The 55519-nt window shown below is 71.4% G+C and carries 50 protein-coding genes (2 of these 50 running past the window's edge); 32 read left to right on the top strand and 18 right to left on the bottom strand.

From position 1 onward, the window contains the following. Positions 1-472, top strand: the 3' portion of a protein-coding gene (locus G408_RS0105435) for a pseudouridine synthase (RefSeq protein ID WP_028770275.1). 248 nt of this gene lie to the left of the window's left edge; the window shows 472 of its 720 coding nt (coding positions 249-720); its start codon lies off the left edge, out of view; its stop codon occupies positions 470-472. A gap of 48 nt (positions 473-520) precedes the next feature. On the opposite strand, the gene G408_RS0105430 is transcribed toward G408_RS0105435, so the two are convergent. From G408_RS0105430 to G408_RS0105415, 4 genes are all read right to left on the bottom strand, one after another. Further along, positions 521-898, bottom strand: a complete 378-nt coding sequence (locus G408_RS0105430; protein WP_028770274.1) for a hypothetical protein — start codon at positions 896-898, stop codon at positions 521-523. Continuing rightward, the gene (locus tag G408_RS0105425) at positions 895-1224 is read right to left on the bottom strand and encodes a heavy-metal-associated domain-containing protein (RefSeq protein WP_028770273.1); all 330 of its coding nucleotides are present in this window, start codon (positions 1222-1224) and stop codon (positions 895-897) included. Before G408_RS0105425 ends, G408_RS0105430 begins: the two co-directional genes overlap by 4 nt. A 32-nt stretch (positions 1225-1256) precedes the next feature. Then, on the bottom strand, positions 1257-1904 hold the full coding sequence (locus G408_RS0105420) for a hypothetical protein (RefSeq protein WP_028770272.1): 648 nt from the start codon (positions 1902-1904) through the stop codon (positions 1257-1259). Positions 1905-1980: 76 nt separating this feature from the next. Next, complete coding sequence (locus G408_RS0105415) at positions 1981-2397, bottom strand: hypothetical protein (RefSeq protein WP_028770271.1); 417 nt, start codon at positions 2395-2397, stop codon at positions 1981-1983. A gap of 240 nt (positions 2398-2637) precedes the next feature. Between G408_RS0105415 and G408_RS0105410 the strand changes: the two genes are divergently transcribed. From G408_RS0105410 to G408_RS0105395, 4 genes are all read left to right on the top strand, one after another. Beyond that, positions 2638-2847, top strand: coding sequence for a cold-shock protein (locus tag G408_RS0105410; protein ID WP_028770270.1), 210 nt, complete (start codon positions 2638-2640; stop codon positions 2845-2847). A gap of 76 nt (positions 2848-2923) precedes the next feature. Next, positions 2924-3409: an FKBP-type peptidyl-prolyl cis-trans isomerase gene (locus tag G408_RS0105405; protein WP_028770269.1), complete on the top strand. Its 486-nt coding sequence runs from the start codon at positions 2924-2926 to the stop codon at positions 3407-3409. Positions 3410-3532: 123 nt separating this feature from the next. Next, positions 3533-5830 (top strand): TonB-dependent receptor, encoded by a 2298-nt coding sequence (locus G408_RS0105400; protein ID WP_028770268.1) that lies wholly within the window; start codon positions 3533-3535, stop codon positions 5828-5830. A 128-nt stretch (positions 5831-5958) separates the two neighbouring features. Continuing rightward, a complete protein-coding gene (locus tag G408_RS0105395) occupies positions 5959-6441 on the top strand; it encodes a glutathione peroxidase (RefSeq protein ID WP_028770267.1) in 483 nt (160 codons plus the stop codon). Position 6442: 1 nt separating this feature from the next. On the opposite strand, the gene G408_RS0105390 is transcribed toward G408_RS0105395, so the two are convergent. Continuing rightward, on the bottom strand, positions 6443-7222 hold the full coding sequence (locus G408_RS0105390) for a ferredoxin--NADP reductase (protein WP_028770266.1): 780 nt from the start codon (positions 7220-7222) through the stop codon (positions 6443-6445). Positions 7223-7608: 386 nt separating this feature from the next. On the opposite strand from G408_RS0105390, the gene G408_RS0105380 reads away from it, so the two are divergent. The 3 genes from G408_RS0105380 to G408_RS0105370 all read left to right on the top strand — a co-directional run bounded on the left by G408_RS0105380 (position 7609) and on the right by G408_RS0105370 (position 9926). After that, a complete protein-coding gene (locus G408_RS0105380) occupies positions 7609-7818 on the top strand; it encodes a cold-shock protein (protein WP_028770265.1) in 210 nt (69 codons plus the stop codon). An 84-nt stretch (positions 7819-7902) separates the two neighbouring features. Next, on the top strand, positions 7903-8313 hold the full coding sequence (locus G408_RS0105375) for a hypothetical protein (RefSeq protein ID WP_028770264.1): 411 nt from the start codon (positions 7903-7905) through the stop codon (positions 8311-8313). 89 nt (positions 8314-8402) lie between these two features. Continuing rightward, positions 8403-9926, top strand: a complete 1524-nt coding sequence (locus G408_RS0105370; protein WP_028770263.1) for a fumarate hydratase — start codon at positions 8403-8405, stop codon at positions 9924-9926. Between the two features lie 91 nt (positions 9927-10017). Here the strand turns inward: G408_RS0105370 and G408_RS13305 are convergent, their stop codons facing one another. After that, positions 10018-12168 carry a TonB-dependent receptor family protein gene (locus G408_RS13305; protein ID WP_051282645.1) on the bottom strand — a complete coding sequence of 717 codons (2151 nt, stop codon included), beginning with the start codon at positions 12166-12168 and terminating at the stop codon, positions 10018-10020. A gap of 179 nt (positions 12169-12347) precedes the next feature. Between G408_RS13305 and G408_RS0105360 the strand changes: the two genes are divergently transcribed. Continuing rightward, positions 12348-13091, top strand: coding sequence for an NAD(P)H-binding protein (locus G408_RS0105360; RefSeq protein WP_051282644.1), 744 nt, complete (start codon positions 12348-12350; stop codon positions 13089-13091). Positions 13092-13106: 15 nt separating this feature from the next. On the opposite strand, the gene mfd is transcribed toward G408_RS0105360, so the two are convergent. Next, a complete protein-coding gene (gene mfd, locus G408_RS0105355) occupies positions 13107-16556 on the bottom strand; it encodes a transcription-repair coupling factor (RefSeq protein ID WP_028770261.1) in 3450 nt (1149 codons plus the stop codon). Between the two features lie 154 nt (positions 16557-16710). On the opposite strand from mfd, the gene G408_RS0105350 reads away from it, so the two are divergent. From G408_RS0105350 to G408_RS0105320, 7 genes are read left to right on the top strand one after another with little or no spacing between them, the layout of a single operon-like run. Further along, positions 16711-17529 carry a hypothetical protein gene (locus G408_RS0105350; protein ID WP_028770260.1) on the top strand — a complete coding sequence of 273 codons (819 nt, stop codon included), beginning with the start codon at positions 16711-16713 and terminating at the stop codon, positions 17527-17529. A 3-nt stretch (positions 17530-17532) separates the two neighbouring features. Then, positions 17533-18957, top strand: a complete 1425-nt coding sequence (locus G408_RS13300) for a cytochrome c3 family protein (protein WP_037412312.1) — start codon at positions 17533-17535, stop codon at positions 18955-18957. Beyond that, positions 18954-20906, top strand: coding sequence for a heme-binding protein (locus G408_RS13295; RefSeq protein WP_051282643.1), 1953 nt, complete (start codon positions 18954-18956; stop codon positions 20904-20906). The genes G408_RS13300 and G408_RS13295 overlap by 4 nt, the downstream gene beginning before the upstream one ends. Further along, positions 20903-23002 (top strand): SH3 domain-containing protein, encoded by a 2100-nt coding sequence (locus G408_RS0105335; protein ID WP_028770259.1) that lies wholly within the window; start codon positions 20903-20905, stop codon positions 23000-23002. The genes G408_RS13295 and G408_RS0105335 overlap by 4 nt, the downstream gene beginning before the upstream one ends. A gap of 4 nt (positions 23003-23006) precedes the next feature. Then, positions 23007-26804, top strand: coding sequence for an LVIVD repeat-containing protein (locus G408_RS13290; protein WP_051282642.1), 3798 nt, complete (start codon positions 23007-23009; stop codon positions 26802-26804). Further along, positions 26801-28189 carry a multiheme c-type cytochrome gene (locus G408_RS0105325; RefSeq protein WP_084628073.1) on the top strand — a complete coding sequence of 463 codons (1389 nt, stop codon included), beginning with the start codon at positions 26801-26803 and terminating at the stop codon, positions 28187-28189. Before G408_RS13290 ends, G408_RS0105325 begins: the two co-directional genes overlap by 4 nt. A gap of 3 nt (positions 28190-28192) precedes the next feature. Continuing rightward, complete coding sequence (locus tag G408_RS0105320; RefSeq protein ID WP_051282641.1) at positions 28193-30658, top strand: cyclic nucleotide-binding domain-containing protein; 2466 nt, start codon at positions 28193-28195, stop codon at positions 30656-30658. A 4-nt stretch (positions 30659-30662) separates the two neighbouring features. On the opposite strand, the gene G408_RS0105315 is transcribed toward G408_RS0105320, so the two are convergent. Beyond that, positions 30663-31220, bottom strand: coding sequence for a GNAT family N-acetyltransferase (locus G408_RS0105315; RefSeq protein ID WP_037412309.1), 558 nt, complete (start codon positions 31218-31220; stop codon positions 30663-30665). Positions 31221-31323: 103 nt separating this feature from the next. On the opposite strand from G408_RS0105315, the gene G408_RS13285 reads away from it, so the two are divergent. From G408_RS13285 to G408_RS0105265, 10 genes are all read left to right on the top strand, one after another. Beyond that, positions 31324-31737: a YerC/YecD family TrpR-related protein gene (locus G408_RS13285; RefSeq protein ID WP_211226648.1), complete on the top strand. Its 414-nt coding sequence runs from the start codon at positions 31324-31326 to the stop codon at positions 31735-31737. A gap of 34 nt (positions 31738-31771) precedes the next feature. Then, positions 31772-32671: an ATP phosphoribosyltransferase gene (gene hisG / locus G408_RS0105305; RefSeq protein WP_028770255.1), complete on the top strand. Its 900-nt coding sequence runs from the start codon at positions 31772-31774 to the stop codon at positions 32669-32671. A gap of 8 nt (positions 32672-32679) precedes the next feature. Beyond that, positions 32680-33978, top strand: coding sequence for a histidinol dehydrogenase (hisD, locus tag G408_RS0105300; protein ID WP_028770254.1), 1299 nt, complete (start codon positions 32680-32682; stop codon positions 33976-33978). Then, a complete protein-coding gene (hisC, locus tag G408_RS0105295; protein WP_028770253.1) occupies positions 33975-35072 on the top strand; it encodes a histidinol-phosphate transaminase in 1098 nt (365 codons plus the stop codon). Before hisD ends, hisC begins: the two co-directional genes overlap by 4 nt. After that, on the top strand, positions 35069-36133 hold the full coding sequence (gene hisB / locus G408_RS0105290) for a bifunctional histidinol-phosphatase/imidazoleglycerol-phosphate dehydratase HisB (protein WP_028770252.1): 1065 nt from the start codon (positions 35069-35071) through the stop codon (positions 36131-36133). Before hisC ends, hisB begins: the two co-directional genes overlap by 4 nt. Next, the gene (hisH, locus tag G408_RS0105285) at positions 36130-36747 is read left to right on the top strand and encodes an imidazole glycerol phosphate synthase subunit HisH (protein ID WP_342664910.1); all 618 of its coding nucleotides are present in this window, start codon (positions 36130-36132) and stop codon (positions 36745-36747) included. Before hisB ends, hisH begins: the two co-directional genes overlap by 4 nt. A 10-nt stretch (positions 36748-36757) precedes the next feature. Continuing rightward, entirely contained in the window at positions 36758-37513 is a 756-nt protein-coding gene (hisA, locus tag G408_RS0105280) for a 1-(5-phosphoribosyl)-5-[(5-phosphoribosylamino)methylideneamino]imidazole-4-carboxamide isomerase (protein ID WP_028770250.1), read from the top strand. Next, positions 37507-38280: an imidazole glycerol phosphate synthase subunit HisF gene (gene hisF / locus G408_RS0105275; protein WP_028770249.1), complete on the top strand. Its 774-nt coding sequence runs from the start codon at positions 37507-37509 to the stop codon at positions 38278-38280. Before hisA ends, hisF begins: the two co-directional genes overlap by 7 nt. Then, complete coding sequence (hisIE, locus tag G408_RS0105270; RefSeq protein ID WP_028770248.1) at positions 38273-38890, top strand: bifunctional phosphoribosyl-AMP cyclohydrolase/phosphoribosyl-ATP diphosphatase HisIE; 618 nt, start codon at positions 38273-38275, stop codon at positions 38888-38890. The genes hisF and hisIE overlap by 8 nt, the downstream gene beginning before the upstream one ends. Positions 38891-38966: 76 nt before the next feature. After that, positions 38967-40517, top strand: coding sequence for a calcineurin-like phosphoesterase C-terminal domain-containing protein (locus G408_RS0105265; protein WP_028770247.1), 1551 nt, complete (start codon positions 38967-38969; stop codon positions 40515-40517). A gap of 7 nt (positions 40518-40524) precedes the next feature. Here the strand turns inward: G408_RS0105265 and mtnC are convergent, their stop codons facing one another. Genes mtnC through G408_RS0105250 form a run of 3 tightly spaced genes read right to left on the bottom strand, consistent with a single transcriptional unit; the run spans position 40525 to position 42439 of the window. Next, a complete protein-coding gene (mtnC, locus tag G408_RS0105260) occupies positions 40525-41247 on the bottom strand; it encodes an acireductone synthase (RefSeq protein ID WP_037412306.1) in 723 nt (240 codons plus the stop codon). Continuing rightward, positions 41244-41807 carry a 1,2-dihydroxy-3-keto-5-methylthiopentene dioxygenase gene (locus G408_RS0105255; RefSeq protein WP_028770245.1) on the bottom strand — a complete coding sequence of 188 codons (564 nt, stop codon included), beginning with the start codon at positions 41805-41807 and terminating at the stop codon, positions 41244-41246. The genes mtnC and G408_RS0105255 overlap by 4 nt, the downstream gene beginning before the upstream one ends. Further along, the gene (locus G408_RS0105250) at positions 41804-42439 is read right to left on the bottom strand and encodes a methylthioribulose 1-phosphate dehydratase (RefSeq protein WP_028770244.1); all 636 of its coding nucleotides are present in this window, start codon (positions 42437-42439) and stop codon (positions 41804-41806) included. The genes G408_RS0105255 and G408_RS0105250 overlap by 4 nt, the downstream gene beginning before the upstream one ends. Positions 42440-42580: 141 nt before the next feature. Here G408_RS0105250 and G408_RS0105245 point away from each other — a divergent pair, with 141 nt between their 5' ends. Continuing rightward, positions 42581-42901 (top strand): high-potential iron-sulfur protein, encoded by a 321-nt coding sequence (locus G408_RS0105245; RefSeq protein ID WP_028770243.1) that lies wholly within the window; start codon positions 42581-42583, stop codon positions 42899-42901. 118 nt (positions 42902-43019) lie between these two features. Continuing rightward, entirely contained in the window at positions 43020-44414 is a 1395-nt protein-coding gene (locus G408_RS0105240) for a DNA recombination protein RmuC (protein ID WP_028770242.1), read from the top strand. A 61-nt stretch (positions 44415-44475) separates the two neighbouring features. Here the strand turns inward: G408_RS0105240 and nhaC are convergent, their stop codons facing one another. After that, positions 44476-45966 (bottom strand): Na+/H+ antiporter NhaC, encoded by a 1491-nt coding sequence (nhaC, locus tag G408_RS0105235; protein ID WP_028770241.1) that lies wholly within the window; start codon positions 45964-45966, stop codon positions 44476-44478. A 124-nt stretch (positions 45967-46090) separates the two neighbouring features. Here nhaC and G408_RS0105230 point away from each other — a divergent pair, with 124 nt between their 5' ends. Continuing rightward, a complete protein-coding gene (locus G408_RS0105230) occupies positions 46091-46699 on the top strand; it encodes an NUDIX domain-containing protein (protein WP_084628081.1) in 609 nt (202 codons plus the stop codon). Between the two features lie 16 nt (positions 46700-46715). Here the strand turns inward: G408_RS0105230 and yeiP are convergent, their stop codons facing one another. Beyond that, a complete protein-coding gene (gene yeiP, locus G408_RS0105225; protein WP_028770239.1) occupies positions 46716-47279 on the bottom strand; it encodes an elongation factor P-like protein YeiP in 564 nt (187 codons plus the stop codon). A 9-nt stretch (positions 47280-47288) separates the two neighbouring features. Continuing rightward, positions 47289-48059: an SDR family NAD(P)-dependent oxidoreductase gene (locus tag G408_RS0105220; RefSeq protein WP_028770238.1), complete on the bottom strand. Its 771-nt coding sequence runs from the start codon at positions 48057-48059 to the stop codon at positions 47289-47291. 101 nt (positions 48060-48160) lie between these two features. On the opposite strand from G408_RS0105220, the gene G408_RS0105215 reads away from it, so the two are divergent. Continuing rightward, positions 48161-49435, top strand: a complete 1275-nt coding sequence (locus G408_RS0105215) for a cyclic di-GMP phosphodiesterase (RefSeq protein ID WP_028770237.1) — start codon at positions 48161-48163, stop codon at positions 49433-49435. A gap of 1 nt (position 49436) precedes the next feature. Here G408_RS0105215 and G408_RS0105210 read toward each other — a convergent pair whose 3' ends face one another. The 4 genes from G408_RS0105210 to G408_RS0105195 form a co-directional block, all read right to left on the bottom strand. Beyond that, positions 49437-49928, bottom strand: a complete 492-nt coding sequence (locus tag G408_RS0105210; protein WP_028770236.1) for a GNAT family N-acetyltransferase — start codon at positions 49926-49928, stop codon at positions 49437-49439. Between the two features lie 190 nt (positions 49929-50118). After that, complete coding sequence (locus tag G408_RS0105205; protein WP_028770235.1) at positions 50119-51012, bottom strand: hydroxymethylglutaryl-CoA lyase; 894 nt, start codon at positions 51010-51012, stop codon at positions 50119-50121. Then, positions 51012-53015, bottom strand: coding sequence for an ATP-binding protein (locus tag G408_RS0105200; protein WP_028770234.1), 2004 nt, complete (start codon positions 53013-53015; stop codon positions 51012-51014). The genes G408_RS0105205 and G408_RS0105200 overlap by 1 nt, the downstream gene beginning before the upstream one ends. Further along, the gene (locus G408_RS0105195; RefSeq protein WP_028770233.1) at positions 53015-53806 is read right to left on the bottom strand and encodes an enoyl-CoA hydratase-related protein; all 792 of its coding nucleotides are present in this window, start codon (positions 53804-53806) and stop codon (positions 53015-53017) included. Before G408_RS0105195 ends, G408_RS0105200 begins: the two co-directional genes overlap by 1 nt. Before the next feature lie 119 nt (positions 53807-53925). On the opposite strand from G408_RS0105195, the gene G408_RS0105190 reads away from it, so the two are divergent. Further along, a complete protein-coding gene (locus G408_RS0105190; protein WP_028770232.1) occupies positions 53926-54165 on the top strand; it encodes a FeoA family protein in 240 nt (79 codons plus the stop codon). Further along, positions 54165-55519, top strand: the 5' portion of a protein-coding gene (gene feoB / locus G408_RS0105185; protein WP_037412302.1) for a ferrous iron transporter B. 514 nt of this gene lie beyond the right edge of the window; the window shows 1355 of its 1869 coding nt (coding positions 1-1355); it begins with the start codon at positions 54165-54167; the stop codon falls past the right edge of the window. The genes G408_RS0105190 and feoB overlap by 1 nt, the downstream gene beginning before the upstream one ends.

Below are 55519 nucleotides of genomic sequence, written 5' to 3'. Positions count from 1 at the left end.
GGACGTGAAGGGCAACATCATCGAGGCCATCGGCCACGAGCAGCGCATCTTCCCCATCGGCCGCCTCGACAAGGACAGCGAGGGCCTGATCCTGCTCACCAGCAATGGCGACATCGTCAACGAGATCCTGCGTGCCGAGAACAGCAAGGAGAAGGAGTACCTGGTCGGCGTCAACAAGGACGTGAGCCCGGAATTCCTGCGTGGTATGGCGCGCGGCGGCATCCCCATGCATGGCACGAAGACCCTGCCCTGCAAGGTCTCGAAGCTCGGCCCGGTGGGCTTCCGCATCGTGCTGACCCAGGGCCTCAACCGGCAGATCCGCCTGATGTGCGCCCACTTCGGCTACCGGGTGAAGCGCCTGTTCCGCAGCCGCATCGTCAACATCCAGATCGGCCATTTGAAGCCCGGGCAGTGGCGCAACCTCACCGATGCCGAGCTGCGTGGCCTGCTGCCGAACCGCAGCGAGTGGTGAGGGCGGCCCCTCGCGGGGCCGCCGTTTCCGGGGATGACCCTGCCGGCCTCAGCCCAGCGCTGGCAGCACGAAGGCGAACACCGCGCCGAGGATCGTGGCGGCCACCGAGGCCAGGTACAGTCCGTTCGACCAGCGGCGCAGCCGGGCGCAGGCCCGGGCGAGCGCCGGGTCGGCCGGGCAGGGGGCATGGCGGGCGCGCCAGAGCAGGGCGCCAGCGATGGCCAGCGCGCCGGCCGCCACGCTGAACACCAGCCCCTTGCGCTCGGAGAGCCAGACGAGCTGCGGCACGGCGGTGACGAGGCCGGCCAGGGTGGCGCCGGCCCCGAGGCTCACCATCACCGCCGGCAGCACGCAGCACACCAGAGTGCCGGAGCTGGCGAGGAGGGCGCCGAAGGCGCCCCACAGGCCCTGCCGCAGTTCCTTCATCGGCCGACTCCGGCACGGATGGTGGCGACGGTATCGTCGGTGCGCTCGATGCCGACCACGGTGTAGCCGGCATCCACGAGGGTCTTTTTCAGCACCTCGTCGGCGATGTCCTGGCCGTCCTTGAGGCCGACCGCCACGAGGCGGTGTTCGAGGCTGACGAAGACTTCCTCGGCGGCCGGCTGCTTTTTCAGGGCGCGGGTGATGCCGTCGGCGCAGAAGGCGCAGACGAGGCCGTTGACCTCGACGCGGATGCTGCGGGCTTCGGCAAGGCCGAAGGGCGCGGCGGCGAGCAGGAGGGCGAGGGGGATGGCGATCAGACGGTTCATTTCGGGGACTCCTCGAATGGGCTCATGGAAGATCAGAGGTTCAGCATGAAACTGGCGAGCGGCTTGCCGTCGTCATCGGCGCCCACTTCCAGCCACCAGCGGGTGGTGAACAGGCGCAGCACGGCGGCGGGCTTCACCCCGCGGTCCAGGGCGTTCGTGGTGTGCATGCCCTTCAGCACGAACCAGGTGGCCACGCGATCCACGTCGTGTGGGTAGGGCGCCCAGCCCAGCGCGGCGGTATCCAGCCGGTGCGACCAGCCTTCGCCCTCGTGCAGTTCACTCACGAAGGAGGTGTAGACCCTTCGGGTCTCATAGTCGAGCTGCAGGCCGAGGTGGCGGGCGCCACCGGTGCCAAGGCCCGTGCGTGCCTCCCCGAGGCCGGCCCAGGCGAAGGCATTGGCCTGGGCCGTGGGCAGGTTCCAGCGCTGCAGCAGGCGGGCCGAGCGGGCGTAGCGCAGGTCCAGCAGGCCCGTGCGCTCCAGCCCGTCCAGCCGCAGCCGTCCGGCCGAGACCGACCAGCGGAAGCTGGGTGAGTAGGTGTAGCTCCACTGGTCCAGATCGGACTGGTGGTCGATCATCAGCATATGGCCGCCGGCATAGGACACCGGACGCGCCGCAAGGCCGTCCGCGGCCAGCAGGGCGGCCAGGGCCAGCAGGCCCGGAAGCGAAGTCGTCTTCATTGGGAATTCCGTGGTGGCGCGGGCAGGCAGCCCGCAGGAATGGACCCGCCCTCGGGGCGGGGCGCTCACGACGGAATCAGGCGATGGGCGGTCGCAGTGGCTGGGTCACCGGCCAGCGGGGGGCGGCCGGGCGGGGGGCCGGCAGCGCTCCGGGCGCGGCATCGGGGGGCGGGAGCCGGAGTTCGGCCGCCGGGACCATCGGGGCCATGGCGCAGGCCCACTGGCAGAGCCCGCCGCCATCGCAGCAGTCGCCCGCGTCCGAAGGGAGCGGCGCCCCGGCCGGGGTCAGTGCCGCGGCGAGCGCCGCGTGGCAGGGCAGGGATGGCGCGGTTTCAGGGCCCTGGCTGGTTTCGAGCGCCGCCGCCGCGCCGGTGGCCGGGGCGAGCGGCATGGCCTGCCGCAGGGCGAGCGCCGTGGCCGATTGCAGCACGAGCACCAGGGCCAGCAGCAGGTGCAGGCCAGGGGGCAGGCGGCGGGCGAAGGGCAGGGCCATGGCGTCCAGTGTAGCCCCTTTTCCTGAACCGCGGCCCCGGGGGGCTGAAAAACCGTTGGCGCGGCGGCGGGAAAACCCGTATCGTGGCCTGGCTGAGCTTGCCGGGTCACGGTGAATTGTGTCCCGATGCGGTAGATCGAAGATCCGCTACATCGCCCTTGTGTTGCCTCCCAGCAGACAGCCGCCGGTTTTTCCGGTGAACCCTCAAGACATCGAAATCTGTTACTCGGAGACAACAAAATGAGCGACCGTCAGAACGGTACCGTCAAGTGGTTCAACGACGCGAAGGGCTTCGGCTTCATCTCGCGCGAGGGCGGCGAGGATCTCTTCGTCCATTTCCGCTCCATCCAGGGCTCGGGCTTCAAGACCCTGAAGGAAGGCCAGAAGGTCAGCTTCACCGTGGTGAAGGGGCCGAAGGGCCTGCAGGCCGACGCCGTCCAGGCGCTCTGAGAGCCCTGCCTTCGCCCATGCGTGACGAACCCCGGGCGCGCGCCCGGGGTTTTTCTTTTCCACGAGGAGACTTTCCATGCAGATCGCCGAGCGCACCGTCGCGTCCTTCCACTACACCCTCACCAGTCCGGACGGCCAGGTGATCGACAGCTCGCGCGGCCGCGAGCCGCTGCCCTACCTGCACGGCGTCGGCCAGATCGTGCCGGGCCTCGAGAAGGCCATGGCCGGCCGGATGGCCGGTGATACCTTCCAGGTGGTGGTGCCGCCCGCCGAGGGCTATGGCGAGAGCAACCCGGAGATGCTGCAGGCGGTGCCGCGCGCGGCCTTCCCGCAGGACATCGAGATCCAGCCGGGCATGCAGTTCGAGGCCCAGGGCCCGATGGGGCCGATCACCGTGGTGGTGCGCGAGGTCGCCGAGGACAGCATCACCATCGATGCCAACCACCCGCTGGCCGGCATGCCCCTGCACTTCGACATCGAGATCGTCGAGGTGCGCGAGGCCACGGTGGAAGAGGTGCTGCACGGCCATGTGCATGGCCCGGGCGGCCACCATCACGGCTGAGTTCCGGCTCGACACGCCAGCGTTAAACTTGTGTTACCCCGCGCCCTACGGGCGCGGGGTTTTGCGTTTTCTGGCCAGGACGGCCCCGAATCCTCTCCCTAATTTCGTCTCCAAGGAACCGAGATGCGCCGCCATCCCACCTCCCCGATCCGCCACGCGCTGGCCATCGCCGTCGCGCTGGCCCTGCCGTCCCTTGCCGCCGCCCAGGCCGAGGGCGACACCCCGGGCACTGATGCCCGCACCCTCGACACGGTGAACGTCACCGCCACCCGCCGCAGCGAGGATGCCCGCGAGGTGCCGATCGCGGTGAGCGCGGTCGATGGCGAGAAGCTCGACGTGATCCGCTCCGGCGGCGAGGACATCCGCTTCCTCGCCAGCCGCGTGCCCAGTCTCAACATCGAATCCTCCTTCGGCCGCAGCTTCCCGCGCTTCTACATCCGCGGCCTTGGCAACACCGACTTCGACCTCAATGCCTCGCAGCCGGTGTCGCTGGTCTACGACGAGGTGGTGTACGAGAACGTGGCGCTGAAGGGCTTCCCGGTGTTCGACGTGGACCGCATCGAGGTGCTGCGCGGCCCGCAGGGCACGCTGTTCGGCCGTAACACCCCGGCCGGCCTCGTCAAGTTCGAATCGGTGCGCCCGGAGGCCGCCACCAGCGGCTATGGCAGGCTCAGCTACGGCCGCTTCGACACCGCCAACCTCGAGGGCGCCGTCGGCGGCGCGCTCGGTGACGCCCTCGCCGGCCGCGCCTCGATGCTCTACCAGCGCCGCGGCGACTGGGTGCGCAACACCTTCGCCGGCACCCCGCGCGAGCGCGCGCTCGAGGGCTACGAGGACATGGCCTTCCGCGGCCAGCTGCTGTTCTTTGGCGACGAGGCTTTCGAGGCCCTGCTCTCGCTGCAGTCGCGCCGCCTCGAGGGCACGGCCCGCCTGTTCCGCGCCAACATCCTCACGCCGGAAGGCCGGCTGGTGCGCGACTTCGACCCGCGCCGCGTTTCCATCGATGCCCGCAACGCCCAGGACCTCGACACCGACGGCGCCACCCTGCGCCTGCGTTGGGACCTCGGCGGCGCCACCCTGCATTCGGTGAGCAGCTGGAACCAGGCCAGCCTGTTCTCGCGTGGCGACATCGATGGCGGCTCTGCCTACACCTTCGACTTCTTCCCTGGCACCAACCCGGGCGCCTTCCCCGACGGCGCCCGCTTCCCGGCCGACTCCGGCGACGGCTCCGAGGTGCGGCAGTACACGCAGGAGCTGCGCCTTGCCTCGAACGGCGAGGGCCCGCTGCGCTGGCAGGGCGGCCTGTACTGGTTCAAGGACCGCGCCGAGATCGACAGCTTCAGCTACGACACCTTCGCTGGCGGCATCCCGAACGCCTATGCCTTCCAGCGCCAGGACAACACCGCCTGGGCGGCCTTCGCCTCGCTGGACTGGGCGCTCTCCGACACCCTGACCCTGCGCGGCGGCCTGCGCTACACCGAGGACGAGAAGCGCTTCGTCGGCGAGCGCGTGTTCGGCGCCTTCGGCGCTCCGCCGATCGCCCCGATCCGGGTGAACCCGAAGGCCGAGGACTGGAGCGGCGACCTTGCCGCCACCTGGGCGGTGGACGAGGACGTGAATCTCTACCTGCGCGTGGCGAAGGGCTTCCGCGCCCCGAGCATCCAGGGCCGGCTCACCTTCGCCGATGCCACGCTGGCGCCGAACCAGCTCGTCACCGTGGCGCAGGCCGAGGAAGTGCTGAGCTACGAGGCCGGCCTCAAGGCCGCCCTGTTCGGCAACCGCGCCCGCCTCAACCTCTCGGTGTTCGACTACACCATCGAGGACCAGCAGCTCACCGCCGTCGGCGGCACCGCCAACTTCAACAGCCTGCTGAACGCCGACAAGGGCAAGGGCCGCGGCTTCGAGCTGGACATGGAGGCCTACCTCGGCGACCAGCTGCTGGTGACCTTCGGCACCGGCTACAACCACACCGAGATCCGCGATGCCGGCCTCGCCGTGGCGCCCTGCTTCAACGCCGCGGCCTGCCGGGTGACCGACCCGCTGGTGGTGCGCAACGGCGTGACCCTGGCCCTGATCGATGGCAACCCGCTGCCGCAGGCCCCGGAGTGGACCACCAACCTCACCGCCCGCTACGGCATCCCGCTCGCCAACGACGCCGAGCTCTACGTCTACACCGACTGGGCCTACCGCAGCGCGATCAACTTCTTCCTCTACGAGAGCGAGGTCTACCGCGGCCGCGCCCTGCTGGAGGGTGGGCTGCGCGTCGGCTACAGCTGGGAGCTCGGCAAGTACGAGGTGGCGGCCTTCGGCCGCAACATCCTCGACCGCGTGGAGGCGGTGGGCGGCATCGACTTCAACAACCTCACCGGCTTCATCAACGAGCCACGCACCTGGGGCGTGGAGTTCAAGGCCAGCTTCTGAGCCGGCCGGAAAAGACAGGCACGAAGGGCGGCCCCGAAGGCCGCCCTTCGCGTTTTGGGGGGCGACGGGCATCGCATGGCAGAAGCCCAGGCGCTAGGCTGTGCGGCATTCCCACCGGAGCCCCGACCATGACCACCGCCTTCGATTTTTCCGCCACCGACATCGAGGGCAAGGAGCGTGCCCTCTCCGAGTTCCGCGGCAAGGCCCTGCTGGTGGTGAACACCGCCAGCAAGTGCGGCTTCACCCCGCAGTACGCCGGCCTCGAACGGCTCTGGCGCGACTATGGTGCGAAGGGCCTCGTGGTGCTCGGCTTCCCCTGCGACCAGTTCGGCCACCAGGAACCCGGCGACGAGGCCGAGATCAGGCAGTTCTGCTCGCTCACCTACGACGTCAGCTTCCCGATGTTCGCCAAGGTGGACGTGAACGGCCCCAGGGCCCACCCGCTGTTCAACTGGCTGAAGAGCGAGAAGGCGGGCTTCCTCGGCACCGAGGGCATCAAGTGGAACTTCACCAAGTTCCTGGTCGGCCGCGACGGCAGGGTGCTGAAGCGCTACGCCCCCACCGACAAGCCGGAGAGCCTGCGCAAGGACATCGAGCAGGCGCTCGGCTGAGCTACTTCTCGACGAAGGCGCGCTCGAACACGTAGTGCCCGGCCTGACCGATCTTCGGCGAGGCCGTGAAGCCGCGCTCGTCGAGCAGGCGGCGGAAATCCGCCAGCATCTGCGGGCTGCCGCAGATCATGGCGCGGTCGCGTTCCGGGCTGATCTCGGGCAGGCCGAGGTCGCGCTGCATCTGTCCGCTCGCCATCAGGTCGGTGAGCCGGCCGCGGTGGCGGAAGGGCTGGCGGCTCACCGCCGGGTAGTACAGCAGCTTTTCGCGGATCTGCTCGCCGAGGTATTCGTGTCTGGGCAGCTCGCGTTCGATGTAGTCGCGGTAGGCGAGGTCGGCTTCCTCGCGCACGCCATGGGTCAGCACCACCCGGTCGAAGCGCTCGTAGGTGGCGGGGTCGCGGATCACCGAGAGGAAGGGGGCCAGCCCGGTGCCGGTGGCGAGCAGGTAGAGGGTGCCGCCGGGGAGGAGGTCACTGATCAGCAGGGTGCCGGTGGGCTTGCGCGAGAGCAGCAGGCTGTCGCCCGGGCGGATGTGCTGCAGCCGCGAGGTGAGCGGGCCGTCGGGCACCTTGATCGAGAAGAACTCGAGCTGCTCCTCCCAGTTCGGGCTGGCGATGGAGTAGGCGCGCATCAGCGGCTTGCCGTCCACCATGAGGCCGATCATCACGAACTGGCCGTTCTCGAAGCGGAAGCCGTCGTCGCGGGTGCAGGTGAAGCTGAAGTAGGCGTCGGTCCAGTGGCGGACGTCGAGGATGGTTTCGGTGATGAAGGCGGAGGACATGCCGGTCGGGGCCTCGGGAAACGCGCCATTGTCGCATCCGCGGGCGGGCCGGATTTGACCGGGGTCGTGCCGGCCTGCCGGGGCTGCCGCCGGGGCGGGCAGGGCGGACCTGCGCCGGGCCATGCGGCGGCGCAGCAGCCGGGAGGCGGAAGGGGCCCGGAAAGGGGGTGGAACTGCGATGGGATTCGCAGTCCTGCGGGGACTTACTTTTCGTTCAGCCCCGGGTTACTGTAGGCCCACTGCTCCGTCCGGGTCACAGTCGACCGTGGCCCGGTGTGCCGATCCGTTCGATCTGCTGCATCGTCGCAACGATTCCCCGGGCAAGCAGTAGCGGCGTGCGGTTGGCGTCGTTCCTATCTCCAGCCAATGTTCGAGGATGCATTGCAATGTCGGATCGTCAGTTCGGAACCGTGAAGTGGTTCAACGACGCCAAGGGCTTCGGCTTCATCACGCCGGAGAACGGCCAGGACGTGTTCGTCCACTTCCGCTCCATCGTGGGCACCGGCTTCAAGACCCTGAAGGAAGGCCAGCGTGTCTCCTTCAAGGTGGTCCAGGGCCAGAAGGGGCTCCAGGCCGACGAAGTCCAGGTCGCCTGAGTCCCGCCCGCAGGGGAGGGAAAACGGAAAACCCCGGGTCCGCCCGGGGTTTTCTTTCACCGGCCGGAGGAACACACTCGCCCCATGAATGCGCCGTTGCCGCACGTCCTCGAGGGCCACGCGCCGGTGGAGATCCGCTGGCGCACCGACCTCGATGTCCTGGTCGTGGAATACCGGGGGCGGCGCGGTTCCCCGGAGCACATGGCCTCCTGCTGGCATGCGGTGCGCGATCTCGCGGCCTCGCTGCGGATCGTGAAGGTGCTGGCCATCGACCTGATGGACGACGAGCCCTTCGTCGGTGAGCAACGCGAGACCTTCATGCGGACCCTGGGGCCGCAGACCTTCGTCGGACGGCGCTGGGCCTTCGTGGCCCGCAGCGTCGACCGCGTGGGGGCCTACGAGGCCACCCAGCTCGATGCCCAGGCTGCCGGGCTCGAGGTGCGCATCTTCGGCTCGCGCTCCGAGGCCGAGCTCTGGGTGCGCTTCGCAGAGTGAGCAGCGTCCCGGCCGCCACCGGCCGCAGGCGGCGGCTGGCTTAGAATCGGGGTCCTCATCCACGCCACGCGGCGCCGCGCCGCCATGCCATGACCGTCATCAAGCAGGACGATTTCATCCAGTCGATTGCCGACGCGCTGCAGTACATCAGCTACTACCACCCGGTCGACTACATCAAGGCGCTCACCGCGGCCTACGAGAAGGAGGAGAGCCCCGCAGCCAGGGACGCGATGGCGCAGATCCTCATCAACTCACGGATGTGCGCCGAAGGCCACCGCCCGATCTGCCAGGACACCGGCATCGTCACCGTCTTCCTCGAGATCGGCATGGACGTGCGCTGGGAGGCCACGCTCTCGGTGGAGGAGATGGTGAACGAGGGCGTGCGCCGCGCCTACAACCATCCCGACAACCGGCTGCGCGCCTCGGTGCTGGCCGACCCGGCCGGCCGGCGCCAGAACACCCGGGACAACACCCCGGCGGTGGTCAACATGAAGGTGGTGCCGGGCGACAAGGTCGACGTGACCGTGGCCGCCAAGGGCGGCGGCTCGGAGGCGAAGTCGAAGTTCGCCATGCTCAATCCCTCCGATTCGATCGTGGACTGGGTGCTGAAGACCGTGCCGACCATGGGCGCCGGCTGGTGCCCGCCGGGCATGCTGGGCATCGGCATCGGCGGCACCGCCGAGAAGGCCATGCTGCTCGCCAAGGAAGCCCTGATGGAGCCGATCGACATCCAGGAACTGATCGCCCGGGGCCCCTCGAACCGGGTGGAGGAACTGCGCATCGAGCTCTACGAGAAGGTGAACCGGCTCGGCATCGGCGCCCAGGGCCTTGGCGGTCTTACCACCGTGCTCGACGTCAAGATCCGGGACTACCCGACGCATGCGGCCAATCTGCCGGTGGCCATCATCCCGAACTGCGCGGCCACGCGGCATGCGCACTTCACGCTCGACGGCAGCGGCCCGGTGATGCTCGAGCCGCCGTCGCTGGAGAACTGGCCGGCGCTGACCTACGATGCCAGCAAGGGCCGACGCGTGAACCTCGATGCGATCACCAAGGAAGAGATCGCGAGCTGGAAGCCCGGCGAGGTGCTGCTGCTCAATGGCCGGCTGCTCACCGGCCGCGATGCCGCGCACAAGCGCATGGTCGACATGCTGGACCGGGGCGAGCCCCTGCCGGTGGACCTGCGAGGCCGCTTCATCTACTACGTCGGCCCGGTCGATCCGGTGCGCGACGAGGTGGTGGGCCCGGCCGGCCCGACCACGGCCACGCGCATGGACAAGTTCACCGAGCAGGTGCTGGCCCAGACCGGCCTCTACGGCATGGTGGGCAAGGCCGAGCGCGGCCCGGCCGCCATCGAGGCCATCAAGAAGCACCAGAGCGCCTACCTGATGGCGGTGGGGGGCGCGGCCTACCTGGTGTCGAAGGCGATCAGGGCGGCGAAGGTGGTGGGCTTCCCCGACCTCGGCATGGAGGCGATCTACGAGTTCGAGGTCAAGGACATGCCGGTGACCGTGGCCGTGGATTCGCGCGGCGAGTCGGTGCACAGCACCGGCCCGGCCGAGTGGAAGGCGCGCATCGAAAAGCGCCTCGGCATTCCGGTGGTGGTGGAATGAGTCCACCGGCCTGCCCCGCACCACGGCGGGGCCGGGAGACGGAAACGGCGCCCCAAAGGGCGCCGTTTCCGTTCATGGCAGGCAGCGGGGCTTACCAGGCGTAGCGCAGGCCGGCGATCACCTGCCGCGGATTGCCGAACAGGATGCCGCGGGTGCGATCGACGATGTATTCGCGGTCGGTGAGGTTCTTCACCGCAAGGAAGCCGCTCCAAGGCTTTCCTTCCGGCTCGTAGTTGAGGGTGGCGTTCCACACCGCGTAGCTGTCGATGCGGCCGAACTGCCCGTCGCCATTCGCGGCCGGGTGCAGGGTGTTGGCGAAGTCGGACCACTGCCGGCCGACATGCTGCACTTCCAGCGAGCCGTCCCAGGCGCCCTCGACGTAACCGGCGCGGAAGGTGGTGGTGAGGTCGGGGGCATAGGGCAGGCGGTTGCCGGCCACGCTGCCATTGGCCGGCTGGCCGTTGTCCACCCGCCGCAGCACGCTGCGCTGTTCGGCGGTGAACAGGCGGGTGAGGGCGAGATCGGCATAGAACTCGCCGCTGCGGCGTGCCAGGGCCCCGCGGTTCAGGCCGGCCGAGAACTCGATGCCGGCGTACTCGGTCTCGCCCTGGGCCAGCGGGGTGCTGCCGCCGGCGATCGAGCCCACCACTACCTGGTTGTCGAAGTCGTTGCGGAAGGCCACCGCCTCGAGATCGATGCCCTGCCAGCGGGTGCGCAGGCCGAGTTCGAGGTTCAGGCTCTTCTCGGCATCCACCGTGGTGCTGGTGCCGTTGCCGGCGATCAGGTCCTCGACCCGCGGCGGGGCGAAGCCCTCGTGGGCCGAGGCGAACAGCACCAGTTCCTCGCTGGCCTGCCAGTGCGCGCCCAGGCCCCAGGTGGTTTCCTCGAGGCCATCCCGGCCGCCCAGGCCGCCCGGCAGGCGGTTCTGGCGGGTGAAGCGGATGTCCTCGTGGCGCAGGCTGGGGCTCAGCTTCAGTGCGCCAAGCTCGAAGGTGGTGGTGGCGAAGGCGGCCAGGGCCTCGGCGGTGCGCAGGTTGTCCTCCACCGTGGTGCCGCTGCGGGCGGCGGGGCTGCTGCCGTTCACCTGGTAGCGGATCTGCTTCTCCTCGTGCCAGCGCAGGCCAAGCTCGCTGTTGCCCGGCGTGCCGAACAGGCTGCGGTCCCAGGCAAGGCGGGTGTCCACGCCCCAGGTGTAGTAGTTGCGCAGGCGGCCCTGGGTCGAGTTGCAGCTCCGGGGATCGACGCGCTGGCCGGAAAGGCGCGCGTCGCGGAAGGCGGTGCCGCACTGGGTGTCGGTGGTGGTGCTGGCCTGGCGCCACCAGTCGCGCTCGAACTGGCTGTAGTAGGCCGAGGTGAGCAGCGAGAGCCCCGGGCGCGGGGTCCAGTCGTGGCTGGCCGAGAAGGCGTAGCGCTCGATGTCGAACAGGTCGTCGAGGAAGGGGTAGTACTCGCGGCCGAAGTGGCGGTATTCGGCATCGGTGATGCCGGAATAGCCCACCTGCGAGTCTTCGCGCAGGGCGTTGCCGCGCAGGGTCAGGGCATGGTGCTCGCTGATCTGGCGCTGGAACTTCACGAACAGGTCGGTCTGCTCGAGCGCGGTGTTGTCGCGGGCGCCGTCGCCCTGCTTGTGGCCGAGGTCGAGCTCGAAGCCCTTGCCGCCCACGGCGGCGTGCAGGGCGCCGTAGCCGCGGCTGCCGCCGGAGAGCTGCACGTGGCCGGCGGCCTCCTCGGGCGGGGTGGGGGTGATGTAGTTGATGGCGCCGGTGATGGTCTGCGGGCCGAAGCGCAGCAGGCCGGCGCCCTTCAGCACCTCGATGCGCTCGTAGCGCTGGATCGGGGCGTGGTAGTAGCTGGCATTGTCGCCATAGGGCGCGTACATGGCCGGCAGGCCGTCCTCGAGCAGCAGCACCTTGGTGGAACGGGTGGGATTGCTGCCGCGGATGCCGATGTTCGGCCTCAGGCCGAAGCCTTCCTCGTCGCGCACGGTCACGCCCGGCACCTTGCGCAGGGCCTCGTTCACGGTGAGCGTGCGGCTGGAGACCAGCACCGCCTGGTCGAGGATGGCGGCGCTGCCCTCGGCGCTGGCCGGCTGCGGCACCGTGCCCACCACCTCGATGGTGGCCAGGGTGCGGCGCTTCTCGCCGGCATCGTCTGCCTCCGGCGCAGGCGCGGCAAGGACGGGGGAGGCGGCCAGGGCGAGGCCGAGGGCGGCGCAGAGCGGATGCAGGCGGGGGCAGGGCATGGACAGGGCAAGGGAAGGTAACAAATGAGAAGCACTATTATCTGATAGGCGTTTGCCTTTGTCACCGGGGCCTCACGCCCAATCCCGCCGATCCGGGGCGAAAACCGCGGCGGCGGTCGGATTTTGTCGCCATTGGTCGTGATACTTTCGGGCCTTTCTTCACATCCGACACCCGCCGCATGCAAGCGCCCCTGCCGCTGCCGGAGACCGACGCGCCGCTGCGCCGGGTGTTGCTGTCGGGGGCCTCGGGGCTGGTCGGCAGCCGCCTGCTTGAGCGCCTGCTGGCGCCGGGGGCGGGCTTCCAGGTGGTGGCGCCTACCCGCAGCCCGCTCGCCCTGCGCTCGCCGCGGCTGGAAAACCCGGTCTATGAAGGGCCGACGGCAGAGCGCCGGAGCGACAGCGGCCTTCGCAAGACGCTCTCCGGCTTCCGCGCCGAGGCCTGGATCTGCGCGCTCGGCACCACCATGGCCAAGGCCGGCAATCAGGCCGCATTCGTCGCCGTCGACCGCGATCTCGTCCTGAAATTCGCCGCCCTGGCCCGTGCCCTCGGTGCCCGGCACGCCATCCTGGTGTCCTCGGCCGGGGCGAACCCGCGGTCGGGCAACTTCTATCTTCGGGTGAAGGCCGAGGCCGAGCGGGGCCTGGCGGAGCAGAACTTCCCGCGGGTGGACATCCTGCGCCCGGGCCTCCTGCTCGGCGAGCGCACCGAGCGGCGGCCGCTGGAGCGCTTCGGGCAGGTCCTGGCACCGCTCTACAACCCCCTGCTGCTAGGCCCGCTGGCCCGCTTCCGCGCCATCGAGGCCGAGGTGGTGGCCGATGCCGCCATGCACTGCCTCGAGGCCGGCGGCAGCGGCTGGTTCGTGCACGAGTACCGCGCCATGCGCGCCGCCGCGGAGGCCCGCCGCCCCGGCCGGGGCGGCTGAGCCGGGTTCCCCGCATCAGCCCTGGGACAGGGTGGCGAACAGGGCGCGGGCGGCGCGCAGCCGGCTGGCGGCGTCGGGCAGTTCGAGCCGCATCCGCAGCTTGTCGGGCCCGTCCATGGCGTAGACCTTCGGCTGGCCCTGGATCATGCGGATCACCGCCATCGGATCGATGCTCGGCCTGGCCTCGAACACCAGGCGGCCGCCCTGCGGCCCCAGTTCCAGCTTGCGGATGCCGAGCCGGGCCGCCTCCAGCTTCAGCTCGCCGATGGCGAACAGGTGCCTGGCCGGCTCGGGCAGCAGGCCGAAGCGGTCCACCAGTTCCACCTGCAGCTCGCGCAGCTGCTCGGGCGTCCTGGCGGCGCTGATGCGCTTGTACTGGGTGAGCCTGGCGTGCACGTCGGGCAGGTAGTCCTCGGGCAGCAGGGCCGGCAGGTTGAGGTTGATCTCCGGGCCCAGCGGCGTGCCGGCGTCGAGGTCGGGGATCTTGCCGGCCTTGATCGACTTCACCGCCCGCTCCAGCAGCTCGGTGTAGAGCGAGAACCCGACCTCGGCGATCTGGCCGCTCTGCTCCTCGCCGAGCAGCTCGCCGGCGCCGCGGATCTCGAGGTCGTGGGTGGCCAGCATGAAGCCGGCGCCCAGTTCCTCGATGGCTGCCAGCGCCTCGAGGCGTTTCTCGGCATCCGGGGTGAGCTTCGGGGGCACGATGAGGTAGCAGTAGGCGCGGTGATGCGAGCGGCCGACGCGGCCGCGTACCTGGTGCAGCTGCGCCAGGCCGAACTTGTCGGCGCGGTTCACCAGGATGGTGTTGGCGCTGGGGATGTCGATGCCCGACTCGATGATGGTGGTGCACACCAGCACGTTGAAGCGCTGGCGGTGGAAGTCGAGCATCACCTGCTCCAGCTCGCGCTCGGCCATCTGGCCATGGGCCACGCGGATGCGGGCCTCCGGCACCAGGGCCTCGAGGTCGCGCGCCATCCTCTCGATGCTCTCGACCTCGTTGTGCAGGAAGTACACCTGGCCACCGCGGGCGAGTTCGCGCTGGAAGGCCTCGGTGATCGTGGCCTCGTCCCAGGGGGTGAGGAAGGTCTTGACCGCGAGGCGGTGCGCCGGGGGCGTGGCGATGATCGACAGGTCGCGCAGGCCGCTCATGGCCATGTTGAGGGTGCGCGGGATCGGGGTGGCGGTGAGGGTGAGCAGGTGCACCTCGGCCCGCATGGCCTTCAGCCGCTCCTTCTGCCGCACGCCGAAGCGCTGCTCCTCGTCGACGATGACCAGCCCGAGGTCCTTGAAGCGCACGTCGGCCTGCAGCAGGCGGTGGGTGCCGACGATGACATCGACCTTGCCCTCGGCTACCTGCGCCAGCACGGCCTTGATGTCTTTCGGCGACTTGAAGCGCGAGAGCACCTCGACGCGGATCGGCCAGTCGGCGAAGCGGTCGCGGAAATTGCGGTAGTGCTGCTCGGCGAGCAGGGTGGTGGGCACCAGCACCGCCACCTGCCTGCCCGCCGTGGCGGCGACGAAGGCGGCGCGTACCGCCACCTCGGTCTTGCCGAAGCCCACGTCGCCGCAGACCACCCGGTCCATCGGCGAGGGCTTCGCAAGATCGGCGATCACCGCCTCGATGGCGGCGAGCTGGTCGGGGGTTTCCTCGAAGGGGAAGCTGGCGGCGAAGGGCTCGTACATCGCCCGGTCCACCGGCAGGGCAAGCCCGGCGCGGGCCTGGCGCCGGGCCTGGATCTCCAGCAGCTCGGCGGCCACGTCGCGTACCTTCTCGGCGGCCTTGCGCCGGGCCTTCTCCCAGGTCTCGCCGCCGAGGCTGTGTAGCGGCGCGTGTTCCGGCGAGGCGCCCGAGTAGCGCGAGACGCGCTCCAGCTGCGAGACCGGCACGTAGAGCCGGTCGCCCTTGGCGTACTCGATGACCAGGTACTCGCCGGCCACGCCGCCGGCCTCCAGCACCTCGAGTCCGCGGTAGCGGCCCACGCCGTGCTCCTCGTGGACGATCGGCGAGCCGATCGCGATCTCCGCGAGGTCGCGGATGATCGTGTCCGGGTCGCGCACCCCGCGCCGGCCGCGGCGACGCGACTGCTCGGCCTTCTCCGGGAACAGCTGGCGCTCGGTGAGCACCACGAGGGCCGGCTCGCCGGTGGCAAAGCCGCCATCGAGCGGCAGCACGGCGATGGCGTAGCGCTCGTTGCCCTCGAGGAAGGCCGCCCAGTCGGCCACCGTGGGCGGCTTCAGGTCGGCGGCGGCCAGCACCTCGATCAGGGCTTCGCGGCGGCCCGGCGAGTCGGCGGCCACCAGCACGCGGCCCGGGTAGCGGCCGAGGAAGGCGCGCAGCGCGGCGCCGGGCGCTTCGCCGCGGGCCGCAAGCGGCAGTTCGGGCGCGGGCTGCAGGGGCAGTTCCGCGGCCTCGGCCCAGCGCGGGTGGCCAGGGGGCAGAAGCTCGATGCGCGGATGGTGGTTCAGCGCGCCCCGCAGTTCGTCGAGGCGCAGCCACAGTTCCCCGGGCGGCAGCACCGGCCGCTCGATGTCGTGGCGGCGCTGCTCCCAGCGCTGGGCGCAGGCGGCGAGGTGCTGTTCGGCGGCCTGCTCCCAGCCGGCATCCAGCACCACCAGGGTATCGGCGGGCACATGCTCGAAGAGGCTGGCGGTCTGCTCGAAGAACAGCGGCAGGTAGTACTCGATGCCGGCCGGCGCCACGCCTTCCTTCAGGTCCTGCACCAGCGGGCAGCGTCGCGGGTCGAGGTCGAAGCGTTCCAGCAGGGCCTCGCGGGCACGCCGGCAGCCGGCCGCGTCGAGCGGGAACTCGCGCGCCGGCAGCAGGGACACGGCCTCCACCGGGTGCAGCGAGCGCTGGGTCTCGGGGTCGAAGCTGCGCAGCGAGTCGATGCGGTCGTCGAACAGCTCGATGCGGTAGGGCTCGGCTGCTCCGGTGGGGAAGAGGTCGAGCAGGGCGCCGCGCACGCTGAAATCGCCCGGGTCGTTGACCTGCGGCACATGGCGGTAGCCGGCGGCCTGCAGGCGCCGTTTCTCGGCGTCGAGGTCGAGTACCTGGCCACGTTTCAGGTCGAGCACGTTGCCGGCGATCCATTCCGGCGGCGCCACGCGCTGCAGCAGGGTGGAGACCGGCACCACCAGCACGCCGCGGGTGAGGGAGGGCAGGCGGTACAGGGCCGCCACGCGCTCCGAGATGATGTCGGGGTGCGGCGAGAACAGGTCGTAGGGCAGGGTCTCCCAGTCGGGGAAATGCAGTACCGGCAGGCCGCGGGACAGGCTCCGCAGGTCGGCTTCCAGGCGCAGGGCCGACTGCGGGTCGCGGGCCACGGCCAGCACCAGGCCGGCGTGCTGGCGGGCCCGCTCGGCGATGGCCAGGGCGGCGGCGGTGGGCGTGGCGGGGAGGCGCCAGTCGGCGCGCTGCTGGCCGCGCCTCGGCAGGGGCGCGGCGGGGAGGCTGGGGTGGCTCATAGAGGGCGCGAAGTGTAGCGGCTCGCCGTCTTGACGCGGCGAACACCTCGGCGCTAAATCGGCAGCGGGGGAAAATCAGCCATGCGTCACATTTGTTGCGCTGCGGTTTCACGCCGCCGCCACGGATGGGCGCTCGCCAAGGGGAGTCGTGCGGATGGCGGACGACAACATCCTGAGCCATGCCCGCCTGCGTTACTTCAAGTGGGCGCTGCTGCTGGTGGCCGCCAGCGTGCTCTGGTACGCCCTCGACGAACCGCGCTTCGGCCCGGGCGGCGGCACCCTGCTCGGCTACACCCTCGGCAGCCTGGGCGCCCTGCTGATCGTCTGGCTGCTGTGGTTCGGGGTGCGCAAGCGGCAGTACCTCGGCGGCATCGGCACGGTGCGCGGCTGGCTCTCGGCCCATGTCTACCTCGGCCTTTCGCTGCTGGTGGTAGCCACCCTGCACACCGGCTTCCAGTTCGGCTGGAACGTGCACACCCTGGCCTACGGCCTGATGGTGGCGGTGATCGCCAGCGGCCTGTGGGGCGTGGCGGTGTACCTGCGCAATCCCGGCCTGATGAGCGACCTGCTCGACGGCCGCACCCTGGAGCAGCACGCCGCGTCGCTGGCCGAGATCGACGGCCAGTCGCGCCAGCTCGCCGCGCGCATCGCGCCGCGTTTCGTCGAACTGGTCGAGGCCTCCGCCGCCACGCCGATCGCCCGTCCCGGCTGGGGCCGGCTGCGGCGCCGGCTGCCGGGTTGCGCCACCGCCGCCGCCGTGGCCGCCCTGCGCGCCGACGAGCGCGCCTCGGAGCGCGAGGTGCGCGACCTGTTCGCCCTGCAGTTCCGCCGCCTGCAGGTGCTCGAGCGGCTGCGCGCCTACCTGCGCCTGCGGGCCTGGACCGAGGCCTGGCTGGTGGTGCACGTGCCGCTCTCGCTGGCCCTGCTCGGGGCCCTGCTGGCGCACATCCTCGCGGTCTTTACCTACTGGTGACCCATGGCCCCGAGCGCTCCCGACCCCCATGCCGATGCCCTGGAGGCCCTGCGCCGGCCGCTCGCTGGCCGCCGCCTGCTCTCCTGGGGGCTGCTGCTCCTGCTGCTGGCAGGCTTCGCCCTGGTGCCGCTGCTGCTGAGCCAGAAGGCCGCGAAGGCCCAGGCCGCCGCCCGCCCCGAGCCGCTCGACCGCCCGCTGGGTGCCGAGGACGTGCGCGCTTTCCGCACTGCCCTGGCCTGGGACCGGGTGTGGGACGCCGGGCCGCTGGATTCGGCCCATGCCGCCCTCAGCCTCGACTGCCGCGCCTGTCACGCCGAGCCCTTCGTGCGCGTGCGCGACGAGGACTGCACCGCCTGCCACCGTACGGTGGCCGCCCATGGCGGTGCCTCGCCGCCGATCGCCGGCGAGGCTGCGCCGCGCTGCGCCAGCTGTCATCGCGAGCACCACGGGCCGATGGGCCTGCAGGTGCAGAACCTCGCCCATGCCGGGGGCAGCTGCATCGACTGCCATGGCGACCTCGCCGCCCGCCGCCCGGAGCTCGGCCTGCTGGATGCCAGCGACTTTGCCGCGGCCCACCCGGAGTTCGCCGTGCGCGTGGACGACGGCCACGGCGGACTGGTGAAGCGCCGCCTCGACGAAGGGCCGGTGTCGGAGCCCACGGGCCTCAAGTTCCCCCACGACGTGCATCTCGCCGCCAGCGGGATCGGCGGGCCGGATGGCCGGGAGCGTCTGGACTGCGGCAGCTGCCACCGCCTGCGCCCGGATGCACTGGGCTTCGAGCCGGTGCGCTTCGCCTCCGACTGCCAGGCCTGCCATGCCCTGCATCTGGAGGGCACTTTCGCTCGCCGCAGCGTGCCGCATGGTCCGCTGGACGAGGCCCTGTCGATGATCCGCGAGTTCTACGGCTTCGCCGCCAGCCTGCCTGGCGGGCTCGATGCCCATGCCGCGGGCGAGGGAGCGGTGCAGCGCCCGGGCGGCAGCGCGCCGCGGCCGCGACAGGAAGATGCTCTCGCTCTGGCGCGACAGGAGGCCATCGCTCTCGTCGAGCGGCGGGGCTGCGTGGTCTGTCACGAGGTGACGCGGGTGGCCGAGACCGGGCGCCCTGGCACCCCGGCCGCCGACCTGCCCGAATGGCGGATCGCCGCCGTGCCCTCGTCGCACCCGTGGATGCCGGGGGCCCGCTTCAGCCATGCCGCGCATACCCAGATGGCCTGCACGGACTGCCATGCCGCCGAGGCCTCGAAGACGGCCAGCGAGGTGCTGATGCCCGGCATCGGCGGCTGCCGCGACTGCCATGCCGGGGCCAGGGCCGCCCCGGGCATGGTCCGTTCCGACTGCGGGCTCTGCCATGACTACCACCCGGCACACGCGGCCCTGCAGGCCAGCGAGCGCCTGTTCGGCCGGGTGCGAGAGGAGGCCCGGCCATGAACCGGCGGCGTCTCTTTCCGGCCTTGCTCGGCCTCGCCCTGCTCGCCGCCGGGCAGGTCGCGGCACGCTGCCCGGCGCCCGCTGCGCCCGACCAGCGGCTCGAGGTGGCCGACGTGGAGCGGGTGGTGGCCCAGGCCGCGGACGTGGCGGGCCGGCTGGGGCAACCGGCCACCATCGCCGTGGTCGACCGCGTCGGCAACGTGCTGGCGGTCTATCAGATGGCCGGAGCGGCGCCGGGCATCCGCATCAGCAGCGGGGTATCCAGCGGCGGCGGGCTCGAGGGCCTGGTGGTGCCGAGCACGGCGGCGGCCATCGCCAAGGCCATCACCGGGGCCTACCTTTCCTCCTCGGGGCAGGCCTTCAGCACCCGCACCGCCGGCTTCATCGTCCAGGACCACTTCCCGCCGATGATTCGCAATGTGCCCGCAGGGCCGCTGTTCGGCGTGCAGTTCAGCCAGCTGCCCTGCAGCGACCTCATGCAGGGCGGCGAGCCGCTCGGCATCGGGCCGCGGCGTTCACCACTCGGGCTCTCGGCCGATCCCGGTGGTTTCCCGCTCTACAAGGCCGGTAGCGTGGTGGGCGGCATCGGTGTGGTGGCGGGGGCCTCGCCGGTCTACGGCATCGACCTCAATCCCTTCGATTTCGACAACGACCCCGAGGAAGTGATCGCCCATTCGGCGGTGCGTGGCTTCGATGCCCCCGACTGCATTCGCGCCGAGCGGGTGACGGCCGGTGGGGTGAGCTTGCGTTATTCCGATGCTGATGGCCGGCGGCTGGCCAGCAGCGCCAGCCTGCCCGCGGGCGGCGCCTACGTGGACGTCCCGGGCTATTTCGCCGCGGCCGGTGGCCCGCGGGCCGGGCGCATCTTCGGCCGGGCCGAGTCGGGCATCGGCCCCGATCCGGTGAACCTGATGGGCAATGCCTTCGCCCTGCTCACCGCCACTGGAGCCAACCGGTTCCCGCCCGCCGGCGGTGGAAGCCTGTCGCAGCCCGAGGTTTTCGCCCTCCTCGACGAGGCGATCGAGGTGGCGAACGCGGCCCGGGCGCAGATCCGCATCCCGCTCGGTTCGCCGGCCCAGGTGACGGTGAGCGTGGTGGATGCCTCGGGGACCATCCTCGGCATCGCCCGCACTCCCGACGCGCCGGTGTTCGGCATCGATGTCTCGCTGCAGAAGGCGCGGGCGGCGGCCCTGTTCTCGCGGCCCGATGCCGCAGCGCGGCTCGCCAGCGTGAACTCGCCGGCGCAGCAGGCCTTCTACATCAGCGGCGATCCGCGCTCGGCCAGCGCCTTCTTCGGCCGGCCGTCGATCTTCGCCGACGGCATGGCCTTCACCAGCCGCGCCCTCGGCAACATCGCGCGTCCCTCCTACCCCGACGGCATCGACAGCCGGCCGCGCGGCCCGCTCTCCAGCGCCCGTCCGGCCTGGAGCCCGTTCAACGTGGGCCTGCAGCTCGATCTCGTCTTCCCCGGCCTCGCCGCCTCGCTGGCTCCGGGGGGCCCGATCATCCCGCGCTGCACTGCCGCGCCGATCGGCGCCGACAACGGTGTGCAGATCTTCCCCGGCGGGGTGCCGGTGTACCGCAACGGCCTGCTCGTGGGCGCGGTGGGCGTCTCCGGTGACGGCGTGGACCAGGACGACATGATCGCCTTCCTCGGCATCACCCGCGCCGGGCGCTGGCTGGGCGGCGGTCTTGGCCACGCCCCGCTGCTGCGCCGCGCCGACCAGCTCGGCCTGCGCTACGTGCAATGCCCGCAGTCGCCCTTCAACGGCAGCGATGCGCAGAATGTCTGCAGCGGCGAGGGCGACCTGCCGACCCAGGGCGCGCCGCTGCTGCTGCGGATGCCGCCTGAGGCGCAGCCCCGCCCGAAGCCCGTGCCGTCCACGCCGGCCCGGCCGGGGAGCGCGGAGCGCGCCTCGCCCCGCCGGCCGATGGAGCGCGAGCGATGAGGCCCTCGCGCCGCCCCCTGGTGGTGGCCTGCGCGATGGCCCTGATGGCCCTTGCGGTCCCGCCGGTCTTCGCGGAGGCCGGGGCGGCTTCCGCGGCTGCGCCCGGTGCCATGGATCCGGCACCGGCGCCGGTGATGCTGCTGCAGGTGATGGCTCCCTCGCTGCTGCTGCGCGAGGCCCCGGGCGAGGCCGCCGCCCCGGTGCGCGAGGTGGCGCGCGGCCGCCTGCTGGAGGTGCTCTCCGCACAGGGCGGCTGGGTGGAAGTGCGGACCCGCGAGGGCGAAGGCGAGGGCACGCGGGCCTGGCTGAAGCGCGAGCGCCTCGCCGACGGGCAGTGGAACGTGCAGGCCCTCTCGGCGCCAGCGCCACCGCGCATCGTCACGCCGGAGGGCCTCGAGGCGCCGGCCATCGCCCCGCTGGTGCGTCCCGGCGAGCGCCCGCAGCCGCTGGTCACCCTTCCGCCCCCCGAACCGGGGCAGATCCCGGCTCCGGCGGCGACCCTGCCGCGGGAATCGGTGCCGGTGCCGGACCGCTGGCGCATCCTGCAGTCGCTGGGCTACCGCTTCCCCTGGTACGACCCCTACCACCAGAACGTGCTGAAGGGCGATTTCCCGGTGCGCGAGATCGGACCGGACTGGTTCGTCGCCCTCAACCTCGTCTCCGACACCCTGCTCGAGGGCCGCCGTTTCCCGGTGCCGGTGGCGCAGACCATCGGCATTCCCGGGCAGGGCCGCGACATCTATGGCCGCAACCGCTTCGAGATCGGCGCCCAGACCCTGATCCTCAACGTCGGCCTGATCAAGGGCAACACCACCTACAAGCCGCCGGACCACGAGATCCGCATCGTGCCGGTGCTGAACGTGAACCACGTGCGCGCCCAGGAGGCCGGACTGCTGCGCATCGACCCGCTGGAGGGCCGTACCCGCACCGACCGCCACGTCGGGTTCCAGGAACTGTTCTACGACAAGCACCTGAGAAACGTCTCCGACCGCTACGACTTCGACAGCCTGCGCATCGGCATCCAGCCCTTCACCAGCGACTTCCGAGGCTTTCTGTTCATCGACCAGCCCTTCGGCGTGCGCCTGTTCGGCAACCGCGACAACAACCACTGGCAGTACAACCTGGCCTGGTTCCGGCGCATGGAGAAGGACACCAACAGCGGTCTTAACGACACCAGCCGGGCGCTGCGCCGCGACGACGTGTTCGTGGCCAATGTCTACCGCCAGGACTGGCCGCGGCTCGGCTTCACCTCGCAGGCCACGCTGCTGCACAACCGCAACCGCGAGGACCGCTTCCACTACGACACCAACGGCTTCCTGGTGCGGCCGGCCTTCTTCGGCGACCTGCGGCCCTTCCGCTACCACGTGACCTACCTCGGCGTGAGCGGCGATGGCCACCTCACGTCCTGGTGGCCGAAGGCGAGGCTCAACCTCACCACCAGCACCTACCTCGCCATCGGCGAGCAGGAGCGCCATCCGCTGGCGCAGCGCCGCCAGCGCATCCGCGCCGCCTTCCACGCCAGCGAGCTCTCGCGCGACTTCAGCTGGATCCGCCTGCGCGGCAGCCTGCTGCTGGCCAGCGGCGACGCGGATCCCTACGACGACAAGGCCACCGGCTTCGACGCCATCTTCGAGAACCCGCAGTTCGCCGGCGCCGATACCAGCTATTTCATCCGCCAGACCATCCCGCTGGTGGGCGGCGGCGGGGTGGTGCTGAGCAGCCGCAATGGCCTGCTTCCCGCCCTGCGCTCCTCGAAGGAGCAGGGGCAGTCGAACTTCGTCAATCCCGGACTGGTGCTGCTCGGCATCGGGGCCGACCTCGACCTCAAGCCGGAACTGCGGCTCACGGCCAATCTCAACCATCTGCGCTTCATGCATACCGGGGTGCTGGGCGCCCTGCGCAACGAGGCCCCGCCACCGAAGGAGATCGGCTGGGACATGGCCGTGGGCCTGCAGTGGCGGCCGCTGTTCATCCAGAACATCGTCATCAACGGCTCGATCTCGGTGCTCCGGCCGGGCTCGGGCATCGAGCGCTTCTACGGCACCGGGCAGGGCACCCTGTATTCCGGGCTGATCAACGCAGTGCTGACCTACTGACGCCATGGCCCCCCGTCCTTCCCCCCGCTTCTTCCTGCTGGCCTGCGCCGCCGTGCTGGCCCTGGGATCGGTCTCGCTCTCGGTGCAGTCGGCCGGCATCGTCAAGGTCAAGCGCGAGTACCGGGAGTTCCCGCCGGCTCCGGCGCGCCAGCCCCGGAGCCTGGCCGAGACCAAGTCCGCCGGCTGCGTCACCTGCCACGAGAAGACCGACCAGCCCACCATGCATGCCAATCCCGGGGTGGTGCTGGGCTGCGCCGACTGCCATGGCGGCGATCCTGCCGTGCGCCGCGGCAGCGAGGCGCCGGGCAGCGCGGCTTACACGGCACTGAAGGAGGCGGCCCACGTGCTGCCCGCCGACATCGGCACCTTCGGCCATGGGCCGGGCAATCCCCCCCATTCCATGGCGCGCTGGACCCAGGAGCACCCGGCCTATGTGCGCTTCGTGAACCCGGGCGATCTTCGGGTGGCCCGCGAGGCCTGCGGGGCCTGCCATCTGCCCATCATCCAGGCCCAGGAGCGCAGCCTGATGTCGACCTCGGCCATGCTCTGGGGCGGCGCGGCGTACAACAACGGCATCCTGCCCTACAAGGTCTACACCCTCGGCGAGGCCTACACCCGCGAGGGCGAGCCGGCCATGCTGAAGAACCCGGTGGATGCCAGCGATCCGGCGCTCGCCGCGCGCGGCGTGCTGCCGGCCCTGTACCCGCTGCCGGCCTGGGAGACCGTGCCGCCGGCCGATGTGTTCCGGGTCTTCGAACGCGGCGGCCGGGTCATCAACTCCACCTTCCCCGAGATCGGCCTGCCCAACGTGCTGGGCTTCCTGCAGCGCCTCGACGAGCCGGGCCGGCCGGACCTGCGGCAGTCGAACCGCGGCCCCGGCACCGGCAACCGGGTGGCGGTGCCGGTGATCAACCTCACCAAGACCCGCCTCAACGACCCGCACCTGTGGATGCTGGGCACCAACGACAACCCGGGCGACTACCGCAGCTCGGGCTGCACCGCCTGCCATACCGTGTATGCCAACGACCGCGATCCCAGGCATTCCGGACCCTACGCGGTGCACGGCAACCGCGGTTTCACCGCCACCCTCGACCCGACGATCCCGAAGGACAGGAGCGGCAGCCCGATCCAGCATGCCTTCACCCGGGCCATTCCCTCCTCGCAGTGCATGGTCTGCCACATGCACCAGCCGAACATCTACGTGAACTCGTTCTACGGCTATGTGCAGACCGACTACGAGGCCGATGCCGAGGCGCTCTGGCCCGAGCAGCAGCGTTACCCCAGCGCCGCCGAGATCCGCGCCATCAACCTGCGCAACCCCGAGGAGGCGGCGATTCGCGGTAAGTGGTCGGATCCCGAATACCTTGCCGAGATCTCGCGCCTCAACCCCACGCTGAAGCACACCCAGTTCGCCGACTACCACGGCCATGGCTGGGTATTCCGCGCCGTGTTCAAACGCGACCGCCAGGGCAACCTGCTCGATGCCGAGGGCCGGGTGGTGGCGAACGACGACCCGGAGAAGTTCAAGAAGGCCGTGCACCTGTCCTCGATCCACCTCGACAAGGGCATGCACTGCGTGGACTGCCATTTTGCGCAGGACATGCATGGCAATGGCCACATCTATGGCGAGGTGGCGGCGGCGATCGAGATCACCTGCGCCGACTGCCACGGCACGGCCAGGCGCTATCCCACCCTCACCACCTCCGGCCCGGCGGCCCGCCCCGGCGGCATGGACCTCTCGCTGCTGCGCACCCCGGATGGCCGGCCGCGCTTCGAATGGCGCGATGGCGCGCTCTACCAGCGCTCGGCCCTGTACCCCGATCTCGAGTGGAAGGTGAGCCTGACCCGGGACTCGGTGAACCCGGCCAGCCCCGAGTACAACGAGAAGGCGGCGCGGGCCAAGCTGATGCCGGCCGGGGAGGCCGGGCGGCGCGGCGAATGGAATGCTGCCGCCGCCTTCGCCAATGCCTCCGACATGGCGCTGGCGCATGGCGAGGAGAAGATGGAGTGCTTCACCTGCCATCTTTCCTGGACCACGAGCTGCGCCGGCTGCCATTTGCCGATCCAGGCCAACTGGAAGACCGAGCGCAACCACTACGAGGGCGGCGAGACGCGCAACTACGCCACCTACAACGTGCAGGTGGTGCGCGACGACGTGTTCCAGCTCGGCCTGCACGGCACGGTGAAGGGCAACCGCATCGCTCCGATCCGCTCCAGCTCGGCCCTGGTGCTGAGCTCGCAGAACATCAACCGCGAGCGCATCTACATCCAGCAGCCGCCGGTGGCGGCGAGTGGTTACTCCTCGCAGGCCTTCGCCCCCCACTACCCGCATACCGAGCGGCTCACCGAGACCAAGCAGTGCGAGGACTGCCATGTCTCGGTGAACGAGGACAACAACGCCATCATGGCCCAGCTGCTCTTGCAGGGCACCAACTTCGTCAACTTCGTCGGCGCTTATGCCATGGTGGGCGAGGAGCGCCACGTCGAGGGAATCGGCGTGACCGAGCTCGACGAGCCGCAGGCGGTGATCGGCAGCTACCTGCAGCGCATGGCCTACCCGGACTTCTTCCGCCAGCACCAGGAACGCGGGCGGCAGCTGCGCGAAGCCTACGGCATCGGTAGCGACGGCCCGGCGAACTGCGTGCAGCTGCGCGGCGAGTACCTCTATGTCGCCGAGGGACGGGGCGGGTTCCGGGTGTACGACGCCGCCTCGCTGCCGAACAAGGGCTTCTCGCAGCGGATCATCCGCGCGCCCTTCTCGCCGCTGGGGCACGACGCCCATGTGCCCTCGAAGAACGCCACCTGCATGGCCCTGCCCACCAACCAGCCCGTCGCCCCCTTCAAGAACCAGGGCGAGCTGATGCGGGTCACCAACCAGGAACAGCCCTTCCACCCGATCTACCACTACGCCTTCATCATCGATGCCGAGGAAGGCCTGATCGTGGTGAACGTGGACACCTTCGCCGACGGCGAGCCGCGCAACAACTTCCTCCGCCGCGCCGCCACCTGGAACGAGGGCGGGGTGCTCACCGGGGCCCGGCACATCGTGGTGGCCGGGCATTACGCCTATGTCACCACCCCGCGCGGGGTGCAGATCGTCGATCTCGACGACCCCGTCAGGCCCCGGGCCAAGGCCTTCCTGCCGCTGGAGGACGCCCGCGCCACCGCGGTGCAGTTCCGCTACCTCTTCATCACCGCGGGCAGTGGCCTGCATGTCGCCGACATCACCGACATGGGGGCGCCCCGCCTCCTGCCGGCCTCGGTGCCGATGCGCGATGCCCGCCGCGTCTACGTGGCCCGCACCTATGCCTATGTGGCGGCAGGCGAGGAGGGGCTGGCGATCGTGGACGTGACCCGGCCGGTACAGCCGCGCCTGCTCACCCGCTTCACTGCCGAAGGCGCGATCAACGATGCCCGCGACGTGGTGGTGGCTTCCACCAATGCCTCGCTCTTCGCCTACGTGGCCGATGGCCGCAACGGCCTGCGGGTGATCCAGCTCACCTCGCCGGAGAGCCAGCCGAACTTCTACGGCTTCTCGCCCGAGCCGCGGCCCGAGCTGATCGCCAGCCGCGCCACCCGCAGCCCGGCCCTCGCGCTCTCCAAGGGACTCGACCGCGACCGGGCGGTGGACGAGACCGGCGGGCAGATCGCCGTGTTCGGCCGCCTCGGCTCGCGGCCCTTCACCCTGCGTGAGATGCAGAAGCTCTACCTCAACCCGGACGGCACGGTCTGGCGCGTGAGCAATACGCCCGGCACGCCGTCGCCCGCCGCTGCCGCCAGCGCCTCCGGAGGTCGCCCATGAGCCCCCGTCCCGTGGCCGCCCTCGGCCTGCTCGCCGCCTTCGTCTCCCTCGCCGCAAGCGCCGCCGCCGGGCCCGGCTGGAGCGCCGAGGACGAGGCGCGGCGTGCCCGGCTCGCCGCCACCGCTCCGATGCCCGACCTGATGCCGGCAAAGAGCCTGGGCGTGGTGAACTGCGCCAGCAGCACCTGCCATGGCAGCGTGCTGGCCTGGGACGACGTGGTGCTGCACAACGAGTACACCACCTGGGCGCGGCTCGACCGCCATGCCCGCGCCTATGCCACCCTGCTGAAGCCGGAGAGCGTGGCGATTGCCCGCAAGCTCGGGCTGCCGAAACCGGCGCACGAGTCGCGCGAGTGCCTGGCCTGCCACGCCTATGCGCCGGCGGCCGAGTTCCAGGGCGAACGCTTCCTCGTGAGTGATGGCATCTCCTGCGAGGGTTGCCATGGGCCGGCCGAGCCCTGGGTCGCCGCCCACACCGCGCCGGAGGCCACGCATGGCGCCAACCTCGCCAATGGCCTCTACCCGACCTCCGATCCGGTGGGGCAGGCGAGGCTCTGCACCTCCTGCCATGTCGGCGATGCCGATCGCTGGGTCACCCACCGCATCATGGGCGCCGGGCACCCGCGTCTCGGCTTCGAGGTGGGCACCTTCGCCGCCCTGCAGCCCCCGCACTACGCCATCGATGCCGACTGGATCCGGCGCAAGGGCGCGTTCTCGCCCGGGCGGGTCTGGGCCCTGGGACAGCTGTTCGGCGCCCGGGCCCTGCTGGAGCGCCTGGCGCATCCGGTGCACGGGCGCGACGGGCTGTTCCCGGAGCTCTCGGTGTTCGACTGCCATGCCTGCCACAAGCCGATGGGTAGCAACCGCTGGTCGCCCCGGCTGGGCGTGGGGCCGGGCGTGGTGCGGGTCAACGACGGCCATCTGCTGATGCTGCGGGCGATCACCGAGGCCGTGGCCCCGGACGAGGCGGCGGCCTTCCGCAACGAGGTGCGGGCCCTGCATCTCGCGGTCTCGGGTGGGCAGGGCGATCCCCAGGCGGCCTTGAAGCGCGTCCTCTCGCGCCTCGACGGCCTCGTGCCGAGCCTGCGCGAACAGGCCTTCGACGCACCGCAGATGCGTGCGGTACTGCAGCGCCTGATCGCCATCGGCCGCAGCGGCGAGTACAGCGATTATGCCGGCGCCGAGCAGGCCTACATGGCGATCGCGCCGCTCCTGGAGCATCTGGCCGCCGAGGGCCAGCTCGCCGAGCCCGAGGCCCTGCGGCCGCTGCTCGCCCGGGCCCGCGCCACCCTGGCCTCGGAAGACGATTACCGCGCCGAGCGCTTCCGTGCCGCGCTCGACGCCCTGGCCGCCGCCCTGCGCGCGCCGGCCGCAACGGAGGGCTGAGCCATGGCCGTGCGTGCCCACGACCGCCCCGCGGAGTTCGACATCGTGATCATCGGCGCCGGCCCGGCCGGGCTGTCCGCCGCCTCCCGTGCCGCGGCCCGCGGCAACCGCTACGTGCTGCTCGAGGCCGCTCCGCATCCGTCCGACACCATCTTCAAGTACCAGAAGGGAAAGCACGTGATGGCCGAGCCGGGCTTCCTGCCGCTGCGCAGCGGCATGAGCTTCGCCGCCGGCAAGCGCGAGACCGTGCTCGCCACCTGGAACGCCGAGATCGCGGCGCAGCGGATCGACATCCGCCACGGCAAGCGGGTGAATGCCATCGACCGCCATGCCGAGGGGCCGCCTTTCACCGTGCGCTGCGAGGACGGCAGCCAGTACACCACCCGCAACGTCATCCTCGCCATCGGCCTGCAGGGCAATGTGCGCAAGATGGGGGTACCCGGCGAGGACCACCCCAACGTGCAGTACACGCTCTCCGATCCGGACGAGTACGAGGGCGAGACCATCGTGGTGGTCGGCGCCGGCGATGCCGGCATCGAGAACGCCATGGGCCTGGCGCCGAAGAACCGCGTGCACCTGATGAACCGGCAGGAGGAGTTCACGGTCTGCAAGGACGCCAACCGCGATGCCGCGCAGGCCATGGAGCGGGCGGGCAGGCTGCGGATCTGGCACTCGGCCTTCGCCGCCCGGGTCGAGCCGCTGCCGCCCGGCGCGGCGGAGGAGGGCGGGGCGCGGCCGCCGGTGCTCAACTTCGTCTTCAACGGCAAGGTGGGCGAGCAGTCGATCGCCTGCCACCGCATCATCGTGCGCGCCGGCGCCATCCCGCCGCGCAAGCTGGTGGAGAGTTTCGGGGTGCAGTTCCCGAACGCCGACCCGGCGGCCATCCCGGTGCTTTCCGAAACCTATGAATCCACGGTGCCGGGCCTGTTCGTGGTGGGGGCCCTGGGCGGCTATCCGCTGATCAAGCAGGCCATGAACCAGGGCCACGAGGTGGTGGATACCATCAACGGCGACGTGGTCGAACCGGTGGACGAGCCGCTGCTGCGCGAGCGCCTCGCTCCCTGGCGCCCGGGCGTGCCGGTGCCGCAGGTGGTGGAGGAACTCGGCCGCCACCCGATCATGGGGGCGCTGACCAAGCTCCAGCGCCGCGAGCTTTTGCTGGAAAGCACGGTGCACGTGCTGTCCCCCGGCGCCCTGGTATTCCGCAAGAACGATTACTCCAACAGCTTCTACTCGATCATCGAGGGGAGCGTGCAGGTGGAGGTGGATGGCGAGGACGGCGCGCCGCGCGTCATCGGCCTCGGTGCCGGCCGCTTCTTCGGCGAGATGGGCCTGCTCTCGGGCCGCCGCCGCACCGCCACGGTGGTGGCAGCCACCGACTGCGTGCTGGTGGAAACCCCGCGCCGCACCATGCTGAAGCTCATCAGTGCCTCGGAGGCCCTGCGCGAGCGCATCGACCATGCATTCGTGCGCAATGCGGTGATGCAGTACATCGGCCCCGTGCTCGGGGTGGACGATCTCGAGGACCTGATCGAGACCGGGGTGCAGTTGCGCCGCTACAACGCCGGCCAGGTGCTGTTCCGCGAGGGCGATCCCGCCGATGGCCTGTACCTGATCCGGCGCGGGTCGGTGGCGGTCTCGAAGCGGATGGGAGGCGAGGAGCGGGTGCTGGCCTATGTCAGTGCCGGCAACTACGTGGGCGAGATGGCGATGCTCGACGGCGGGCCGCGTACCGCCACCGTCACCGCCTCGGTGCTCACCGAGGCCCTGGTGTTCGAGAGCACCCGCATCCGCCGCCTGATCGCCGCCACCCCGGCGCTGCGGCAGACGCTCGAGGCCATCATGATGGCCCGCACCGAGCACAACATCGCCGCCGAGCAGGACGTGGCGGATGGCAGTGCGCTCTCGCGCTTCCTGCTCAGGCAGGGCGTGGGCGATGCCTCCGACATCCTGGTGATCGACGAGGCCCTGTGCGTGCAGTGCAACAACTGCGAGACCGCCTGCGCCGAGTCGCATGGCGGCACCTCGCGGCTGAAACGCGAGGCCGGTGCCACCTTCGCCCGCATCCACCTGCCGGTGGCCTGCCGCCACTGCGAGAACCCGCACTGCATGAAGGACTGCCCGCCGGATGCGATCCGCCGCGGCCCTGCCGGCGAGGTCACGATCAGCGAGGCCTGCATCGGTTGCGGCAACTGCCAGCGCAACTGCCCCTATGGCGTGATCCAGATGGCCCCCGACCTGCCGCCGAAGCCCGGCGGCGGCCTGCTCTGGCTGCTGTTCGGCCTGGGCGCGGCGCCCGGCCGCCGCCAGCCGGAGGTGACGGGCGAGGTGCAGAAGAAGGCGGTGAAATGCGATCTGTGCACCGGCATCCAGGGCGGACCGCGCTGTGTCGAGGCCTGCCCCACCGGGGCCGCCACCCGCCAGTCGGCCGAGGTGCTGTTCCGCAAGGTGCGCCGGGCCGGGCTTTGAGCCTTCAGTCGCGCAGCCGCTTCTCGATCCGCACGAGGCCGGGCTCATCGCTGGGCAGGCGACGGAAGCCCAGCTGCTGGGCGAGGTGCAGCATGGCCGTGTTCTCCTGCAGCACGTCCCCGTGTACGGCCTCGAGCTGCTTGAGCCGTGCCCAGTGCAGCATGCGCCGCATCAGCAGGGTGCCGAGCCCCTGATGGGCGAGGAAGCGGGTGACGAGGATGGCGAACTCGGCCCGCCGCGTGCCCGGCTCGATCGCCGCCCGCACCACCGCGCCCACCAGCGCCTTGCCCGGCGGCTCCGGTTCTGCGGCCACCAGGGCGAACTGGGTACGCGGGTCGATGTGCGTGAGCTTGCGGGCCATGGCCTCGGAGAGGCTGGTGAGCGGGCGCAGGAAACGCATCCGCACCTCTTCCGGGGTGAGCAGGCTGAAGCCGATCCGCAGGGGCTCGGCATCGGCCGGGCAGATCGGCCGCAGCCAGAGCACCCGCCCGTCCTCGAGGCGGAGTTCCTCCTGCCAGGGTTTTCCCAGGGGACGGCGATGGATCACGCGGGCTCCTCTCATGGGCTCCGGCCAGGCCCAGCCTGAACCATCCCCGTGACGCGGTCGAGACCCCGGCAAGCCCCGGCTTGACCAATGTAATAGCGCGCTATTACATTTATTCGCCATGAAGCGCCGGACCCTGCCCGATTCCGCCCTTGCCGATGCCCCGGTACCGCTGGCGCCGGGGGTGGCCTCGCGTCTCGAGGGGCTGGTGGCGGCCCTTGCCAGCCTGCGTGGCCCGGAGGAGTTCCGCCGCTTCCTGATCGACCTGTGCACCCCGGCTGAGCTCGAGGCCATGGCCGACCGCTGGGCCGTGGTGCCGGAGCTTGCCGACGGGCGTGCCTACCGCGAGATCCACGAGCGCACCGGGGTGAGCGTGACCACCATCGGCCGCGTGGCGCGCTGCCTCGCCCTTGGCGCCGGCGGTTACCGCGTGGCCGCCGAGCGCCTGGGGCATCTGGCGCCCGGAGCGGCGCTGGCCGCGCCGCAGGCCGAGGCCGTGGCGCCGGCTATCCACGGCCCCGGCGACACCCACTGATCCTTCCCGTCTGCTTTCCCACGGAGCCCGCACCATGCGGACGCACGACCGCCTGCGTATCGCCATCCAGAAATCCGGACGCCTGTCCGAGCCCGCCCGCGACCTGCTCGCGCGTGCCGGACTGAGCTTCCGCGAGAGCCGCGACCGCCTGTTCTGCTATGGCGAGTCGCTGCCCATCGACCTCTTGCTGGTGCGCGACGACGACATCCCCGGCCTGATCGCCGAAGGGGTGTGCGACCTCGGCATCGTCGGCCTCAACGTGCTGGCCGAGCAGGACTGCGAGCGCCGCGCGAGGGGCGAGGGCGAGGCCTTCACCGTGTTGCGCCGGCTCGGCTTCGGCCGCTGCCGGCTTTCGGTGGCGGTGCCACAGGACTGGGACTGGCCGGGCCCGCAGCGGCTTTCCGGCCTGCGCTGCGCCACCAGCTATCCTGCGCTGCTCGCGAAGTGGCTGCGCGACGAGGGCGTGGAGGCCGAGCCGGTGCTGCTCTCCGGCTCGGTGGAGATCGCGCCGCGGCTGGGCAAGGCCGAGACCATCTGCGATCTCGTCTCCACCGGTGGCACGCTGGCGGCCAACCAGCTCAAGGAAGTGGCGGTGGTGCTGGAGAGCGAGGCGGTGCTGGCCGGACCCTCCAGGGCCTTCAACGACGAGCGCCAGGCCCTCGCCGACCTGCTGCTGCGACGGCTCGACGGCGTGCTCTCGGTGAAGGCGGCCAAGCTGCTGCTGCTGCAGGCCGAGCGCGGCGCGCTCGAGGGCCTGCTGAAGCTGCTGCCCGATGCCGATGCGCCCATCGTCACCCCGGTGGACGGCTCGGCCGACCGCGTGGCGGTGCAGGCCCTGTGCCGCACGGCGGTGACCTGGCAGCGCCTGGAGGACATGAAGAAGGCCGGCGCCCGCGCCCTGATGGTGCTGCCGGTCGAGCAGATGCTGGCCTGAGGATGCCCATGCAACGCCTGGACTGGACCCGACTCACCGAGGCCGAGCGCGCCGCCGCGCTGGCCCGCCCGCCCGCCACCGCCAGCGAGGAGCGCATCGCTGCCGTGCAGCGCATCCTTGCCCAGGTGCGCGCCGATGGCGATGGCGCCCTGCGCGCCCTGACCCGCCGCTTCGATGGCGTGGAACTCGCCGCCCTCGAGGTCGACGAGGCGGCCTTCGAGGCGGCAGAGCGGGCGCTCGACCCGGCGCTGAAGGCGGCGATGCAGGAGGCCAGGGAGCGGCTCGAGGCCTGGCACCGCGCCGGGGCGCCCGGCGAGTTCGAGATCGAGACCGCCCCCGGCGTGCGCTGTGGCCGGGTACTGCGGGCCATCGACACCGTGGGCCTGTACGTGCCGGCCGGCAGCGCGCCCCTGCCGTCCACGGCCCTGATGCTCGGTGTGCCGGCCATGATCGCCGGCTGCCGCGAGGTGGTGCTGTGCACCCCGCCGCGGCCCGACGGCAGCGCCGATCCTTCGGTGCTGGTGGCGGCGAGGCTCTGCGGCATCCGCCGGGTCTTCACCCTGGGCGGGGCGCAGGCCATTGCCGCCATGGCCTTCGGCACCGAAAGCGTGCCGCGCTGCGACAAGCTCTTCGGCCCCGGCAATCCCTGGGTGACCTTGGCGAAGTCGGCGGTCTCGGCGCTTCCCGACGGCCCGGCCATCGACATGCCCGCCGGTCCCTCCGAGGTGCTGGTGGTGGCCGATGCTGGGGCCAGCCCGCCCTTCATCGCCGCCGACCTCCTGGCGCAGGCCGAGCACGGGCCGGATTCGCAGGTGCTGCTGGTGACCGACAGCCCGAGCCTGGCCGCCGCGGTGGAGGCCGAGGTGCTGGCCCAGCTCGCCCGCCTGCCGCGCGAGGCCATCGCCACGCAGGCGCTGGCCTTCGCCCGGCTGATCGTGGTGCCCAGCCTCGAGGAGGCCTTCGCGCTCAGCAACCGCTACGGCCCCGAGCACCTGATCGTGCAGGTGCGCGAGCCGCGCGCCTGGCTCGGGCACATCACCTGCGCCGGTTCGATCTTCCTTGGCGACTACGCCCCGGAGTCGCTCGGCGACTACTGCTCGGGCACCAACCACGTGCTGCCCACCGGCGGCGCGGCGCGGGCCTGGAGCGGGGTCTCGGTGGCGAGCTTCCAGCGCAGCATCAGCGTGCAGCAGGTGAGCCGCGAGGGCCTTGCCGCGATCGGCCCCTGTGCCATCACCCTGGCCCGCGCCGAATCGCTCGAGGCGCATGCCCAGGCCGTGGTGCAGCGGCTCGAGGGGGCGGCATGAACGTGCTCGATCTCGTGCGCGCCGACCTGCGCGGCTTCGGCGGCTACGGCTCGGCGCGCAAGACCGGCCTGACCGGCCGCATCTGGCTCAATGCCAACGAGAGCCCCTGGCCCTCGCCGGCCGATCCGGGTCTGGGCCTCAACCGCTACCCCGAGCCGCAGCCCGCCGCCCTGCGGGCGCGGCTGGCGGCCCTCTACGGTGTGGCGCCGGAGGCCCTGCTGATGACCCGCGGCAGCGACGAGGGCATCGACCTGCTGACCCGTGCGCTGTGCCGCGCCGAGCGCGAGGCGGTGCTGGTGACGCCGCCGGTGTTCGGCATGTACGCGGTCTCGGCGCGGGTGCAGGGCGCGCCGCTGGTGGAAGTGCCGCTGGTGGACGAGGGCGGGGTTTTCCGCTTCGATGTCGAGGCGGTGCTGCGGGCAGTGGAACTCTCGGTGGCGAAGGCGCCGGTGAAGCTCATCCATGCCTGCTCGCCCGCCAACCCCACCGGCAGCGCCCTGCCGCTGGCGGCGATCGAGCGCCTGCTCGTCGGCCTTGCCGGCCGCGCGGTGCTGGTGGTGGACGAGGCCTATGCCGAGTACAGCACGCAGCCCAGCGCCATCGCCCTGCTCGGACGCTTTACGAACCTCGTGGTGCTGCGCACGCTCTCGAAGGCCTATGCCCTCGCCGGGGCGCGGCTCGGCATCACCCTGGCCGACCCGGCCCTGGTGCGGGTGCTCTCGGCGATCGCGCCGCCCTATCCGCTGGCGGCTCCGGCGGTGGCCCTGGCCCTCGAGGCGGTCTCGCCCGCGGCGGCGGACGAGGCGAAGCGCCGCGCCGGCCGCATCGTCGCCGAGCGCGAGCGTGTCGCCGCGGCGCTCGCGGCGCTACCCGCCGTGCGCCGGGTCTATGCCTCGGATGCCAACTACCTCCTCGTGCGCTTCGCCGATGCCGAGGCGGCCTTCCGCGCCCTGCTCGCGGCCGGGGTGGTGGTGCGCGACCAGCGCGCCCAGCCCGGCCTGCACGATGCCCTGCGTCTCACCATCGGCAGCCCGGAGGAGAACGAGGCCCTGCTGGCCGCGCTCGCCGCCCTGCCCGGAGTCGATTCCCCATGAGCCAGAAGATCCTGTTCATCGACCGCGACGGCGTGCTGATCGAGGAGCCCGCCGACGAGCAGATCGACGCCTTCGAGAAGTTCCGCCTGGTGCCGGGCTGCATCGCCGCCCTGCAGCGCCTGCGCGATGCCGGCTTTCAGTTCGTGATGGTGAGCAACCAGGACGGCCTCGGCACGCCCTCCTTCCCGCGCGAGGCCTTCGAAGGCCCGCAGCGCCTGCTGCTGCAGATCCTCGAATCGCAGGGCATCCGCTTCCGCGAGGTGCTGATCGACGAGAGCTTCGCCCACGAGGGTAAGCCCACCCGCAAGCCGGGCATCGGCCTCGTGATGCACTACCTGCGCGACCGCGGCATCGACCTCGAGGGCAGCGCCATGGTGGGCGACCGCGAGACCGACATGCAGTTCGCCGCCAATCTCGGCGTGCGCGGCTTCCGCCTGAAGGCCGGGCACTACGACTGGGCGGGCATCGCCCATGCGCTCACCGCCTCGCCGCGCACCGCCCGCGTCGAGCGCAGCACGAAGGAAACCCGGATCGTGGTCGACCTCGACCTCGACCGCGCCGCCGAGCCGGCCATCGCCACCGGCCATGGCTTCTTCGACCACATGCTGGAGCAGCTCGGCAAGCACGGCGGCTTCTCGCTGGCCGTGCGCTGCGCCGGCGACCTGCACGTGGACGAGCACCACACGGTGGAGGATTGCGCGCTGGCGATCGGCCAGGCCCTGCGGCAGGCGCTCGGCGACAAGCGTGGCATCGCCCGCTATGGCTTCACCCTGCCGATGGACGAGAGCCTGGCCTCGGCGGCGCTGGATGTCTCCGGCCGCCCCTGCTTCGTCTTCGAGGGCCAGTTCCCGCGCCCCGAGGTGGGCGGGCTCGCCACCGAGCTCGTGCCGCATTTCTTCCGCTCGCTCTGCGAGACCGCCGGCCTCGGCCTGCACCTCTCGGTGAAGGGCGAGAACACCCATCACATGGTGGAAGCCTGCTTCAAGGCAGCGGCCCGCGCCCTGCGCGAGGCCCTGCGCCGCGAGGGCAGCCAGCTTCCCAGCACCAAGGGCGTGCTGTGAGCCTCGATCCTGCGCGCATCCGCCTGGTGCTGCTGGATTCCGGCGGCAACAACCTGGGCTCGGTGCAGGCGGCCTTCGCCCGGCTCGGCATCGAGGCCCCGGTGAGCAGTGATGCGGCGCGCATCCGCGCCGCCACCCATGTGGTGCTGCCGGGGGTAGGGGCCGCCGGGCCGGCCATGCAGCGCCTGCGCGAGAACGGGCTGGACCGGCTGATCCCCACGCTCAGCCAGCCCCTGCTCGGCATCTGCGTCGGCATGCAGCTGTTGTTCGAGCAGTCGGCGGAGGGCGGGGTGGACTGCCTCGGCCTGCTGCCCGGCCGGGTGGAGCGCCTGCCCGAGGCCCCGGGCATCCGCGTGCCGCACATGGGCTGGAACCGGCTGGACGTGGCCCCCGCGGCGGCGGGGCATCCGCTGGTGCAGGGCCTCGACGGGCGCCGCGCCTACTTCGTGCACAGCTTCGCCGTGCGCGGGAGCGCCGATGCCCTTGCCACCTGCCACCACGGCCAGCCCTTCGTCGCCATCGCCGCCCGCGGCCGGGTGATGGGGGCGCAATGCCATCCCGAGCGTTCCGCCGCCGTCGGCGCGCGCCTGCTCGCCAACTTCCTTTCCCTGTGAGGCCGAGGCCATGGGCCTGATCTGCTATCCCGCCATCGATGTGCGCGAGGGCCGCGTGGTGCGCCTGCGCCAGGGCGACTACGCCGCCGAGACCCGCTACCCGGAAGAGCCGCTGGCCCTGGCCCGCCGTTATGCCGAGGCCGGGGCCGAGTGGCTGCACCTCGTCGATCTCGATGCCGCCCGCGCCGGCGGCTACACCCTGGCGCCCCTGCTCGCCGCCATCGGCCGCGAGACCAGACTCAAGGTGCAGAGCGGCGGCGGCATCCGCGAGGAGGCCGATGTCGAGGCCGTGCTGGCCGCGGGGGCCTCGCGGGTGGTGGTGGGCACCCTGGCGGTGCGCCAGCCCAACCGCGTGATCGGCTGGCTGCAGCGCTTCGGCCCCGACCGCATCGCCATCGCCCTCGATGCCCGGGCCGATGCCGAGGGCGTGTTCCGCCTGCCGGTGCAGGGCTGGACCGAGGCCTCGGGCTTCGCCCTCTTCGACCTGCTCGGCCGCTATGCCGAGGCCGGCCTGCAGCACCTGCTGTGCACCGACATCGCCCGCGACGGCATGCTCGCCGGGCTCAACCTCGAGCTCTATGCCGCCATCGCCCGGCGCTTCCCCGGCGTGGCGGTGCAGGCCTCGGGCGGTGTCGCCGGGCTCGCCGATGTGCGTGGCGCCCGTGCCGCCGGCGCCCGTGGCGTGGTGCTGGGCAAGGCCCTGCTGGAAGGGCGTTTCACGCTTTCCGCCGCCCTCGAGGCCGCCGCGGAGCCGCTGCCGTGCTGAGCCGCCGGATCATTCCCTGCCTCGACGTGCGCGAGGGCCGGGTGGTGAAGGGCGTGTGCTTCCGCGACCACGTGGTGATGGGCGAGATCGAGGCCCTGGCCCTGCGCTACCGCGACGAGGGGGCCGACGAACTGGTGTTCTACGACATCACCGCCAGCCCCGAGGGTCGCCCGGTCGATCGCGGCTGGGTGGAGCGGGTGGCGCGGCTGATCGACATCCCTTTCTGCGTGGCCGGCGGCATCCGTTCGGTGGCCGATGCGGCGCGGGTGCTGGAGGCCGGGGCCGACAAGGTCTCGGTGAACTCGCCGGCGCTGGAGCGCCCGGCCCTGGTCGACGAACTGGCGGCTGCCTTCGGCGTGCAGTGCGTGGTGGTGGGCGTGGATTCGCTGCGCGATGCCGATGGCGAGTGGCGGGTGCGGCAGTACACCGGCGATCCCGAGCGCACCCGGGCGCTGCCGCGGCGCACCCTCGACTGGGTGGCCGAGGCGGTGTCCCGCGGCGCCGGCGAGATCGTGCTCAACTGCATGGGCAGCGATGGCGCCCGCGAGGGCTACGACATCGGCCAGCTCGCCGCGGTGCGCGCCGTCTGCCCGGTGCCCCTGGTGGCCTCCGGCGGGGCCGGGGCCATCGACCATTTCACCGAGGTGTTCCAGAGGGCCGATGTCGATGCGGCGCTCGCCGCCTCGGTCTTCCACTCGGGCACCGTGCCCATTCCCGAACTCAAGCGCCGGCTGCGCGAGGCCGGCATCGAGGTGCGCGATGATTGACCTGGAATCCCTCGACTTCGCCAAGCAGGGCGGCCTCTTGCCGGCCATCGTGCAGGACGCGCGCAGTCACCGCGTGCTGATGCTGGGCTACATGGACCGCGCCGCGCTGGAGGCCACGCTGGCGCAGGGCCGCGTCACTTTCTTCAGCCGCAGCAAGGGCCGGCTGTGGATGAAGGGCGAGCGCTCGGGCGACGTGCTCGAGCTGGTCGCGATCGAGACCGACTGCGATGGCGATGCCCTGCTGGTGCAGGCCATCCCCCACGGCCCCACCTGCCACCTGAAGCGCACGAGCTGCTTTGCGCAGGCGCCGGGCAGCGTGCTCGGCGAGCTCGAGGCCATCGTCGCCCAGCGCGCCCGCGAGCGCCCCCAGGGCAGCTACACCACCACCCTGTTCGAGGCGGGCCCGAAGCGCATCGCCCAGAAGATCGGCGAGGAGGGCGTGGAAACCGCGCTGGCCCTGCTCGCCGAGGCCGACGAGGCCCTGCTCGGCGAGGTGGCCGACCTGTTCTTCCACACCCTGGTCGGGCTGCAGGCCCGCGGCCTCTCGCTGGCCGAGGTGGGGCGGGTGCTGGAGAAACGCCGGCTGGCCAAGCAGCGCGTGAGCGACTGAATGCCGGTGCCGGCCGGCTTGCGGCCGGCGTGGGCGGCTCCGTAGGCTCGCGCTTTCCGTGAGTTCCGGGGCGTCCATGCGAGTTTCGATCCCGATGCTGGCCCTGGCCGCCGCGCTGGCCTTCGTTCCCGGGCCGGGCCGGGGCGCGGAGGTGGCCGGCCGGGCCTTCTCCGATCTCGATGGCAACGGTCGCCACGATGCCGGCGAGCCCTCGCTGCCGGGGGTCCTGGTCTCGGATGGCGAGCGCCTCGTCGAGACCGATGCTGGAGGCCGCTTCCGCCTGCCGCTCACGGCCGACGCCCCGGTGTTCGTGATCCCGCCGGCCGGATACCTGCCGCCGCTGCGCCGCGATGGCCTGCCCGACACCTGGCGCGATGCGCCCACCGGGGACTGGGCCGTGGCCCTGCGCCCCGCGGCCTTCGCGCCGCCCTATGCGCTGCGCGTGTTCGGCGACCCGCAGGTGAAGAATGCCGAGGACCTGAGGTCGTTCGAGACCGCCATCGTCGAGGCCGAGCGCCGCCTGCCGCGGGCCCGGCTCGGGCTTTCGCTGGGCGACATCGTGCACGGCAACCTCGCCCTGCTGCCGGCGATGGCGGCGGCCACGGCGCGGATGGGCACGCCCTGGCTCACCGCGAGCGGCAACCACGACCGCGACCACGGGGCCGGCAGCGACGAGGCCTCGCTCGCCAGCTTCCGCCGCGTGTTCGGGCCCGACACCTTCGCCTGGGAGGCGCCGGGGCTCGCGGTGGTGGTGCTCGACAACGTCATCCACCAGCCCGGCAGCGGCGAGCCGGCGGCCTATGTGGGGGGGCTTCGCGAGCGCCAGTTCCGCTTCCTCGAGGCCTACCTGCCGCGGGTGCCGCGCGATGCCCTGCTGCTGCTCGCCATGCACATCCCGCTGTTCGACACCGATGCCTCGCCCGGGCGCGACAGCTTCCGCCAAGGCGACCGCCAGCGCCTGTTCCGCCTGCTCGAGGCCCACCCGGCGGTGCTGGTGCTGAGCAGTCACACCCATGTGCAGCAGCACCGCTGGCATGGAGAGGAAGCCGGCTGGCGCGGGGCATCGCCCCTGCACGAGTACAACGTGGGGGCGGCCTGCGGCGCCTTCTGGAGCGGGCTCGCCGATGCCCGCGGCGTGCCGGATTCGCGCATGGCCGATGGCACGCCCAAGGGCTTCGCCACCCTCACCGTGCAGCCCGGTGGCGGCTATGCCCTGCGCTGGCATGCGGTGGACCATGCCGACGACCCGCCCTTCGCCCTGCATGCGCCGCGGGTGCTGCGCCGCGGCGCCTGGCCGGGCTTCGCGGTGTACGCGAACGTCTGGATGGGCGATGCCGGCAGCCGCGTGGAGTACCGGGTGGCCGGCGGCGAGTGGCGGCCGATGCAGCGGGTGGATCGCCCGGACCCGGCCCTGCTCGCCATCAATGCCGCCGACGATGCCGCGGACGCCCTGCGCGCCTACGACCGGGCGCCGGAAGCCGCGCCCTCGCCGCATCTGTGGCGCGGCGCCCTGCCCACCGACCTGCCGGCCGGCGAGCATGCCATCGAGGTGCGGGTGTTCGACCGCTGGCGCGGCGAGTTGCGACAGACCACCCGCTACCGGCTCGAGGAGGCAGCGCTCCGGTGAAAAGCCGTCAAGCAGCGTCCGGGTCGATGGCCGAGAAGTCGCGTACCCGCCGGTGGCCGTTGGCCGCGGCCTCGCGCGGCACCGGGTAGTCCTGCGGGCGGTCCACCAGCACGGTACGCAGCCCGGCCTCGCGGGCGGCATCCAGTTCCTCCACCACGTCGGAGAGGAACAGGAGGTGGGAGGGCGCCACGCCGATATCGGCGGCGATGTGACGGTAGCTCGCCACGTCGCGCTTGGGGCCGATCTCGGTGTCGAAATGCCCCGAGAACAGGGGCGTGAGGTCGCCAGCATCGCTGTGGGCGAAGAACAGTTTCTGCGCTTCCACCGACCCCGAGGAATAGACGTAGAGCTCGTGGCCGGCGGCCTTCCAGCGCTTCAGCGCCTCGACCGCATCGGGGTAGACGTGGGCCTTGTACTCGCCGAGCGCGTAGCCCTCGCGCCAGAGCTGGCCCTGGATGGCCTTGAGCGCGGTGTGCTTGCGGTCCTCGTCGATCCAGGCCAGGAGCTGCTGCACCGCGGCCTCGTCGCGGTCGTCGCGGTGCGCCTGGCCGATCTCCAGCGCCACCGCGTCCAGCCAGCGGCGGATCTCCGGTTCCTCGCGCCGTGCTTCCACGAAGCCCGGCAGGTTGGCGCGGGCATAGGGGAAGAGCACGTCCTTGACGAAGGCGATGCTGCTGGTGGTGCCCTCGATGTCGGTGAGCACCACCGTCGGCGGCTGCGGCACGCTCATGCGGGCAGCGCCTGTCCGCGCTCATAGCGCGGGAAGCGTCTGGCGATGTCGCTGCCGGTGAAGTTCGCCACCCAGCCCTCGACGTTGGTGAACAGGCGGATGGCGACGAAGAACGGCTCCGGCCCCATGTCGAACCAGTGGGTGGTGCCGTCGGGCACGCCGATCAGGTCGCCGGCCTCGCACAGCACCTCGTAGACCTTGCTGCCGACGTGCAGGGTGAACAGACCGGAGCCGGCGACGAAGAAGCGCACCTCGTCCTCGCTGTGGGTGTGCTCGTCGAGGAATTTCTGGCGCAGCGCGTCCTTCTGCGGGTGGTCGGGGGTGAGGCTGATCACGTCGACCGCCTGGTAGCCGCCCTCGGCCATCAGCCGGTCGATGTCGGCGCGGTAGGCGGCGATGACCGCCTCCTGTGAGGCGCCGGGGGCCACCGGCGCGTTCGCCTCCCAGCGCTCGAAGCGCACGCCGATGCGGGCGAGCTCGGCGGCGATGGCGGCGTGCTCGCGGGTCTCGACGAGCGGCGTGGACGGGTCATCGTCCTGGAAGATGCGGATGCGGCTCATGCGTGCAGTCTCCGGAGTTCGAGTTCGCAGTCGAGGAGGAATTCGAAGGCCTCGAGGTGGCGGCGCGCCTCGGCCATGTCGCGGCCCCAGGCGTACAGGCCGTGGCCCTCGATCAGGTAGCCCCAGAGCGGGCCGCGGTCCAGCTCGGCCTCCACCCGTGCGGCCAGGGCGGGCATGTCCTGAGAGTTGGGCAGCACCGGCACGCGCACCGCCGCCTCGTGGGTATCGTTGCCGCGGAAGGCCTTCTGCAGCTCGTAGCCCTCGAAGGTGATGTGGCCCTGCGCCGCGAACAGGCGCGAGGCGACCGTCTGGGCCTTCGAGTGCGTGTGCAGGATGCAGCCCACCTCGGGGAAGCGGCGGTAGAGCTGGGTATGCAGCAGGGTCTCGGCCGAGGGGCGCTTGTCGGTGCCCACTGGGCGGCCGTCAAAATCCACCACCATGATGTCGTCCTGCACCAGCCGGCCCTTGTCGCGGCCGGAGACGGTGATGGCGCAGTGGCGATCGTCGAGCCGCAGCGAGAAATTGCTGCTGGTGGCCGGGGTCAGGCCCCGCTGCGCCAGCTCGCGGCAGTTCGTGATCAGGCTGCCGGCGGCATCGGCCAAGCGGTGGGGGTCGTAGGGCAGGGCGTCCATGCTGCAAGTGTAGGCAAGCCGGCATGAACGGGCCATGCGGGATGCGAGCCATTCGCTTGGCGCTTTGCCCGGGATCAAGGCGGGGCGACGGCGGCCGGCGTAGGCTCATGACACCTGCCAACCCTGCCATGAGGGAGAGCCATGTCCAGCCGCGCCGCCAATCCTGACCGCCGCCGTTTCCTCGCGATCGCCGCCACGGCCACCGCCGCGCCTTTCCTTGCCCGTCTCGCCGTGCCGGCCGCCGCCGCCCAGGGCCTGCCGAAGCTGCCGCTCGACCATCCGCAGGCCAAGGCCCTGGCCTACACCACCGATGCCGCCAGCAGCAGGCACCCCAGCTTCAAGCCGGGCAGCGACTGCGCCAACTGCCAGTTCTACACGGCGGCGAACCAGGGCTGCAGCCTGTTCCCGGGCTTCAGCGTCGAGCCCAAGGGCTGGTGCGCGGCCTGGGCGAAGAAGGCCTGAACCCGCCCCGCCCCGCTCCGCCGCTGCGCGCGCCGTCTCGGCCTACGAGACGGCGGCCTGCCACAATGCCCGCCTGCCGCGAGGGCGGCGATGACACGAGTGGGGGCGGTAAGGCGGCATGGAATGGGCATGGGGCATCGTCGGGCTTCTTCTGGGCCTGCTGGCCGGTGGCGCGTTGGCCTGGCGTGCCCGCGCGGGGGCGCGGGAATGGGCGGAGCTCGGTTCCCGTTTCGAGGCCGGCATCGGCCGGGTGGAGCAGCGGCTCGAGGCCCTGGCTGGCCGGGTGGCCGGGCTTGCCGAGAGCTCGGAGCGTGCCGAGCGCGGCCTGCGTGAGGAACAGCGCGCCAGCCGGGCCGAACTCACCGATTCCCTGGGGCGCCGCCTCGATGGCTTCGAGCAGCGCCTCGGGCAGGCGCTGGAGCGCCTCGACCGCAGTTTCGAGGCCCTGACCCAGTCGCTGGGCCAGGAGGGGGCGCGGCAGCGCGAGGTCACGGACCAGGCGCTGGCGCGTTTCACCCAGGACCAGCAGCAGCGCATGGCCGAGGTGCGGCAGACCCTCGAACGCCGCCTGGCCGAACTGCAGCAGGGCAACGAGGCCAAGCTCGAGCAGATGCGCGCCACGGTGGACGAGAAACTGCATGCCACGCTGGAGACCCGGCTGGGCGAGAGCTTCCGGCTGGTCTCCGAGCGGCTGGAACAGGTGCATGCGGGGCTCGGCGAGATGCGCTCGCTGGCCCATGGCGTGGGCGACCTCAAGCGGGTGCTCGGCAATGTCAAATCACGGGGCGTGTTCGGTGAGGTGCAGCTCGCCGCCATCCTCGACGAACTGCTCACTCCCGAGCAGTACGCGGCGAACGTGGCGGTGCGGCCGGACAGCGCCGAGCGGGTGGAGTTCGCGGTGAAGCTGCCGGGCGACGGGGGCGGGCCGGTCTGGCTGCCGATCGATGCCAAGTTTCCGCGTGAGGACTACGAGCGTCTCCTGGAAGCGCAGGAACGCGCCGATGCCGAGGCCGCCGCTGCAGCCGGCCAGGCCCTGGAACAGCGCCTGCGCCTCGAGGCGAAGAAGATCGCCGAGAAGTATGTCGCGCCGCCGCACAGCACCGATTTCGCCGTGCTCTTCCTGCCCACCGAGGGGCTGTATGCCGAGGTGCTGCGTCGCCCGGGCCTGTTCGAGGCCCTGCAGCGCGAGTACCGCGTGACCCTGACCGGGCCCACCACCCTCGCCGCCCTGCTCAATTCACTGCGCATGGGCTTCCGCACCCTGGCGATCCAGCAGCGCAGCTCGGACGTGTGGAAGATCCTCGGCGCCGTGCGTACCGAGTTCGGCAAGTTCGGCGACGTGCTGGCCAAGACCCGCAGGAAGCTCGACGAGGCGGCGAATGTCATCGACAACGCCGGGGTGCGCACCCGCGCCATCCAGCGCCATCTGAGCAAGGTCGAGGCCCTGGATGCCGAGACCAGCCGGCGCCTGCTGGGCGAGCCCGGGCTGGAGGAGACGGAGGACGGCCCCTGATGCCGGTGGCGGCCCCGTGGGAGCCAGCAGGCCCGGAGCTGGTACTGCTGGCGCGCTGGGACTAGACGCGCCCGGCCTCGCGCACCTGGTCGGCGGCGAGGCGCAGGATCTTGATGCCGGCGAAGGCGAACAGCAGCGCCAGGACCGGGTTGATGAGGTTGAACAGCGCGTAGGGCAGGTAGCTCCAGGTGGCCACGCCGAGCGTGGCCGCCATGTAAGCGCCGCAGCTGTTCCAGGGCACCAGCGGCGAGGTGAGGGTGCCGGCATCCTCGAGGGCACGCGAGAGGTTCACCGGCGCCAGGCCGCGCTTTTCGTACTCGCCGCGGTAGAGCCGGCCGGGCAGGGCGATGGAGATGTACTGGTCGGCGGTGACCACGTTGGAGCCGAAGGCCGTGACCAGGGTGGCGGCGATCAGCGAGCCCGTGCTCCGGGCCGCGGCCAGCACGCTGCGGACCAGGCGTTCCAGCAGCCCGGCCTTTTCCATCAGGGCCCCGAAGGCCATGGCGCTCAAGATCAGCCAGATGGTGTTGAGCATGCTCGACATGCCGCCGCGGCTGAGCAGGGAATCCACCGCGGCGACGCCGGATTCGAGCCGGTAGCCGTTGAACATCGCCATCCAGGCGCCCTTGAGCAGGGCAAGCCCGCCGGATACGCCCTCGCCGGCGAAGGTCTTCACCGCCTCGGGCTGGAACACCACCGCGAAGACACCACCGAGCAGGGCGCCGGCCAGTACGGTCGGCAGGGCCGGAATGCGCATCGCCGCCATGGCCAGCACCACGGCCAGCGGCACCAGCAGGTGCGGGCCGAGGTGGAAGTGCTTCGCCATCTCGGCCGAGAGCCCGCCCACCGCCTCCAGGCCGGTCTCGCCTGCGGCTTGGCCGCCGGCCCCGAGCAGGGCGAAGCCGGCGAGCGCGAGGCCGAAGCTGGGGAAGGTGGTCCAGACCATGTGGCGGATGTGGGCGAACAGTTCGCTGCCCGCTGCCGCCGAGGCGAGATTGGTGGTATCGGACAGCGGCGACATCTTGTCGCCGAAGTAGGCGCCGGAAATGATCGCTCCGGCGGTGATCGCCGGGTCCATGCCAAGGCCGCCGGCCACGCCCATCAGGGCCACGCCCACCGTGCCGGCCGTGGTCCAGGAACTGCCGATCGACATGGCGATGGCGGCGCAGAGCAGGCAGGCGGCGAGGTAGAACCAGGAGGGATCGAGCAGCAGCAGCCCGTAGTGGATCAGGGTGGGCACGATGCCGGCGAGGATCCAGGTGCCGATCAGGGCGCCCACGGCGAGCAGAATGAAGATCGCGCTGGTGGCGATGCTCACCCCGTGCACCATGGCGTCCTGCAGGTCCTGCCAGGCCAGTCCGTTGCGCCAGCCCACCAGGGCGGCCACGGCGGCGGCGAGCACCAGCGAGACCTGGTTGGCGCCGTAGGCGGCATCCTCGCCGAACAGGGCGACCCCTCCGGCCAGCAGGGCCATCAGGACCAGCAGGGGCAGGAAGGCCTGCAGCAGCGAGGGGGCGCGGACGCCGGCGGGCGTGGGCGTGTCGGTGGGCATGGGGCCTCGCAGGACATGGGAAAGGCCCGAGTGTAGACGGCGTGAGCGCCCCGGCGGCAGTCCCGTTGCCCGTGCCTGCCCGGATCCGGCTAGGGTAGGCGCCCCCATGCCTGCCGGTGCCGCCATGTCCCTGCCGCCTTCGCCCCCGCCCCGCAACGATGCCGCCTGCGAGGGCGGGGAGAGCATCGCTGCCCGGCTGGCCAGGCTCGATGCCGCCCTCGCGGCCTATGGCGAGCGCCTCGGCGACCTGCTGGCCGCCGAGTACCGCGCCTTCCTGCGGGGCGGCATCGAACGCTTCACCCGCCGGCACCTCGCCGGGCATTTCACCGGCTCGGCCTTCGTGGTCTCCGCCGATGGCGAGCGCTGCCTGCTGCTGCACCACGCCAAGCTTGGCCGCTGGCTGCAGCCCGGTGGCCACGCCGACGGCGAGCCCGACCTCGCCGCCGTCGCGCTGCGCGAGGCCGGGGAGGAAACCGGCCTTCCGGGCCTCGTGGTCGAAGGCGGCATCCTCGACCTCGATCGCCACGCCATCCCGGCCCGTGGTGCAGAGCCGGAGCACTGGCACTGGGACGTGCGCTACCTCGTGCGCTGCACCGCCGGCGAGACGCCGCGGATCAATGCCGAGTCGCGCGCCTTCGCCTGGCGGAAGATCGACGCACTGGCCGCAGATGCCGGCATCGAGCCTTCGATCCGGCGGATGGCGGCGCGGTGGCTGGAATCGCGCGGCACGTAACCCGCCGCAGGGCGCATCACGCCCTGCCGGAGAACTCGCCGGTCGCGGTATTGATCAGCACCTTCTCGCCGTTGCCGATGTACTCCGGCACCATCACCTCGATGCCGGTATTGAGCCTGGCCGGCTTCGGGCGCTTGGTGGCGGTGCCGCCCTTCAGCTCCGGCGGCGTGTCCACCACCTCCAGCGTCACCGTGGCCGGCAGCTGCAGGGCCACCGGTGCCTCGTCGATCAGCTGCACGTAGCAGCCGGTCAGCCCCTCGGTGATGTAGCCGGCGGCGTCGCCCAGGGCCTCGGGATCGAGGGTGTAGGGGGTGAAGTCCTCGTCGTCGAGGAAGACGAAGGCCTCGCCGTCCCTGTACGAGAAGCTGGCGGCGCGGCGCACCAGTTCCACTTCCTTCAGTTCGTCCTCGGCACGCAGCGAGAGATCGAGCTTGGTGCCGCCCGGCACCGAATACAGGGTGAAGCGGTAGGTGACGTTGCCGCCGCGGCCCTGCGGCGCGCTGCGCTCGATGTCGCGCACCTGCCAGACGCCGTTGGCGTGCTCGACGACATTGCCTTTCTTGATCTCGGAAGCCTTCATGGCGGGTCCTTACTTCGGCTGCATGCGGATGGCGCCATCGATGCGGATGGTCTCGCCGTTGAGGTAGCGGGTGCGCAGGATGAAGCCCACGGTTTCCGCGAACTCCTCGGGCCGGCCGAGGCGCGAGGGGTAGGGCACCTGGGCGCAGAGGCTCTGGTACACGGCTTCCGGCATGCCGTCGACCATCGGGGTGTGGAACACGCCCGGAGCGATGGTCATCACCCGCACGCCGATGCGGGCGAACTCGCGGGCCATCGGCAGGGTCATGCCGATGACACCGCCCTTGCTGGCGGCATAGGCCGCCTGGCCGATCTGGCCCTCAAAGGCCGCCACCGAGGCGGTGTTGACGATGACGCCGCGCTCGCCGTCCTCGCCCGGGCCGTTTTCCTGCATCAGCGCCGCGGCGGCCTTGGCCACGTTGAAGCTGCCGACGAGGTTCACCATCACCGTGCGGCTGAAGGTATCGAGCGGCATCGGTCCTTCCTTCCCCAGCACCCGGCCCGAGCCGAGGATGCCGGCGCAGTTGATCACGGCGTTCAGGCCGCCCATCGCCGCCCGGGCCGCCTGCATGTTGGCGGCCACCGCGCCCTCGTCGGCCACGTCGGTGCGGAAGAAGTGCGCCCTGCCGGCGCCAAGTTCGGCTACTGCGGTCGCGCCGCGTTCGGCATTCACGTCGAACAGGGCGACCTGGCCGCCGTTCGCCACGAGGTACTGGGCCACGGCGAAGCCGAGGCCGGAGGCGCCGCCGGTGACGACGGCGCGGACGGTATCGAGTTGCATGGGGCTGCTCCGGAAAGGACACCGGATTTTACCCGAGCCGGCCTGCCGCGCCGCCCCGGCCTGGGCCACACTGGTGGCGGTTCTGGCAGGGTGGGGAGGCCATGGAACGCATCGCGGTGGAGCGTCTCCGGGTGGGGCTCTGGGTGTCGATGGAAGACGTGCCCGGCACCGGCTTTCTGTTGCGCAGCGAGGCGCAGATCGCCACCTTCGCCACGCTCGGCATCACCCATGTCTGGCACGAGCCGGCCCGCAGCGAGGCCGAGCCGCTGCCCGCAACCGGGCCTGCCGAGGCGGCAGTGTCTGCGCTTCCGGAGGCTGGCGGGGATGGGAGCGCGGCGTTCCTTGCCGCAGAGTCGCGGCCCTCGGCCTTCGACGAGGAGCCGGCAGTCGCCCCGCCGGCCGATGCCCTCGATGCCCAGCGGCAGAGCCTGGACCGCTGCGAGCGCCGTTTCAGTGCCGTCTCGCGCACTTTCCGCACCGTGCTGCTGAACGTCCGCGCACAGCCCGAGGAGGCGCATGCGCTCGCGGCCGCCGAGATCGGCGGCATGGTGCGGGCGATGCAGCGCGAGCCGGACGTGGCGATCCGCCTGCTCTCGGAGAAGGCCGGGCAGGAGACTGCCCTGCATGCCATCAATGTCTCGGTGCTCTCGGTGCTGCTGGCCCGGTCGATGGGCTTCGACGAGGCCTTCGTGCAGGCCGTGGGGCTCGGCGCCCTGCTGCACGACATCGGCAAGATCGAGCTGCCCGACGTGATGCGCGGCAAGGGCGATTCCACCAATCCCACCGAACGGCGCATGTTCCAGAGCCATGTCGAGCATGGGCGGGGGCTGGCCGGGCGCATGGGGCTTCCCGAGGCCGCCTTCGCCGCCGTGGTGCAGCACCACGAGGCCGCCGACGGCAGCGGCTTTCCGCAGGGCCTGCGCAACGAGGCCCTGCATCCGGCGGCGCGCATCGTCGCCCTGGTGAACCACTACGACAATCTGTGCAACCCGCCGAACCCGATCCATGCGCAGACCCCGCACGATGCCATCGCCAGCGTCTACCGCAAGGCCAATGCGGCCTTCGATGCGGACACCCTCAAGGCCTTCGTGCGCATGATGGGCATCTACCCGCCGGGCTCGGTGCTGCAGCTCTCTGACGGCCGGTTCGCGCTCTCGGTGGCGGTGGATCCGGCCAATGCCCTGAAGCCGCGGGTGATCATCCACGACCCGGCGGTGCCGGCCGACGAGGCCCTGGTGGTGGCGCTGGCGGAACGCCCGGAGCTCTCGATCCAGCGGGCGATCAAGCCGCAGGCCCTGCCGCGGGCGGCGCTCGACTATCTGAAGCCGCGCAAGCGCGCCAGCTTCTTCATCGAATCGCGGCCGCCGCGGGCCTGATTCAGAGCGCGCGCAGGAAGAAGCGGTTGCAGCCGAAATGCCCGGTGGCGCCCAGCGGCTGCCCGATCGGCTCGAAACCGGCGCGGGCATAGAGCGCCTGGGCCGCGTCCATGCCGGTGAGGGTCTCGAGGTAGGCCCGGCGGTAGCCGAACTGGCGCGCCGCGAGCAGACAGCGGCCCATCAGGGCGGTGCCGGCGCCGAGGCCGCGCAGGGCGGGCAGGAAATACATCTTGCGCAGCTCGCAGGTGCCCGCCTCACCGTCCAGCGGGGCCACGCCGCCGCCGCCCAGCACCTCGCCGCCCCGCTCGATCACGAAGTAGGCCGCGCCGGGCCGGTCGTAGGCGGCGCTCATGCCGTCTACCTCGGCATCGTGGAGGGCAAAGCCCGGGCCATCGGCGCCGAACTCGGGCATGACGCGGCGGATGATGGCGGCGACGGTGGCGTCGTCGGCAGGAGCGATCGGTCGCAGCAGGAAGCGCGGGGCATCCTCGATGCGCGAGAGGTCTTCCTCGGCCACCCAGCCGCAGTCGCCATTGCCGGCATAGCACCAGCGGCGGCCCCCCATGGGCTCGCCCACCAGCAGGCGCTCCTGGGGCTGGAGGGCGAGCTCGCGTTCCGCGAGCGGCTGGCCGGGGACGGGAACGGGGCGGCGCGCGGCATAGGCCACGGCGGCGCGCAGGGATTCAGCGGCGTGCACGGTTCACCTTGCTCATGCTCTCGCGGCCCAGCAGGGCCGACAGCCAGCGGCCGGTATCGACCAGGGCCTCGAGATCGACGCCATGGGTGAAGCCCATGCCGTCGAGGAGGTAGACGATGTCCTCGGTGGCGACATTGCCGCTGGCGCCCTTGGCGTAGGGGCAGCCGCCGGTGCCCGAGACGGCGGCATCCACCACGCGCACCCCGGCCTCCAGGCAGGCGGCGACATTGGCCACTGCCTGGCCATAGGTATCGTGGAAGTGCACCGCCAGCGCGGCCATCGGCACCTCGCCCGCCACCGCCTCGAGCATGGCGCGGGCCTTGCGCGGCGTGCCAACACCGATGGTGTCGCCGAGCGAGATCTCGTAGCAGCCCATGGCATGCAGGGCCTTCGCCACCCGCACCACGTCGGCGACCGGCACCTCGCCCTGGTAGGGGCAGCCGAGCACGGTGGAAACGTAGCCGCGCACCGCCACGCCGTCACGCTTCGCCGCCTCCAGCACCGGGGCGAAGCGCGTGAGCGACTCTTCGATACTGGCATTGATGTTTGCCCTGCTGAAGGCCTCGGAAGCCGCGCCGAACACCGCGATCTCGGTCACGCCGACGGCACGCGCGCGCTCGTAGCCCTGCAGGTTCGGCACCAGTACCGGGTAGCGCACGCCCTCGCGCTTCGCCACGCCGGAGAAGACCTCGGCCGCATCGGCCATCTGCGGCACCCATTTCGGGCTGACGAAGGCCGTGGCCTCGACCGTGCCCAGGCCCGTCGCGGCGAGCTTCTCGATCAGCGCGATCTTGTCGGCAGTGGCGATGATCGCCTTCTCGTTCTGCAGGCCGTCGCGCGGACCCACTTCGACGATGCGGACGAAGTCCGTCGCGGCCATCATTCCAGCACCACCAGGGCGGCATCGGCCTCGACGAAATCGCCGGCTGCGGCGCGTACCTCCTTCACCGTGCCGGCGCGTGGCGCCTTCAGGCTCAGTTCCATCTTCATCGCCTCCATCACCGCGCATTCCTGGCCTTCGGCCACGACCTCGCCGGCAGCCACCTTCATCAGCACCACCCGGCCCGGCATCGGGGCCTTGAGCGTTCCCTCACCGCCGGCGCCGGTCTGGCCAGCGAAGGCATAGGCGCCAAGCCGCCCGATGAGCCAGCGCTGCGTGCCGTCATGCAAGAGCACGGTCGTGGCATCGACCTGGGCACGGACCAGCACGCTCCTGCCATCGATGCGCGCCGAGGCGCGGCCATCGTGCTCCAGCCGCAGGCCTTCGACGCGGATCGTGGTGGCCTCGCCGTCGGGCACGATGGCGTAGTCGCCGCCATGGCCGCGGGCGTTGAGCACATGGCGCTGGCCAGCGGCCTCCAGCACGAGACGGCGCGCCCCCCCGTGGCCGAGCCGCCAGCCATCGGCGATGGCCCAGGGGGAGGTCGGGTCGGGGCCGGCCGCCGCGTTCGTGCGCGTGGCCTCTTCCTCGCGCAGCAGCACTGCCGCGGCGGCCAGGGCCAGCAGGGGCGTGGGCGGCGGCGTGGCGGGAGTGAGCACCTCGTCCAGCGCCCGGTCGAGGTAGCCGGTGTCGATCGTGCCCTCGACCACGCTGGGGTGGCGCACCAGGGCCTCGAGGAAGTCGATGTTCGACTTCGGGCCGCGGATGTCGCAGTCCATCAGGGCCTCGCGCAGGCGGGCCAGCGCCCGCGGCCGCGTCTCGTCCCAGACGATGAGCTTGGCGATCATCGGGTCATAGAAGATCGTCACCGTGTCGCCTTCCACCACGCCGCCGTCGAGGCGCACATGGGCGGAGGGCGCCGGCAGGCGCAGGCGTTCCAGCCTGCCGGAGCCGGGCAGGAAGCCGGCCGCCGGGTCTTCCGCATACAGGCGCAGCTCGATGGCATGGCCCTGCTGGCGCACCTCGGCCTGGGCGAAGGGCAGGGGTTCGCCCGCGGCCACGCGCAGCTGCAGTTCGACGAGATCGAGCCCGGTGACGAGCTCGGTCACCGGATGCTCCACCTGCAGGCGGGTATTGATCTCCATGAAATAGAAACGGCCGTCCTGGCCGACGATGAACTCGACGGTGCCGGCATTGACGTAGTCGATGGCCTTCGCGGCCTGCACCGCCGCCGCGCCCATGGCCTCGCGCAGGGCCGGGGTGAGGAAGGGCGAGGGCGATTCCTCCAGCACCTTCTGGTAGCGGCGCTGCGCCGAGCATTCGCGCTCGTTGAGGTGCAGGACCTGGCCGTGGGTATCGGCGAAGACCTGGATCTCGATATGGCGCGGCTTCTCGACGTAGCGCTCGAGCAGCACGCGGTCGCGGCCGAAGGCGTTCTTCGCCTCGCGCTGGCAGCTCTCCAGCGCTGCGGCGAAGTCGGCGGGCGCGCGCACGATGCGCATGCCCTTGCCGCCGCCGCCGTGCGCGGCCTTGATCATCAGCGGATAGCCGATGGCATCGGCCTCGCGCTGCAGCCGGGCCGGATCCTGGTCCTCGCCGGTATAGCCCGGCACCACGGGCACGCCGTGGGCGCGCATCAGCTCCTTGGCGCCCGCCTTGCTGCCCATCTTGCGCATCGAGGCGCCCGAAGGCCCGACGAAGGCGATGCCCGCGGCGGCCACCGCGTCGGCGAAATCGGCGTTCTCGGAGAGGAAGCCATAGCCCGGATGGATGGCCTCGGCGCCGGTCTTCTTCGCCACCTCGAGAATGGCATCGAAGCGCAGGTAGCTCTCGCCCGGCGCCGGGCCGCCGATGCGGTGCGCTTCATCGGCAAGCCGTACATGCTGGGCGTCGGCGTCGGCATCGGAGTAGACGGCCACGGTGCGGATGCCGAGCCTGCGCGCGGTGCGGATGACGCGGCAGGCGATTTCGCCGCGGTTGGCGATGAGCAGGGTCTTGAACATCAGGCGGCCACCCAGCGCGGGGCGCGCTTGTCGAGGAAGGCGCCCAGGCCCTCTTGTCCTTCCGGCGAGACGCGCAGGCGGGCGATCAGCCGCGCGTTCTCGGCATCGATGCGCTCGGCGTCCTGATGCGTCATGCCGCCCATGCGCAGGGCCAGCGTCTTGGCTTCGGCCTGGGCGATCGGGCCGCCCTTGCCCAGCCAGTGCAGTTCGCGCTCGACGGCCTCGTCCAGTCCGGCGGCCGGCACGCAGCGGTGCAGCAGGCCGATGCGCGCCGCTTCCGGCGCCTCGAAGACTTCCGCCGTCTGGAACAGCCTGCGCGCCTGCCGCGCGCCGATGGCGGCCACCACGTACGGCGAAATCACCGCCGGCACCAGGCCGAGCTTGACCTCGGAGAGCGAGAACTTCGCGCCCTCGACGCCGATGGCGATATCGCAGCAGGCCACCAGCCCCACGCCGCCGCCATAGGCCGAGCCATTCACCCGGGCGATGGTCGGCTTCGGAAAGAAGTTCAGCGTGCGCATCAGCCGCGCCAGCGCCAGGGAATCATCGAGATTCTCGGCCTCGCTGGCCTTCGCCATGCCGCGCATCCAGTGGAGATCGGCGCCGGCGGAGAAGGTGCTGCCCTGGCCCGTGAGCACCAGGGCGCGCACGGCATCGTCGCCGGCCAGGGCGTCGAGCGCCTCGACGAGGGCGGCGATCAGGCTGGCATCGAAGGCATTGTGCACCTCGGGGCGGTTCAGGATGAGCCAGGCGCTGCTACCGCGCCGTTGCAGGTCGATCGGGGCCGTCACGCATCCTCCAGGCGAGCGCGCCGGAAGGGTCGGCGCCCGCCGATTCTAGCGGCAGCGCCGTGGGCGGCATTGCGCCCGTCTGCGGCTATAATCGAGAACGATTCTCAAAAGGTGCGTGCATGCGTCTCCGGGATTTGCAGCAGGGCCAGCGGGCACGGGTGGTGGCCGTGGACGATGCCCATCCGGCCGATGCCATCGCCCGGCGCCTGCGCGAGCTGGGCTTCATCCCCGGCGCTCCGCTGCGTCTGCTGGCCCTGGCCCCCTTCGGCGGCGATCCGATGCTGGTCGGCATCGGCGGCAGCCGTTTCGCCCTGCGCCGGGCCGAGGCCGAGCGGGTGCGGGTGGAGGCGGAGGCCTGATGGACTGCGCCGTTACTCCTTCCACCGCGGCCCGGCCGCGGCGCGTGGCCCTGGTGGGCAATCCCAATGCCGGCAAGACCGCCCTGTTCAACCGCCTCACTGGCAGCCGCCAGAAGGTGGCGAACTACGCCGGGGTCACGGTGGAGCGCAAGGAGGGCCGGCTGCGCCTGCCTTCCGGGCAGGAGCTGCTGCTGCTCGACCTGCCGGGCAGCTACAGCCTGCGCCCGGCCAGCCTCGACGAGGCGGTGACCCGCGACCTGCTGCGCGGCATGTATCCGGGCGAGCCGGCGCCCGATGCCATCGTCTGCGTGGTCGATGCCACCCATCTGCGCCTGCATCTGCGCTTCGTGCTGGAGCTGCGGGCCCTGGGGCGGCCGATGCTGGTGGCGCTGAACCAGATGGACGCCGCCAGGCGGCGTGGCCTGCGCATCGATCTTGCGCGTCTCGCCGCGGAACTCGGAGTGCCGGTGCTGCCGACGGTGGCGGTACGCCGCGGTGGGGCCGACGCGCTCGTGGACGCGCTCGAGACCGGCCGGGCCTGCGTGCCTGCGCTGCCGCCCCCGGCGGACGAGGCCGCGGCCCATGCCGAGGTGCAGCGGCTGCTCGCCGCGGCCGTGGAGGCGCCGGAAGACTCCATGAGCCTCGAGGATCGCCTCGACCGCTGGCTGCTGCATCCGTTGTTCGGCTACCTGATCTTCGCCCTGCTGATGTTCTTCGTCTTCCAGGCCGTCTATGCCTGGGCCGAGCCCCTGGTGGCCGGCATCGAGGCGGCCACGGCCTGGGCGGGCGAGGGCGTGGCGGCCTGGATGCCGGAAGGGCCGCTGCGCAGCCTGCTGGTGGATGGCGTCTTCTCCGGTCTCGGGGCCGTGCTGGTCTTCCTGCCGCAGATCCTGATCCTGTTCCTCTTCATCCTCGTGCTCGAGGAGAGTGGCTACCTGCCGCGCGCGGCCTTCCTGCTCGACCGTCCGATGCGTGCCGCCGGCCTGTCCGGGCGCAGCTTCATCCCGCTGCTCTCCAGCTTCGCCTGCGCCGTGCCCGGCATCATGGCCACGCGCAGCATCCAGGACCCGCGCGACCGCTTCGCCACCCAGCTGGTGGCCCCGCTGATGACCTGCTCGGCCCGCCTGCCGGTGTACGCCCTGCTGATCGGCGCCTTCATTCCGCGGCGCGATCTGCCGGGGGGACTCAAGCTGCAGGGGCTGGTGCTGTTCGGCCTGTACCTGGCCGGCATCCTCTCGGCGCTGGCCGTGGCCTGGTTTTCGAAGCGTTGGCGGCGCGACCGCCGCGAGGCGGCATTGCTGCTGGAACTTCCCGCCTACCGCTGGCCGCATCCGCGCGATCTCGCTCTCGGTCT

The organism is Silanimonas lenta DSM 16282 (assembly GCF_000429065.1).
GTDB classification, from domain to species: Bacteria; Pseudomonadota; Gammaproteobacteria; order Xanthomonadales; family Xanthomonadaceae; genus Silanimonas; species Silanimonas lenta.
Note: the sequence above shows the minus strand (reverse complement) of the source record. Positions and strands in the feature narration are given on the sequence as shown.

What these genes read in the sequence shown, in the direction of transcription:
- G408_RS0105360 (WP_051282644.1), top strand. Translation starts at nt 12,348, where the DNA reads ATGCAAGCGCCCCTGCCGCTGCCGGAGACCGACGCGCCGCTGCGCCGG.
- G408_RS0105190 (WP_028770232.1), top strand. Translation starts at nt 53,926, where the DNA reads ATGCGTCTCCGGGATTTGCAGCAGGGCCAGCGGGCACGGGTGGTGGCC.
- G408_RS0105390 (WP_028770266.1), bottom strand. Translation starts at nt 7,222, where the DNA reads ATGTCCTCCGCCTTCATCACCGAAACCATCCTCGACGTCCGCCACTGG.
- mtnC (WP_037412306.1), bottom strand. Translation starts at nt 41,247, where the DNA reads ATGAGCGTGCCGCAGCCGCCGACGGTGGTGCTCACCGACATCGAGGGC.
- G408_RS0105415 (WP_028770271.1), bottom strand. Translation starts at nt 2,397, where the DNA reads ATGGCCCTGCCCTTCGCCCGCCGCCTGCCCCCTGGCCTGCACCTGCTG.
- G408_RS0105220 (WP_028770238.1), bottom strand. Translation starts at nt 48,059, where the DNA reads ATGCAACTCGATACCGTCCGCGCCGTCGTCACCGGCGGCGCCTCCGGC.
- hisG (WP_028770255.1), top strand. Translation starts at nt 31,772, where the DNA reads ATGCGGACGCACGACCGCCTGCGTATCGCCATCCAGAAATCCGGACGC.
- G408_RS0105425 (WP_028770273.1), bottom strand. Translation starts at nt 1,224, where the DNA reads ATGAACCGTCTGATCGCCATCCCCCTCGCCCTCCTGCTCGCCGCCGCG.
- G408_RS0105265 (WP_028770247.1), top strand. Translation starts at nt 38,967, where the DNA reads ATGCGAGTTTCGATCCCGATGCTGGCCCTGGCCGCCGCGCTGGCCTTC.
- G408_RS0105400 (WP_028770268.1), top strand. Translation starts at nt 3,533, where the DNA reads ATGCGCCGCCATCCCACCTCCCCGATCCGCCACGCGCTGGCCATCGCC.
- hisD (WP_028770254.1), top strand. Translation starts at nt 32,680, where the DNA reads ATGCAACGCCTGGACTGGACCCGACTCACCGAGGCCGAGCGCGCCGCC.
- G408_RS0105335 (WP_028770259.1), top strand. Translation starts at nt 20,903, where the DNA reads ATGAGGCCCTCGCGCCGCCCCCTGGTGGTGGCCTGCGCGATGGCCCTG.
- G408_RS0105325 (WP_084628073.1), top strand. Translation starts at nt 26,801, where the DNA reads ATGAGCCCCCGTCCCGTGGCCGCCCTCGGCCTGCTCGCCGCCTTCGTC.
- G408_RS13285 (WP_211226648.1), top strand. Translation starts at nt 31,324, where the DNA reads ATGAAGCGCCGGACCCTGCCCGATTCCGCCCTTGCCGATGCCCCGGTA.
- G408_RS13290 (WP_051282642.1), top strand. Translation starts at nt 23,007, where the DNA reads ATGGCCCCCCGTCCTTCCCCCCGCTTCTTCCTGCTGGCCTGCGCCGCC.
- yeiP (WP_028770239.1), bottom strand. Translation starts at nt 47,279, where the DNA reads ATGAAGGCTTCCGAGATCAAGAAAGGCAATGTCGTCGAGCACGCCAAC.
- G408_RS0105215 (WP_028770237.1), top strand. Translation starts at nt 48,161, where the DNA reads ATGGAACGCATCGCGGTGGAGCGTCTCCGGGTGGGGCTCTGGGTGTCG.
- G408_RS0105240 (WP_028770242.1), top strand. Translation starts at nt 43,020, where the DNA reads ATGGAATGGGCATGGGGCATCGTCGGGCTTCTTCTGGGCCTGCTGGCC.
- G408_RS0105320 (WP_051282641.1), top strand. Translation starts at nt 28,193, where the DNA reads ATGGCCGTGCGTGCCCACGACCGCCCCGCGGAGTTCGACATCGTGATC.
- G408_RS0105255 (WP_028770245.1), bottom strand. Translation starts at nt 41,807, where the DNA reads ATGAGCCGCATCCGCATCTTCCAGGACGATGACCCGTCCACGCCGCTC.
- G408_RS0105230 (WP_084628081.1), top strand. Translation starts at nt 46,091, where the DNA reads ATGTCCCTGCCGCCTTCGCCCCCGCCCCGCAACGATGCCGCCTGCGAG.
- G408_RS13305 (WP_051282645.1), bottom strand. Translation starts at nt 12,168, where the DNA reads ATGCCCTGCCCCCGCCTGCATCCGCTCTGCGCCGCCCTCGGCCTCGCC.
- G408_RS0105410 (WP_028770270.1), top strand. Translation starts at nt 2,638, where the DNA reads ATGAGCGACCGTCAGAACGGTACCGTCAAGTGGTTCAACGACGCGAAG.
- G408_RS0105245 (WP_028770243.1), top strand. Translation starts at nt 42,581, where the DNA reads ATGTCCAGCCGCGCCGCCAATCCTGACCGCCGCCGTTTCCTCGCGATC.
- G408_RS0105420 (WP_028770272.1), bottom strand. Translation starts at nt 1,904, where the DNA reads ATGAAGACGACTTCGCTTCCGGGCCTGCTGGCCCTGGCCGCCCTGCTG.
- G408_RS0105395 (WP_028770267.1), top strand. Translation starts at nt 5,959, where the DNA reads ATGACCACCGCCTTCGATTTTTCCGCCACCGACATCGAGGGCAAGGAG.
- G408_RS0105350 (WP_028770260.1), top strand. Translation starts at nt 16,711, where the DNA reads ATGGCGGACGACAACATCCTGAGCCATGCCCGCCTGCGTTACTTCAAG.
- mfd (WP_028770261.1), bottom strand. Translation starts at nt 16,556, where the DNA reads ATGAGCCACCCCAGCCTCCCCGCCGCGCCCCTGCCGAGGCGCGGCCAG.
- hisB (WP_028770252.1), top strand. Translation starts at nt 35,069, where the DNA reads ATGAGCCAGAAGATCCTGTTCATCGACCGCGACGGCGTGCTGATCGAG.
- G408_RS0105250 (WP_028770244.1), bottom strand. Translation starts at nt 42,439, where the DNA reads ATGGACGCCCTGCCCTACGACCCCCACCGCTTGGCCGATGCCGCCGGC.
- G408_RS0105430 (WP_028770274.1), bottom strand. Translation starts at nt 898, where the DNA reads ATGAAGGAACTGCGGCAGGGCCTGTGGGGCGCCTTCGGCGCCCTCCTC.
- G408_RS0105205 (WP_028770235.1), bottom strand. Translation starts at nt 51,012, where the DNA reads ATGGCCGCGACGGACTTCGTCCGCATCGTCGAAGTGGGTCCGCGCGAC.
- hisA (WP_028770250.1), top strand. Translation starts at nt 36,758, where the DNA reads ATGGGCCTGATCTGCTATCCCGCCATCGATGTGCGCGAGGGCCGCGTG.
- G408_RS13300 (WP_037412312.1), top strand. Translation starts at nt 17,533, where the DNA reads ATGGCCCCGAGCGCTCCCGACCCCCATGCCGATGCCCTGGAGGCCCTG.
- G408_RS0105370 (WP_028770263.1), top strand. Translation starts at nt 8,403, where the DNA reads ATGACCGTCATCAAGCAGGACGATTTCATCCAGTCGATTGCCGACGCG.
- hisIE (WP_028770248.1), top strand. Translation starts at nt 38,273, where the DNA reads ATGATTGACCTGGAATCCCTCGACTTCGCCAAGCAGGGCGGCCTCTTG.
- G408_RS0105315 (WP_037412309.1), bottom strand. Translation starts at nt 31,220, where the DNA reads ATGAGAGGAGCCCGCGTGATCCATCGCCGTCCCCTGGGAAAACCCTGG.
- G408_RS0105405 (WP_028770269.1), top strand. Translation starts at nt 2,924, where the DNA reads ATGCAGATCGCCGAGCGCACCGTCGCGTCCTTCCACTACACCCTCACC.
- G408_RS13295 (WP_051282643.1), top strand. Translation starts at nt 18,954, where the DNA reads ATGAACCGGCGGCGTCTCTTTCCGGCCTTGCTCGGCCTCGCCCTGCTC.
- hisC (WP_028770253.1), top strand. Translation starts at nt 33,975, where the DNA reads ATGAACGTGCTCGATCTCGTGCGCGCCGACCTGCGCGGCTTCGGCGGC.
- G408_RS0105375 (WP_028770264.1), top strand. Translation starts at nt 7,903, where the DNA reads ATGAATGCGCCGTTGCCGCACGTCCTCGAGGGCCACGCGCCGGTGGAG.
- G408_RS0105380 (WP_028770265.1), top strand. Translation starts at nt 7,609, where the DNA reads ATGTCGGATCGTCAGTTCGGAACCGTGAAGTGGTTCAACGACGCCAAG.
- G408_RS0105200 (WP_028770234.1), bottom strand. Translation starts at nt 53,015, where the DNA reads ATGTTCAAGACCCTGCTCATCGCCAACCGCGGCGAAATCGCCTGCCGC.
- nhaC (WP_028770241.1), bottom strand. Translation starts at nt 45,966, where the DNA reads ATGCCCACCGACACGCCCACGCCCGCCGGCGTCCGCGCCCCCTCGCTG.